This is a genomic window from Metabacillus sp. GQ13 (genome assembly GCF_059758525.1).
Map to the genome: position 1 here is coordinate 1 of NZ_JCAXET010000017.1, position 56,353 is coordinate 56,353.

Annotated in this window: 67 protein-coding genes, 1 other RNA gene, 2 pseudogenes and 1 riboswitch (1 of these 71 cut by a window edge); of the genes and pseudogenes, 50 read left to right on the top strand and 20 right to left on the bottom strand. The window is 33.2% G+C overall.

Going from position 1 to position 56,353, the window contains the following annotated elements; translation table 11 throughout:
• Positions 1-185: 185 nt before the first annotated feature.
• On the bottom strand, positions 186-353 hold the full coding sequence (locus AC6CHR_RS19140) for a hypothetical protein (protein ID WP_498250617.1): 168 nt from the start codon (positions 351-353) through the stop codon (positions 186-188).
• A gap of 152 nt (positions 354-505) precedes the next feature.
• On the opposite strand from AC6CHR_RS19140, the gene AC6CHR_RS19145 reads away from it, so the two are divergent.
• The gene (locus AC6CHR_RS19145; RefSeq protein WP_498250618.1) at positions 506-961 is read left to right on the top strand and encodes a YppG family protein; all 456 of its coding nucleotides are present in this window, start codon (positions 506-508) and stop codon (positions 959-961) included.
• Positions 962-1,012: 51 nt separating this feature from the next.
• On the opposite strand, the gene AC6CHR_RS19150 is transcribed toward AC6CHR_RS19145, so the two are convergent.
• The 3 genes from AC6CHR_RS19150 to AC6CHR_RS19160 form a co-directional block, all read right to left on the bottom strand.
• The gene (locus AC6CHR_RS19150) at positions 1,013-1,147 is read right to left on the bottom strand and encodes a hypothetical protein (protein ID WP_498250619.1); all 135 of its coding nucleotides are present in this window, start codon (positions 1,145-1,147) and stop codon (positions 1,013-1,015) included.
• Positions 1,148-1,323: 176 nt separating this feature from the next.
• On the bottom strand, positions 1,324-1,572 hold the full coding sequence (locus tag AC6CHR_RS19155; RefSeq protein WP_498250620.1) for a sporulation protein: 249 nt from the start codon (positions 1,570-1,572) through the stop codon (positions 1,324-1,326).
• A 5-nt stretch (positions 1,573-1,577) separates the two neighbouring features.
• Positions 1,578-1,763: a hypothetical protein gene (locus tag AC6CHR_RS19160; protein WP_498250621.1), complete on the bottom strand. Its 186-nt coding sequence runs from the start codon at positions 1,761-1,763 to the stop codon at positions 1,578-1,580.
• Positions 1,764-1,884: 121 nt separating this feature from the next.
• Here AC6CHR_RS19160 and AC6CHR_RS19165 point away from each other — a divergent pair, with 121 nt between their 5' ends.
• A complete protein-coding gene (locus tag AC6CHR_RS19165) occupies positions 1,885-2,007 on the top strand; it encodes a hypothetical protein (protein WP_498250622.1) in 123 nt (40 codons plus the stop codon).
• 172 nt (positions 2,008-2,179) lie between these two features.
• Here the strand turns inward: AC6CHR_RS19165 and AC6CHR_RS19170 are convergent, their stop codons facing one another.
• The gene (locus AC6CHR_RS19170; RefSeq protein WP_498250623.1) at positions 2,180-2,662 is read right to left on the bottom strand and encodes an Hsp20/alpha crystallin family protein; all 483 of its coding nucleotides are present in this window, start codon (positions 2,660-2,662) and stop codon (positions 2,180-2,182) included.
• 260 nt (positions 2,663-2,922) lie between these two features.
• Here AC6CHR_RS19170 and AC6CHR_RS19175 point away from each other — a divergent pair, with 260 nt between their 5' ends.
• From AC6CHR_RS19175 to AC6CHR_RS19245, 15 genes are all read left to right on the top strand, one after another.
• Positions 2,923-3,426, top strand: a complete 504-nt coding sequence (locus tag AC6CHR_RS19175; RefSeq protein ID WP_498250624.1) for a PTS sugar transporter subunit IIA — start codon at positions 2,923-2,925, stop codon at positions 3,424-3,426.
• Positions 3,427-3,562: 136 nt separating this feature from the next.
• Positions 3,563-5,830 (top strand): DEAD/DEAH box helicase, encoded by a 2,268-nt coding sequence (locus AC6CHR_RS19180; protein WP_498250625.1) that lies wholly within the window; start codon positions 3,563-3,565, stop codon positions 5,828-5,830.
• A gap of 137 nt (positions 5,831-5,967) precedes the next feature.
• Complete coding sequence (locus tag AC6CHR_RS19185) at positions 5,968-7,230, top strand: ribonuclease H-like domain-containing protein (protein ID WP_498250626.1); 1,263 nt, start codon at positions 5,968-5,970, stop codon at positions 7,228-7,230.
• A gap of 306 nt (positions 7,231-7,536) precedes the next feature.
• Positions 7,537-7,836: a CotD family spore coat protein gene (locus AC6CHR_RS19190; RefSeq protein WP_498250627.1), complete on the top strand. Its 300-nt coding sequence runs from the start codon at positions 7,537-7,539 to the stop codon at positions 7,834-7,836.
• A 575-nt stretch (positions 7,837-8,411) separates the two neighbouring features.
• Positions 8,412-8,972: an SLOG family protein gene (locus AC6CHR_RS19195; protein ID WP_498250751.1), complete on the top strand. Its 561-nt coding sequence runs from the start codon at positions 8,412-8,414 to the stop codon at positions 8,970-8,972.
• Positions 8,973-9,076: 104 nt separating this feature from the next.
• On the top strand, positions 9,077-9,376 hold the full coding sequence (gene gpsB / locus AC6CHR_RS19200; RefSeq protein ID WP_498250628.1) for a cell division regulator GpsB: 300 nt from the start codon (positions 9,077-9,079) through the stop codon (positions 9,374-9,376).
• 66 nt (positions 9,377-9,442) lie between these two features.
• Positions 9,443-9,836: RNase P RNA component class B (gene rnpB, locus AC6CHR_RS19205), an RNA gene on the top strand.
• 255 nt (positions 9,837-10,091) lie between these two features.
• On the top strand, positions 10,092-11,249 hold the full coding sequence (locus tag AC6CHR_RS19210) for a THUMP domain-containing class I SAM-dependent RNA methyltransferase (protein ID WP_498250629.1): 1,158 nt from the start codon (positions 10,092-10,094) through the stop codon (positions 11,247-11,249).
• 37 nt (positions 11,250-11,286) lie between these two features.
• Complete coding sequence (locus AC6CHR_RS19215) at positions 11,287-11,472, top strand: hypothetical protein (RefSeq protein ID WP_498250630.1); 186 nt, start codon at positions 11,287-11,289, stop codon at positions 11,470-11,472.
• A 298-nt stretch (positions 11,473-11,770) separates the two neighbouring features.
• A complete protein-coding gene (locus tag AC6CHR_RS19220) occupies positions 11,771-11,965 on the top strand; it encodes a hypothetical protein (protein WP_498250631.1) in 195 nt (64 codons plus the stop codon).
• 168 nt (positions 11,966-12,133) lie between these two features.
• Positions 12,134-14,056 (top strand): ATP-dependent DNA helicase, encoded by a 1,923-nt coding sequence (locus AC6CHR_RS19225; protein WP_498250632.1) that lies wholly within the window; start codon positions 12,134-12,136, stop codon positions 14,054-14,056.
• 186 nt (positions 14,057-14,242) lie between these two features.
• Positions 14,243-15,748: a carboxypeptidase M32 gene (locus tag AC6CHR_RS19230; protein ID WP_498250633.1), complete on the top strand. Its 1,506-nt coding sequence runs from the start codon at positions 14,243-14,245 to the stop codon at positions 15,746-15,748.
• Between the two features lie 146 nt (positions 15,749-15,894).
• Positions 15,895-15,996: riboswitch (purine riboswitch) on the top strand.
• Positions 15,997-16,105: 109 nt separating this feature from the next.
• A complete protein-coding gene (locus AC6CHR_RS19235) occupies positions 16,106-16,699 on the top strand; it encodes a xanthine phosphoribosyltransferase (RefSeq protein ID WP_498250635.1) in 594 nt (197 codons plus the stop codon).
• The gene (locus AC6CHR_RS19240; protein WP_498250636.1) at positions 16,696-18,009 is read left to right on the top strand and encodes a nucleobase:cation symporter-2 family protein; all 1,314 of its coding nucleotides are present in this window, start codon (positions 16,696-16,698) and stop codon (positions 18,007-18,009) included. The genes AC6CHR_RS19235 and AC6CHR_RS19240 overlap by 4 nt, the downstream gene beginning before the upstream one ends.
• A 189-nt stretch (positions 18,010-18,198) precedes the next feature.
• Positions 18,199-18,441: an HPr family phosphocarrier protein gene (locus AC6CHR_RS19245; protein ID WP_498250638.1), complete on the top strand. Its 243-nt coding sequence runs from the start codon at positions 18,199-18,201 to the stop codon at positions 18,439-18,441.
• A gap of 96 nt (positions 18,442-18,537) precedes the next feature.
• Here the strand turns inward: AC6CHR_RS19245 and AC6CHR_RS19250 are convergent, their stop codons facing one another.
• Entirely contained in the window at positions 18,538-18,984 is a 447-nt protein-coding gene (locus tag AC6CHR_RS19250) for an SHOCT domain-containing protein (protein ID WP_498250639.1), read from the bottom strand.
• A 261-nt stretch (positions 18,985-19,245) separates the two neighbouring features.
• A complete protein-coding gene (locus AC6CHR_RS19255) occupies positions 19,246-19,464 on the bottom strand; it encodes a helix-turn-helix domain-containing protein (protein ID WP_498250640.1) in 219 nt (72 codons plus the stop codon).
• Positions 19,465-19,868: 404 nt separating this feature from the next.
• Here AC6CHR_RS19255 and AC6CHR_RS19260 point away from each other — a divergent pair, with 404 nt between their 5' ends.
• Together AC6CHR_RS19260 and AC6CHR_RS19265 are read left to right on the top strand one after the other, a co-directional pair.
• Entirely contained in the window at positions 19,869-20,090 is a 222-nt protein-coding gene (locus tag AC6CHR_RS19260; protein ID WP_498250641.1) for a methionine aminopeptidase, read from the top strand.
• A 200-nt stretch (positions 20,091-20,290) separates the two neighbouring features.
• Positions 20,291-20,682 (top strand): annotated as a pseudogene (locus tag AC6CHR_RS19265) (vWA domain-containing protein).
• Between the two features lie 64 nt (positions 20,683-20,746).
• Here the strand turns inward: AC6CHR_RS19265 and AC6CHR_RS19270 are convergent.
• Positions 20,747-21,184, bottom strand: coding sequence for a chemotaxis protein CheX (locus AC6CHR_RS19270; RefSeq protein ID WP_498250752.1), 438 nt, complete (start codon positions 21,182-21,184; stop codon positions 20,747-20,749).
• A gap of 513 nt (positions 21,185-21,697) precedes the next feature.
• Here AC6CHR_RS19270 and AC6CHR_RS19275 point away from each other — a divergent pair.
• From AC6CHR_RS19275 to AC6CHR_RS19305, 7 genes are all read left to right on the top strand, one after another.
• On the top strand, positions 21,698-22,795 hold the full coding sequence (locus tag AC6CHR_RS19275; RefSeq protein ID WP_498250642.1) for a type III polyketide synthase: 1,098 nt from the start codon (positions 21,698-21,700) through the stop codon (positions 22,793-22,795).
• A gap of 3 nt (positions 22,796-22,798) precedes the next feature.
• Positions 22,799-23,350: an isoprenylcysteine carboxyl methyltransferase family protein gene (locus AC6CHR_RS19280; protein WP_498250643.1), complete on the top strand. Its 552-nt coding sequence runs from the start codon at positions 22,799-22,801 to the stop codon at positions 23,348-23,350.
• Positions 23,351-24,016: 666 nt separating this feature from the next.
• Positions 24,017-27,601: a dynamin family protein gene (locus AC6CHR_RS19285; RefSeq protein ID WP_498250644.1), complete on the top strand. Its 3,585-nt coding sequence runs from the start codon at positions 24,017-24,019 to the stop codon at positions 27,599-27,601.
• A gap of 72 nt (positions 27,602-27,673) precedes the next feature.
• Positions 27,674-27,862 (top strand): hypothetical protein, encoded by a 189-nt coding sequence (locus AC6CHR_RS19290; protein ID WP_498250645.1) that lies wholly within the window; start codon positions 27,674-27,676, stop codon positions 27,860-27,862.
• A complete protein-coding gene (locus AC6CHR_RS19295) occupies positions 27,855-28,121 on the top strand; it encodes a DUF2533 family protein (protein ID WP_498250646.1) in 267 nt (88 codons plus the stop codon). Before AC6CHR_RS19290 ends, AC6CHR_RS19295 begins: the two co-directional genes overlap by 8 nt.
• 160 nt (positions 28,122-28,281) lie before the next feature.
• Entirely contained in the window at positions 28,282-28,416 is a 135-nt protein-coding gene (gene ypzF, locus AC6CHR_RS19300; protein ID WP_498250647.1) for a protein YpzF, read from the top strand.
• 301 nt (positions 28,417-28,717) lie between these two features.
• Positions 28,718-29,614, top strand: a complete 897-nt coding sequence (locus tag AC6CHR_RS19305) for a 5'-3' exonuclease (RefSeq protein ID WP_498250648.1) — start codon at positions 28,718-28,720, stop codon at positions 29,612-29,614.
• Between the two features lie 47 nt (positions 29,615-29,661).
• Here the strand turns inward: AC6CHR_RS19305 and sspL are convergent, their stop codons facing one another.
• Positions 29,662-29,802 carry a small, acid-soluble spore protein L gene (gene sspL, locus AC6CHR_RS19310; RefSeq protein ID WP_498250649.1) on the bottom strand — a complete coding sequence of 47 codons (141 nt, stop codon included), beginning with the start codon at positions 29,800-29,802 and terminating at the stop codon, positions 29,662-29,664.
• A gap of 395 nt (positions 29,803-30,197) precedes the next feature.
• Here sspL and AC6CHR_RS19315 point away from each other — a divergent pair, with 395 nt between their 5' ends.
• The gene (locus AC6CHR_RS19315; RefSeq protein WP_498250650.1) at positions 30,198-30,473 is read left to right on the top strand and encodes a DUF6123 family protein; all 276 of its coding nucleotides are present in this window, start codon (positions 30,198-30,200) and stop codon (positions 30,471-30,473) included.
• A gap of 38 nt (positions 30,474-30,511) precedes the next feature.
• On the opposite strand, the gene AC6CHR_RS19320 is transcribed toward AC6CHR_RS19315, so the two are convergent.
• Complete coding sequence (locus AC6CHR_RS19320) at positions 30,512-31,411, bottom strand: DMT family transporter (RefSeq protein WP_498250651.1); 900 nt, start codon at positions 31,409-31,411, stop codon at positions 30,512-30,514.
• Between the two features lie 30 nt (positions 31,412-31,441).
• Positions 31,442-31,828 carry a reverse transcriptase-like protein gene (locus tag AC6CHR_RS19325; RefSeq protein ID WP_498250652.1) on the bottom strand — a complete coding sequence of 129 codons (387 nt, stop codon included), beginning with the start codon at positions 31,826-31,828 and terminating at the stop codon, positions 31,442-31,444.
• 487 nt (positions 31,829-32,315) lie between these two features.
• Between AC6CHR_RS19325 and AC6CHR_RS19330 the strand changes: the two genes are divergently transcribed.
• Both AC6CHR_RS19330 and AC6CHR_RS19335 read left to right on the top strand, forming a co-directional pair.
• Positions 32,316-32,993 (top strand): reverse transcriptase-like protein, encoded by a 678-nt coding sequence (locus tag AC6CHR_RS19330; protein ID WP_498250653.1) that lies wholly within the window; start codon positions 32,316-32,318, stop codon positions 32,991-32,993.
• A complete protein-coding gene (locus tag AC6CHR_RS19335) occupies positions 32,986-33,162 on the top strand; it encodes a zinc-finger domain-containing protein (RefSeq protein WP_498250654.1) in 177 nt (58 codons plus the stop codon). Before AC6CHR_RS19330 ends, AC6CHR_RS19335 begins: the two co-directional genes overlap by 8 nt.
• 110 nt (positions 33,163-33,272) lie before the next feature.
• Here AC6CHR_RS19335 and AC6CHR_RS19340 read toward each other — a convergent pair whose 3' ends face one another.
• Positions 33,273-33,539, bottom strand: a complete 267-nt coding sequence (locus tag AC6CHR_RS19340; protein ID WP_498250655.1) for a DUF2564 family protein — start codon at positions 33,537-33,539, stop codon at positions 33,273-33,275.
• Between the two features lie 199 nt (positions 33,540-33,738).
• On the opposite strand from AC6CHR_RS19340, the gene AC6CHR_RS19345 reads away from it, so the two are divergent.
• Complete coding sequence (locus AC6CHR_RS19345; protein ID WP_498250656.1) at positions 33,739-33,939, top strand: hypothetical protein; 201 nt, start codon at positions 33,739-33,741, stop codon at positions 33,937-33,939.
• 157 nt (positions 33,940-34,096) lie between these two features.
• On the opposite strand, the gene cspD is transcribed toward AC6CHR_RS19345, so the two are convergent.
• Positions 34,097-34,297: a cold-shock protein CspD gene (gene cspD / locus AC6CHR_RS19350; RefSeq protein ID WP_024422747.1), complete on the bottom strand. Its 201-nt coding sequence runs from the start codon at positions 34,295-34,297 to the stop codon at positions 34,097-34,099.
• A 274-nt stretch (positions 34,298-34,571) separates the two neighbouring features.
• Here cspD and AC6CHR_RS19355 point away from each other — a divergent pair, with 274 nt between their 5' ends.
• Positions 34,572-34,826, top strand: coding sequence for a hypothetical protein (locus AC6CHR_RS19355; protein WP_498250657.1), 255 nt, complete (start codon positions 34,572-34,574; stop codon positions 34,824-34,826).
• Between the two features lie 161 nt (positions 34,827-34,987).
• Entirely contained in the window at positions 34,988-35,254 is a 267-nt protein-coding gene (locus AC6CHR_RS19360) for a phosphocarrier protein HPr (protein ID WP_498250658.1), read from the top strand.
• Between the two features lie 88 nt (positions 35,255-35,342).
• Here AC6CHR_RS19360 and AC6CHR_RS19365 read toward each other — a convergent pair whose 3' ends face one another.
• On the bottom strand, positions 35,343-35,495 hold the full coding sequence (locus AC6CHR_RS19365; protein ID WP_498250659.1) for a hypothetical protein: 153 nt from the start codon (positions 35,493-35,495) through the stop codon (positions 35,343-35,345).
• Positions 35,496-35,659: 164 nt separating this feature from the next.
• Here AC6CHR_RS19365 and AC6CHR_RS19370 point away from each other — a divergent pair.
• A pseudogene (locus tag AC6CHR_RS19370) lies at positions 35,660-36,341 on the top strand (class I SAM-dependent methyltransferase).
• A gap of 293 nt (positions 36,342-36,634) precedes the next feature.
• On the opposite strand, the gene AC6CHR_RS19375 reads toward AC6CHR_RS19370, so the two are convergent.
• Positions 36,635-37,792 (bottom strand): diglucosyl diacylglycerol synthase, encoded by a 1,158-nt coding sequence (locus tag AC6CHR_RS19375; protein WP_498250661.1) that lies wholly within the window; start codon positions 37,790-37,792, stop codon positions 36,635-36,637.
• A 233-nt stretch (positions 37,793-38,025) separates the two neighbouring features.
• Positions 38,026-38,934, bottom strand: coding sequence for a homoserine O-acetyltransferase MetA (gene metA / locus AC6CHR_RS19380; RefSeq protein ID WP_498250662.1), 909 nt, complete (start codon positions 38,932-38,934; stop codon positions 38,026-38,028).
• Positions 38,935-39,269: 335 nt separating this feature from the next.
• Here metA and AC6CHR_RS19385 point away from each other — a divergent pair, with 335 nt between their 5' ends.
• Positions 39,270-39,773 carry a hypothetical protein gene (locus AC6CHR_RS19385; protein WP_498250663.1) on the top strand — a complete coding sequence of 168 codons (504 nt, stop codon included), beginning with the start codon at positions 39,270-39,272 and terminating at the stop codon, positions 39,771-39,773.
• A 128-nt stretch (positions 39,774-39,901) separates the two neighbouring features.
• Here AC6CHR_RS19385 and AC6CHR_RS19390 read toward each other — a convergent pair whose 3' ends face one another.
• Entirely contained in the window at positions 39,902-40,144 is a 243-nt protein-coding gene (locus AC6CHR_RS19390; protein ID WP_498250664.1) for a hypothetical protein, read from the bottom strand.
• Positions 40,145-40,321: 177 nt separating this feature from the next.
• Between AC6CHR_RS19390 and AC6CHR_RS19395 the strand changes: the two genes are divergently transcribed.
• From AC6CHR_RS19395 to AC6CHR_RS19435, 9 genes are all read left to right on the top strand, one after another.
• On the top strand, positions 40,322-40,885 hold the full coding sequence (locus AC6CHR_RS19395; protein ID WP_498250665.1) for an HD domain-containing protein: 564 nt from the start codon (positions 40,322-40,324) through the stop codon (positions 40,883-40,885).
• A gap of 221 nt (positions 40,886-41,106) precedes the next feature.
• Positions 41,107-42,231 carry a conserved virulence factor C family protein gene (locus AC6CHR_RS19400; RefSeq protein ID WP_498250666.1) on the top strand — a complete coding sequence of 375 codons (1,125 nt, stop codon included), beginning with the start codon at positions 41,107-41,109 and terminating at the stop codon, positions 42,229-42,231.
• Positions 42,232-42,527: 296 nt separating this feature from the next.
• Entirely contained in the window at positions 42,528-42,962 is a 435-nt protein-coding gene (locus AC6CHR_RS19405) for a BrxA/BrxB family bacilliredoxin (RefSeq protein WP_498250667.1), read from the top strand.
• Positions 42,963-43,201: 239 nt separating this feature from the next.
• A complete protein-coding gene (locus AC6CHR_RS19410) occupies positions 43,202-43,975 on the top strand; it encodes a class I SAM-dependent methyltransferase (protein ID WP_498250668.1) in 774 nt (257 codons plus the stop codon).
• A gap of 34 nt (positions 43,976-44,009) precedes the next feature.
• Positions 44,010-44,141 carry a YuzL family protein gene (locus AC6CHR_RS19415; protein ID WP_498250669.1) on the top strand — a complete coding sequence of 44 codons (132 nt, stop codon included), beginning with the start codon at positions 44,010-44,012 and terminating at the stop codon, positions 44,139-44,141.
• Positions 44,142-44,853: 712 nt separating this feature from the next.
• On the top strand, positions 44,854-45,453 hold the full coding sequence (locus tag AC6CHR_RS19420) for a YpjP family protein (protein WP_498250670.1): 600 nt from the start codon (positions 44,854-44,856) through the stop codon (positions 45,451-45,453).
• A 754-nt stretch (positions 45,454-46,207) separates the two neighbouring features.
• Positions 46,208-46,981, top strand: a complete 774-nt coding sequence (locus AC6CHR_RS19425; RefSeq protein ID WP_498250671.1) for an anthrax toxin lethal factor-related metalloendopeptidase — start codon at positions 46,208-46,210, stop codon at positions 46,979-46,981.
• A 130-nt stretch (positions 46,982-47,111) separates the two neighbouring features.
• Positions 47,112-47,906 carry a thymidylate synthase gene (locus AC6CHR_RS19430; protein ID WP_498250672.1) on the top strand — a complete coding sequence of 265 codons (795 nt, stop codon included), beginning with the start codon at positions 47,112-47,114 and terminating at the stop codon, positions 47,904-47,906.
• Positions 47,903-48,400 (top strand): dihydrofolate reductase, encoded by a 498-nt coding sequence (locus tag AC6CHR_RS19435; RefSeq protein WP_498250673.1) that lies wholly within the window; start codon positions 47,903-47,905, stop codon positions 48,398-48,400. Before AC6CHR_RS19430 ends, AC6CHR_RS19435 begins: the two co-directional genes overlap by 4 nt.
• A gap of 80 nt (positions 48,401-48,480) precedes the next feature.
• Here the strand turns inward: AC6CHR_RS19435 and trhA are convergent, their stop codons facing one another.
• On the bottom strand, positions 48,481-49,122 hold the full coding sequence (trhA, locus tag AC6CHR_RS19440) for a PAQR family membrane homeostasis protein TrhA (RefSeq protein WP_498250674.1): 642 nt from the start codon (positions 49,120-49,122) through the stop codon (positions 48,481-48,483).
• Positions 49,123-49,204: 82 nt separating this feature from the next.
• Positions 49,205-50,281: a sigma-54-dependent transcriptional regulator gene (locus tag AC6CHR_RS19445; protein ID WP_498250675.1), complete on the bottom strand. Its 1,077-nt coding sequence runs from the start codon at positions 50,279-50,281 to the stop codon at positions 49,205-49,207.
• 228 nt (positions 50,282-50,509) lie between these two features.
• On the opposite strand from AC6CHR_RS19445, the gene ilvA reads away from it, so the two are divergent.
• From ilvA to AC6CHR_RS19460, 3 genes are all read left to right on the top strand, one after another.
• Positions 50,510-51,778 carry a threonine ammonia-lyase IlvA gene (gene ilvA, locus AC6CHR_RS19450; protein ID WP_498250677.1) on the top strand — a complete coding sequence of 423 codons (1,269 nt, stop codon included), beginning with the start codon at positions 50,510-50,512 and terminating at the stop codon, positions 51,776-51,778.
• Between the two features lie 208 nt (positions 51,779-51,986).
• The gene (locus AC6CHR_RS19455) at positions 51,987-52,238 is read left to right on the top strand and encodes a DUF2535 family protein (RefSeq protein WP_498250753.1); all 252 of its coding nucleotides are present in this window, start codon (positions 51,987-51,989) and stop codon (positions 52,236-52,238) included.
• Positions 52,239-52,440: 202 nt separating this feature from the next.
• The gene (locus AC6CHR_RS19460; RefSeq protein WP_498250754.1) at positions 52,441-53,283 is read left to right on the top strand and encodes a DegV family protein; all 843 of its coding nucleotides are present in this window, start codon (positions 52,441-52,443) and stop codon (positions 53,281-53,283) included.
• 162 nt (positions 53,284-53,445) lie between these two features.
• Here AC6CHR_RS19460 and AC6CHR_RS19465 read toward each other — a convergent pair whose 3' ends face one another.
• On the bottom strand, positions 53,446-53,628 hold the full coding sequence (locus tag AC6CHR_RS19465) for a DUF3934 family protein (RefSeq protein WP_498250678.1): 183 nt from the start codon (positions 53,626-53,628) through the stop codon (positions 53,446-53,448).
• A 635-nt stretch (positions 53,629-54,263) separates the two neighbouring features.
• Between AC6CHR_RS19465 and AC6CHR_RS19470 the strand changes: the two genes are divergently transcribed.
• The 4 genes from AC6CHR_RS19470 to AC6CHR_RS19485 form a co-directional block, all read left to right on the top strand.
• Positions 54,264-54,863, top strand: a complete 600-nt coding sequence (locus AC6CHR_RS19470) for a nucleoside hydrolase (RefSeq protein WP_498250679.1) — start codon at positions 54,264-54,266, stop codon at positions 54,861-54,863.
• A gap of 23 nt (positions 54,864-54,886) precedes the next feature.
• Positions 54,887-55,249 carry a hypothetical protein gene (locus AC6CHR_RS19475; protein WP_498250680.1) on the top strand — a complete coding sequence of 121 codons (363 nt, stop codon included), beginning with the start codon at positions 54,887-54,889 and terminating at the stop codon, positions 55,247-55,249.
• A 147-nt stretch (positions 55,250-55,396) separates the two neighbouring features.
• The gene (locus AC6CHR_RS19480) at positions 55,397-55,993 is read left to right on the top strand and encodes an SCO family protein (protein WP_498250681.1); all 597 of its coding nucleotides are present in this window, start codon (positions 55,397-55,399) and stop codon (positions 55,991-55,993) included.
• Positions 55,994-56,273: 280 nt separating this feature from the next.
• Positions 56,274-56,353, top strand: partial view of an SGNH/GDSL hydrolase family protein gene (locus AC6CHR_RS19485; protein ID WP_498250682.1) — the start only. The gene runs 727 nt beyond the window's last position; the window shows 80 of its 807 coding nt (coding positions 1-80); it begins with the start codon at positions 56,274-56,276; the stop codon falls past the right edge of the window.

Genomic DNA, 56,353 nt, shown 5'->3' on the forward strand with positions numbered 1-56,353 from the left:
TAGGATTCAACGCCGTTAAGATAAGCATTTACAGCTGCTAATTTTGTTTCTAAAGAATATTTGGTCATAACAAAAACTGCACCTCCAATTGTTAGTTGTGTCTAACAATTGGGGTTCAGTTCACTTTGAGTCGGTCCCTTTATAATGCAAAAAAATGTAAAATTACTTATTGCTAAAATACCTGCTTAGTCTTCAACAACTTTAAAAGAAACAGGACCTTCATTGTCAGTTGCTACTAAATCGATATCATATTCAATTTGCTCTGTATCCTTTGCAGCAACCTGTTGGCCTTGTTTAGGGATTTTCGGAGCATGTCCTCTTTCTTTATGATTAAAATGTTTCCCTCGTGCCATAATAAAACCTCCTTAATATGTTCTATTCTAATATAAGCAAATTCATCATCAAACATGTAATGAAAATCTAATCATTTAATGTTTCACCCAATAGGCTTTTGATTCATATAGTGTAACAACAGAATTTCATTTTATTGGAAGGGGGATCTTACATGTATCAGGAACATTCTTTCCGAACGACAAGATTACGGAATAGACAAAGTCGCTTTTATCAACCGTATCCAGCTTATAATCCCTTTACAGCACAACAGTCGACTACTTTTCAAAGCCAACAAATGGCCAATACTTCGATGTATCAACATCCCTATCAACAATCGTTTGGGCATCAATATCAACAACCATATCAAAATACGTACCAACCATTGTATGGGAACGGTAGTAATGAACAAATGAATAGTCCGTTTATGAACACATATACCACGCCATATCCCAAACAGCCGCCATTTACAAAACAACAACCTTCAGGATTTCAAACTGTTATATCACAATTTAAGAAAACAGATGGCCAATTGGATATTAATAAGATGATGGATACAGCAGGTCAAATGATGAGTGCGGTCAACCAAATGGGAGGTCTCTTCAAGGGCGTGACCTCGATATTTAAATAGAGAAAGTACAGGATATGGTTTGCCAGAATAGAATGATCAAAAGAGCAAAATTCACTTTTGCTCTTTTAGATAGTTTTTCCCTAGAATTTCTTTCACTTCATTATAAGATAAACCAGATTGTTCATTAAGACGTTTAACATCGTTCACATTTGTATTTGAATATTTTTTTGTTTCAAAAGGTTTCACTAAGTAGCAACTCCTTTCAGTCGGTATGAAAAATAACTAGGGACAAGCTACAATCACTATTAGGAAGTGATTGTAGCTTGTCCACCAAGAGACTTAACGAAATTTTTTTCACTAAGGTGAAAAGTCAATTGTTTAGAAAAGAACCTTATTTTTAAAATACTTCAATCTAACAGCACTTAAATTAACAACTCATATACTTCGTTTAATTGATTACCCCTAATAAAGTCTCTTTCATCAAAAGCATATTTAATTTCATCAGGTAGGACATTGTTTAAGAATTGAACCTCGTTTTCATCTAAACTCAGAACAAAGTCTCTTTCAGATGCAAATGAACCTTGTTCTAATTTAGTAAGAATCGTGTTACACACTGATTTTTCCTCATAATTTGATATAGATTCTTGTAAGTATCCTAAAGTGAAATCCATCTTAATCAGTCCTTAAAAAAATTTTTGAATTCCTTAGACGTATGATCTTTATCATTATATGGATTAGATTCATTACTGTTTTCTAGATCTAGATTTGTTTTAATAACTAGTATAGGCGAAGAAGATGGTTCAGCGATCAATCGATCATTTAATTCGGTAAAATCGGGTAACTTATTTTTCTTTTCACTCATTATTCACACCTCCATCTCTAGTGTTTGATGAATAGTGTTTTTATCTCACGACAAATTTTGGTTTTTTTTTGCTTCATAGAAATCACTCATTTGTGAAAAGATAGTTAAGAGGAGTGATCATATGAACTCAAAAAAGAGAATTCATAATAAAAATGAAATAACTGCATCTGCAAAGGATTTAATAAAAGATCCAACCCCTGAAGAAAACCCTAAGTACGGTAGTAAATCTCATAAAAATAGCTAAAAAAACGCATTAATTGTTTTGGGATACGTTTCGATATTTTGCGAAGAAAAGAAAGGTGCTCCCAGTAGCACCTAACAAGTGAACTGGGAATATAAATATGACAATGATTGTGAGTGGTATGAATATGACAATGATTGTGAGTGGTATGAATAGGACAGAGGCAAAATATACGTTATAATAATTCTAAATCATCTTCAATTAAGATTTGTTGTGTTTTCTTAGGAACAGTTACTCTTAACGAACCTTCCTTATAGGTTGTTTTAATATCATTTTTCTGTACTTCGTATGGTAATAAAATCGTTCTAGATAAACTATCATGGGAAGAAAAGTTTCTAAAAGTAGAGGAGTTTTCATTATATTCTTTAATTTCTTTACGGTTAGTAATAGAAATGGTTAAATAGTGATCGATAAGTTCCAACTTAATTTGTTCCTTTTTAACAGGTGGAATGTTCAAGTCAATTACATAATTTTTATCTGTTTCATACGTATTCACACTTATATGGTGTAGTGGAAATGGTTTATTAAGCATTGTATCAAATTCATTCATAAATTGCTTCAAAGGTTCTGAACGAAAAAATTGATCAACAATTTGGAAAAAATCAATTTGTTCTAGAGATTTTTCATTGTTGTCATTGCTGTTTTCTTTTTTACTCATCGTGATCCTCCTAATGTATTAATGTGAGGGGGAATGGACTCCTTTACATTTTGATTTGTTTTGTATGTAAAAATAGTATATGAGAATGATGGGAAATGGTTATTTATCAAGGTACAGTTATTTCACTCGTTCGAGAAAAAAAGCAAATACATCTTTTCAGTAAACAGACTAAAATGCAGTAAAATGATTCCAGTACTTCGTTTAAAGAAAATAAATAAAGGGAAAAAGGAAAGAAAAGACCCAAAAAAGGAGTATGTATGATGTTCAAATCATTATTTGGTAAAAAGGATATAAAGACAGAGGAAGCTCTTTTTGCTCCATTATCCGGCAAAATATTATCATTAGAGGATGTACCAGATCCTGTTTTTTCTCAAAAACTAATGGGGAATGGAATTGCGATTGAACCGACAGAAGGAGTTATTGTTGCGCCAATTGAATGTCAGGTCATTCAAGTTTTTCACACTAAACATGCTATTGGCCTTCGTTCTCAATCAGGTATTGAAATACTCATTCATATTGGGCTTGAAACGGTAAGTATGAATGGCGACGGATTTGAAGTTCATGTAAAAGAAGGACAAAAAGTAAAAGTTGGAGAACCATTAATTACAGCTGATCTCACCTTAATTAAAAAACAAGCCGCAAGTACGATCACGCCAATCATCATAACTAATTCAGACAAGGTTGAGATACTCAATACGATAGTTTCAGAAGGAAATGTGACAAAGGGTTCTACTCATATACTTGATATGAAGAAAAATCAATAAGTCGTCAGCACGAAAAATAATTGTTTTTCTTTATTGAAGCAGAAAATATTTCTGCTTTTTTTTTTTTTGCGAACGTTTATTCGTTAAAATATTGTATAATCAATATTGATTGTATAAATGAAGTGAGGTGTGAGAGATGAAATTCAGAAAATCATTAACAGATCTTCTTCAGGGTTTAAAAAATGAGAAAGATTTTGCTGAACAAATTGTTCATTGGCATACAATTCCTGCTAAAGAGGCAGAGACCATTAGCTTGCCATCTGAGTTAGATTCAAGATTAAAAAAAGCGTTACAAACTAGAGGGATTACAGATTTGTATACACATCAAAACCAAGCATATCAATTAGCGAAGAGTGGATCACATTTTGTTGCGGTAACTCCAACAGCATCAGGTAAAACATTATGCTATAATCTCCCAGTTTTACAGCAAATCGTTAATGATGAAACAAGTAGAGCCTTGTATCTCTTCCCAACTAAAGCATTAGCACAGGACCAAAAAGCTGAACTTAATGACATAATTGCTGAAATGGGCGTGCCGTTGAATTCTTATACTTATGATGGCGATACATCACCAGCAATAAGACAAAAAGTGAGAAAAGCCGGACATATTGTCATAACAAATCCAGATATGCTCCATTCTGCGATTTTGCCACACCATACTAAATGGGTTTCATTATTTGAAAATCTTAAATATATTGTTATTGATGAACTTCACATATACAGAGGAATATTTGGAAGCCATGTTTCAAATGTTATAAGACGCTTAAAACGAATATGTAATTTTTATGGAAGTAACCCTCAATTTATTTGTACTTCAGCAACAATAGCGAACCCAAAACAATTAGCTGAAATCCTAACAGGAACAACAATGGAGCTTATTTCAAAGAATGGCGCTCCATCTAGTAAAAAGCACTTTATCTTTTATAATCCTCCAATAATTAACAAGCCTCTTAATATTAGAAAGAGTGCAACTTTGGAGGTAAGGAAGCTTGCAGGCCACTTTCTTCATAATAAAATCCAAACAATTGTTTTTGCACGTAGTCGGGTTCGCGTTGAAATCATTTTAACTTATTTGCAAGAGTTGATAAAAAACGAATTGACGAAGAAAACGATTCGAGGCTATAGAGGTGGTTATTTACCACAGCAAAGAAGGGAAATTGAACAAGGTTTACGGAATGGAGAAGTACTCGGGGTAGTTAGTACAAACGCGCTTGAATTGGGTGTGGATATTGGTCGTCTACAGGTATGTATTATGACGGGTTACCCTGGAACAATTGCAAGTGCATGGCAACAAGCAGGAAGAGCAGGGAGAAGACAAGGGGAAGCAGTCATTATCATGGTAGCAAGTTCTAGTCCGCTCGATCAATATATCATCCAAAACCCTCGTTATTTTTTCGAACAAAATCCTGAAACAGCGATAATTAACCCTGACAACTTAGTTGTATTAGTCGACCATTTGAAGTGTGCTGCTTTTGAACTCCCTTTTAAAGAAGGCGATACATTTGATGGCTTAGAACTGGAAGATATATTACAATTCTTAGCAGAAGAACGGGTGCTATATTATAATGATCATACTTATCACTGGATGAATGATTCATTCCCAGCTCACAATATCAGTCTGCGCTCCGCATCACAAGAAAATGTCATTATTATTGATCAAACAGATCGTGCGAGTGTAAAAGTTATCGGTGAAATGGACAGGTTTAGTGCGATGACACTTCTACATGATGAGGCTATTTATTTACATCAAGGCATACAATTTCAAGTGGAAAAGTTAGATTGGGAAGAAAAAAAGGCTTTTGTAAGAGAAGTTGATGTCAATTATTTTACTGATGCAAATTTAGCCGTACAGTTAAAAGTTCTTGAAGAAGATTTGCTTCATTCGAAAGAAAATAGTGATTATGGTTTTGGAGATGTAACCGTCAAAGCCATGGCTACAATTTTTAAAAAAATCAAATTTGATACACATGAGAATATTGGATCAGGACCAATTCACCTTCCTGAGGAAGAACTCCATACTAATGCAGCATGGGTGAGTATACATTCAATTACAAGTGAGGAATTGTCAGAAAAGCGGCTTGAAGAATCATTGGTTGGTGCGGCACATGTACTTCAACATGTTGCACCGATGAAGGTAATGTGTGATCCATCTGATTTACATGTTATTTCACAAATTAAGTCGATTCATAATAACAAACCAACTATCTTTTTGTATGATCGTTATCCTGGCGGGGTAGGATTAGCAAAAAAAATCTATGAAACAATGAATTCTGTTTTAGAAGAGTCGATTCAATTAGTAACCAATTGTCCTTGTTATAATGGTTGTCCTTCTTGCATTGGCACTGAAAGTACTTCAGATTCAATAAAGAGGGATACTCGATATTTACTGACAAAGGTAATATGAGCCCAAGAAAAATAGATATTCATATTAAACAGCGGTGGATGTTATGGAACAGAACATAAAACACGAAAAGGTTTCCAAACTAGTTTATGCCATAGCTCTCAAATATAACTCGGGAGACTAATTAAAGGATGAAGTGAATGTCATTAAAGAATAAATTAAACCGTTTGAAAAACCATGTTATTAGAGAAGAAATACAATCTCATCAGCAATCAGAACAAGTAAAAGATCCAAACCAACAAATGTGGAAAGATCATCAAACAACAGTTTTTTCATATGACGGTCAAGAGTGTTTTATAAGGGAAGTGACATACCCTTTAGATTATCAACATGGGCTCTATCAGCTTGGTGAGATTCATGATATTGTTTCAATGTGGAATGAGAGTAGCTCATCCCATCCGTTATCGTCTAAAGGGCACAAAGCTAGTGATTTATTTTTCTTTGATACGGAAACCACTGGTCTTGGCGGAGGAGCAGGAAATACGATTTTTCTTTTAGGTCAAGCTCAAGTTTTTTCTGACAAAGTTGTCATTAAACAATATTTATTACCTAAGCCAGGAAATGAGGTTGCCATGTACCAAAGCTTTTTGCAGGGGATCAATAGTAAAACACTTGTAACATATAATGGTAAAGCATTTGATTGGCCTCAAGTGAAAACCCGTCATACATTAATTAGAGAATCTGTTCCTAGGCTTCCTGCTTTTGGCCATTTTGATTTGTTCCATGCTGCAAGGAGATTATGGAACAATGAGCTTGATTCAGTAAAACTTTCAAATGTTGAAACAGAAATCCTTAATATAACGAGAGAAAATGATATTCCAGGTTTTTTAGCACCGATGATTTATTTTCAGTTTGTGAAACAACAGAGCCCGGAGCTCATTATGGGGGTTTTAAAACATAACGAAATCGATGTGTTATCGTTACTTACCTTGTATATTCATTTATCTCGCAAAATAGTAAAAACGAATCATGAAGCGAACGCAGATGAGCACTTCGAAATTGCAAGATGGTTGGACTATGTAGGTGATGATAAAGCAGCTCGGTTAGCCTATCAATCATTGATTAAAAAGGGAACAAGTAAGGATGCAGAAGCTAAGTATAATCTCACTCTTCATTACAAGAGAGAAAAAGATTGGGAAAGAGTTGTTTCTATGTGGAAGGATTTAATATCATCTTCCAATCACGTAATCATTCGAAAGGTTGCGATTGAATTAGCTAAGTATTACGAGCATCAAGAAAAGAACTATGAAGAGGCATTACATTATACCGAGTTGGTATCTGATTTAATGAATGAGAATAATCACATATTGTCAAATGAGGTTATTGCAATCGAAAAACGAATAAATCGGTTAAAGAGGAAATATTCTGAAAGTATTGCCCGGGCAAGCGCAAAAAATGATTGATTTCGTCAAAAAAATGACAAAATAATGAATTAATCAATATCCATTAATAAGTAATTGTAGATTTTTGTTGAACGATGTAAAATAAGTGACTGGACAAACTTAGTTAAAGGGAGAAGAAGGTCGTGTACAAAAGTATATTATACTTATTTTTCATCGTAATTGTTTTAACAATTTTTATTTTAACAAATTTTAAAGAAAGCTTTTACGCTTTTCTATAAAATTAGGTTTTTGAATTAGTACATGTATGTACCTTTCATCATAGGCTAGAAGTGTAGACAATATATATGAATGAAAGGAGATTGACCTATGCATCATCATTGTAAACCGAAAGTAATGGCACCAATTGTACACCCAACAAAATGTTGTGTTCAGAATAATTATTCAGAAACAGTTGTACCACACATCCACCCACAGCACACAACAACAGTAAATCATGAATTCTTTAAACATCAACATTATTTCCCGCAATCTCATTCAGTTGAGAATGAAGTATCACACCAACACTTTAATGTGTATGGACCTGCGCCAACACCTGGATTTGGAGGTCCTAGACCACGACCTGGATTTGGACCTGGTCCTGGCCCATTTGGTCCGTTTGGACGATAGTTAGTTATTAGTTAGGAGCTGTTATGACAGCTCCTATTATTTATTTAGCTCTTATATTGGTTCCACTTATAGGAATCGCACGACTAGTGGGTAATAATAGTAACTGATAACCTCTCCCAGACAATAACCAAAAACAGCATATGTGTAAAAAATAGCTTTCCTTTAGCTTTAACATATAAAAACTTCATTAAGTGTTATTCCAATTCGTTTTAGGGTAATAATTATAAGTGATATCTTATTATTTTTTATCTGATTAATCTATCATGCAGAAGACATCCGCTTTACCTTATCAATGTTTCCATGATAGATTGAATATAAATAAAATTTTATTGAAGTAAAGTGCTTGCTTGGACTCATCGCTCAATAGCAGGAATGTTAATTGATGTTTTCTGGCTTGTACATAGTAGACGAGTTATCGATAATTTAGATCTTGAATGTATAGAAGTCTTCGTTTTTTAATTTTATATTTCACCATCCTTTTTTGAAAAGAGACTAAAGGAAAATCATTCGCAAGGAAAAATGATCGATATAGTATAATGAACCAAAGTATCACGTATGATGATAAGGTGATTAATGTGAAGGTAATAACAATATCTGGATATAAATCATTTGAACTAGGAATTTTTAAGAATGATGATCAAGCAGTACTGTATATAAAAAAGTCGATTGAAAAAACGCTGATCAGTTTTGTTGAAGAGGGGCTAGAATGGGTCATTATTAGTGGGCAGATGGGTGTTGAATTGTGGGCTGCTGAAGTCGTTTTTGACCTTCAGTTACAGTATCCAGAACTAAAACTTGCGGTTCTCACTCCTTTTTTGAATCAAGAAAGTAAATGGAATGAAACGAATCAAGAGTACTATGAATATATAACATCCCAGGCGGAATTTGTGGATAGTATTACTAAAAGAGAGTATGATAGCCCAGAACAATTTCGTCAAAAGAATGAATTCCTTATTCGTAAAAGTGAGGGACTAATACTTGTTTATGATGAAGAAAAACAAGGTTCTCCAAAATTTTTATTAGACGTTGCAAAGAAAAAACAAGAGACAAGCAATTATTTTATTGGGTTAATTGATTTCTCTGATTTACAGGTAATTGTAGAAGAAGAAAATGCAAAAAATAGTGATTTTTGGTAATGAATTATCTAAAATTTTATTTAAAACAAATAATGAAATTGACATTTGTAAAGATATCTGAAAAAATACAATATGATAACTTCGTGATAATGAGGTGAAGGAAAATGCTTTCTGATAAAATTAAATTAACGGCAAAAGAAATATTAGAAAGAGAGTTTAAATCGGGTGTAAGGGGCTATAAACAAGAAGAAGTTGATAAGTTCCTAGATCTGGTTATCAAAGATTATGAAACATTCCATCTAGAAATTGAAGATCTTCAACAGGAAAATCTTCGTTTGAAAAAACAATTGGATGATACATATAAAAAACAGCCGCCAGTTCAAACGAACACTACTAATTTTGATATTTTGAAACGATTATCAAATCTAGAAAAGCATGTTTTCGGAAGTAAACTTTACGATTAAATATTCCATTCTTTTGCACTTGTAATAATACTGATATTTAGGTATACTTAATTTTGCTGTTCATTAACGTTCAGGTAATCGCTGCAATCTATAGGGTTGTAGAGGAAAGTCCATGCTCGCACGGTGCTGAGATGCCCGTAGTGTTCGTGCCTAGTGAATTCATAAGCTAGGGCAGTCCGGGCTTAGCCTAGACTGACGGCAGGGAAAAAGCCTAAGTCCCTCGGATATGGCTTGACTACCTTGAAAGTGCCACAGTGACGGAGTCTTACAAGAAATTGTAAGAGTGGAACGGGTAAACCCCACGAGCGAGAAACCCAAATATTGGTAGGGGCACCTTCTTGGAGAAATTGAACAAAGAGAAGGACAAAAGCAACCATTTGCTTTTGTAGATAGATGATTACCACCTGAGTACGAGGCATTGCCGTTTGTAGTACAATGGAACAAAACATGGCTTATCGAACGTTAGTAATCAGTATGAAAACATATGCTACAAGGGGCTGATTATTTCAGCCCCTTTTCATTTACATAACGAAGGATCACTAACAATTAAAGAATTCTATTTAAGCTTTGAAAATTTCAGAGGAAATATTGATATTCCCACCTTTAATCAGTAATAGGGTTACAAAATCAGGATATAGTCGATGATAATTAGAGAGTAAAGGAAATTGAAATAAAGAAATACTGTGATAGAAATAAGGTAAGGTAGGGTGAAAAGATGACAAAATTATCACTAATTGCAACATCAGCAATGGGTTTGGAGGCAGTTGTAGGTAGAGAAGTAAAAGACTTAGGCTATGATTGTAAAATTGAGAATGGGAAGGTTACATTTGAAGCAGATGAAATGGCAATTTGTCGTTCAAATCTATGGTTAAGAACAGCTGATCGTATTAAGATAAAAGTAGGAGAGTTTCAAGCAAAAACCTTTGATGAGCTCTTTGAAAAAACGAAAGCTTTAAACTGGGGAGATATATTACCGCAAAATGCTGAATTTCCTGTAATAGGTAAATCAGTTAAATCAACTTTAGCAAGTGTTCCAGATTGTCAAAGTATTGTTAAAAAGGCTGTCGTTGAAAAAATGAAACTACATTATAAAACAACAGGCTGGTTTAATGAAGATGGACCCTTTTATCGGATTGAGGTTGCTTTATTAAAGGATATAGCAACAATTACAATTGATGCTAGTGGCACAGGACTTCATAAGCGTGGCTTCAGAATTGATCAAGGTGGGGCACCGATAAAAGAAACATTAGCAGCAGCTCTTATTCTATTAACTAGATGGACACCAGAACGTCCATTTGTGGATCCTTTTTGTGGTTCTGGGACAATACCGATGGAGGCTGCATTAATTGGCCAAAATATTGCTCCTGGTTTTAATCGAGAATTTGCGTCTGAAGGTTGGGAGTGGATTGGTAAAGATAAGTGGGATCTTGCTAGACAAGAGGTAGAAGACAAGGCTAATTATGATCAACCTCTAGATATTCAAGCATCTGATATTGATCATCGAATGATAAGAATAGCTGAGGAAAATGCAGAGGAAGCAGGGTTGCGTGAACTTATTTCCTTTAAACAAATGCAAGTTAAAGATTTTACCACACCTAAGGATTATGGTGTAATTGTCGGTAATCCACCTTACGGGGAGCGCCTCGGTGAGAAAAAAGCAGTGGAGCAGATATATAAGGAAATGGGACAAGCATTTGCCTCATTGGATACATGGAGTGTCTATATGCTAACATCTCATGAAGGTTTTGAACAATTTTATGGGAAACCTGCTACAAAAAAGCGTAAATTATTTAATGGATTTATAAAAACGGATTTTTATCAATATTGGTCTAATGCAAGACCACCCAGAAATAGAGAATATAAAGAACAATAATAAGAATTTATTTAGATAACCAAAGGAGGTGTTTTATATGTCGTCAATCCTTGACCAATTAGGTCCAAAATATTTTGCCTTAGATGCAGCACGTGTTGATGCGAGCCCTACAGAGTTTATCATAACTAATGATGAAGGAAATACATATTATATAGTTACACCAGATGTGTTAACGAATGACTTACTAGAATTAGGTTATAAAAAGATAGAAAACGAAGAGTGAAAATCTTCGTTTTCTTTTTTTTTGGCGCCTTTCTAAGGGTTTTATGTATAAAAGTAAACTGAACATGAAAAATTATAAGAAAAACAATCCTAAATTTACAAACACTTCTTATCCATTCCTTCTCTTTAACAAGTTAATTCATCATTACTAATTAGTTTTTATTCAAGATCATAAAATTCAAAAATAAAAGGAATAAATTATTAACAAGGACTCATATTATAGAAGTATCGTTTTAGTTAAGTATTGTTTATCCTTATTTTTTACAGCAGATATGGTATTAGAAAGGTGGAATTTTTTAGTGTTTGAAGACCAGCAATTTCAACTTATTTCTAAGGCTTTGACATCCACACAGAAATCATTAGAAGAACAAATAGGAATGGATTCTCCTGCTTTACTTCAAATGGGAAATGCACGAGAAGATATGATTAAAGCTTTATCACATGCAACATCAATAGATCATCGATTAATTATTGTCACTTTATATGATAAATAGCGTAAATACAGCAGAACGGAGTAGCCTCTCAAGGCAACTCTTTTTTTTAGGCTCTTTTCTAAAAGTTTGGTTGCTTTTATTCTTCAAAATTGACAACTTGATTAGTAAGTAAGATAATTATCTTTTATGGGTAAAATTGAATTTGAAAATATTGGAGGAAGCGTACACATGGTAACGTCCCGTTTACCTTTTGCTATATCAAAGGATGAGAGTTTTTACCAAGCTTTAAATAATTGGATAGGAGATGTTTTCTACGATATCCTACCTGAAAAGGGCTTTGAGATAAGAGATGAACAAATTTTTATGGCATTTCAATTAGAGAGAGCCTTTCAAGAGAAAAATGTGATGTTTGCTGAAGCGGGTGTTGGTACAGGAAAAACCATTGTATATTTACTGTATGCTCTATCCTATGCTAGATATACCGGAAAGCCTGCAATCATTGCTTGTGCGGATGAAACATTAATAGAACAGTTAGTTAAGCAAGAGGGTGACATCGCTAAGCTATCTGAAGTTCTTGATATACAAATGGATGTTCGATTGAGTAAAACACATAGTCAATATTTGTGTTTAAATAAACTGGATGATGAGATCCAAAAAACAGGTGATGAGAAATACTTAGATATCTATCAATCATTACCAGACTTTGTTCATGAAAAAGCAGGTATGCAGCAATTTTCAGCCTATGGGGATCGTAAGGAATTTGGTGACCTTTCTGATGAGGAATGGGATAAGCTTGGCTGGGACTCTTTCCAAGATTGTTTTACATGTTCACAAAGGCATCGATGTGGCTTAACCCTATCTCGTGACCATTATCGTAAGGCAACAGATATTATTGTTTGTTCACATGATTATTATATGGAGCATGTCTGGACATATGAGTCTAGAAAACGTGAAGGGCAAATGCCGCTCTTACCGGAGTATAGTAGTGTTGTATTTGATGAAGGACATTTATTGGAGTTTGCTGCCCAAAAGGCTTTAACATATCGAGTAAAACAAAGCTCACTTCAAAGTTTCTTAGAAAGAATACTTCAAAATGAGATTCGTGAAGAACTGGCTTATTCAGTTGAGGATGGACTGGCAATTAATGATGAGTTTTTCGAGGATCTACAACAATCTACTATTGCTGTAGAAGGGTCGAATAGACTGAAAATAAATGATTTAACCAAGCTTAAAGTCTCAGCTAAAAACCTTCAGTCCAAACTTGCTGAAATTAGCGAAGCACTCGTCTTTGAAGGTGAACTCTATACGATTAATGAGTATGAATTAAAGATTGTCGAAGAGTATATCGATCAAATGGAGTACTCACTTTCATTATTCAATGGTAAAAATAATGCAGTAAGCTGGGTTGAGGAAAATAATAACGATTATAGCTTAGTCATAATGCCACGTAAGGTAGAAGAAGTCTTAAAAGAGCGAGTCTTTTCAAAGAAAATTCCATATATCTTTTCTTCTGCTACCCTTTCAGAAGGACAATCATTTGATTATATTGCGAGCAGTTTAGGAATAACTGACTATCTATCACTTTCGGTCGCATCTCCATTTGATTACGATGAGCAAATGAGCCTGCAATATAGAAAAGTGGAAGATCAATCAAAGAAATTCTTGAAAACAATCGAAAGTTTAAAGCAATCTGGTGGAAGAGGTCTTGTCCTTTTTTCATCACAAAATGATTTAAAATGGTTCAAAGAAGAATTACAATCAGTGAACTTGGAATTTCCAGTCCTTTTTGAGGGTGATAAGGAAATTAGCTCACTAGTAAAAGAATTTCAGCTTCATGAAGAATCAGTGTTATGTGCAGTTCATTTATGGGAAGGTCTCGATATACCAGGACCATCTCTTTCGAATGTGATAATATGGACGCTTCCATACCCACCAAACGACCCTGTCTTTGAGGCGAAAAAGTCGGACAAGAAGGATCCATTCACTGAAGTAGATTTACCTTATATGCTTTTAAGATTGAGACAAGGTATTGGCAGATTAATTAGAACCAGTGAAGATAAAGGGACAATTACAATTTTCTTAACAGAAAATGATGAAGCGATTATCGAACATATAACACCTGTATTACCAGTTAGTCCATTTATTGGATAGACAAGAAGCTTGACTTCTTTTCTATCTTTTTTTAGGATCTTTTTTAATGAAAAGCGACTTATGACTTAATGGAAATGGACAGTCGAGTTTTCACTATAAATATTGAATCTATTCTAAAATGATTTTCAGATAGGATCATTATCTCTATATACGCTATAATTGATTATATAAAGGGAGTGAATAAAAATGGAACAGTTAGAAAAGGATTTTATAGCTTACATAAAAAAAATGCACGCCTATGAAGAAGCAATTAATGTGATGTACTGGGATATGCGAACTGGAGCACCTAAAAAAGGAATTGAACAGCGATCTGAGGTTATTGGTATGCTGTCTACAGAAGCATTCCAGATGCTTGTATCAGACCAAATGGAAGAATATTTAGTAGAACTCTCAAAAGATGGCGTATTTGATAAGTTAGATCCGATTACCCAAAAAGCTGTAGAGTTAGTAAATAAGGAATACCAAAAAAATAAGCTTATACCAGCTGATGAATATCAACAATACGTAGTTCTCTGCTCAAAAGCTGAGTCTGTTTGGGAAGAAGCTAAAGAGAATTCTGATTTTCAATTATTTGCACCGTATTTGAAAAAGCTCGTTGACTATAATAAGAAACTGATTACATATTGGGGTTATAAAGGAAATAAATATAATACCCTACTTAATGAATATGAACCAGGTGTAACTACAGAGGTGTTAGATCAAGTTTTTGCACAAGTGCGGGAAACGATTGTTCCACTCGTTAAGGCAATTGCTGATTCCTCTCACAAACCGAAAACTGATTTTTTGTATAATTATTTTCCAAAAGTAAATCAACGAAAACTTAGTGAATATTTATTAAGAGAAGTAGGTTATGATTTTGAAGCAGGAAGGTTGGATGAAACTGTTCACCCCTTTGAAATCACGCTAAATCGCGGAGATGTTAGAATAACTACGAAGTATGATGAAAGCGACTTTAGAACAGCAATCTTTGGTACAATTCATGAGTGTGGTCATGCCATTTATGAACAAAATATCTCAGAAAAATTAGAGGGTACTTTATTATCAAGTGGTACATCCATGGGAATCCATGAATCACAATCATTGTTCTATGAGAACTTTATCGGCAGAAATGAAGGGTTTTGGCAGCGTTATTATCAACAACTTAAAGATTTTTCACCAGAGCAATTTGATGGAGTCAGTCTTCAAGAGTTTTATATGGCAATAAATGAATCTAAACCATCGCTCATTAGAATTGAAGCAGATGAGTTAACATATCCACTCCATATTATGGTGCGGTATGAAATTGAAAAGGCTTTATTCAATGATGAGGTAACGGTCGATGATTTACCTCGCTTATGGAATGAGTTATATGAGGAATATTTAGGTGTTACCCCACCAGATGATGAAAAAGGGATTCTCCAGGATGTTCATTGGGCTGGAGGAAGTTTTGGGTATTTTCCATCTTACGCATTAGGATATATGTATGCAGCGCAGTTTAGAAATGCAATGCTGAAGGATTTGCCTAATTTAAATGAATTAATAGAAACTGGACAATTTCAAATGATAAAAGACTGGTTAACTGAAAAAATACATCAATATGGTAAAACAAAGCAGCCCTTAGAAATAATTCAAGAAGTTACCGGGGAAGGATTAAATGCACACTATTTAATAGACTACCTAGATAAAAAGTATAAAGAAATCTATCAATTGTAAATTTTTTTACAAGATATTCTTTTGTAAAGGGAGCTGATATAAGCTTCCTTTTTATTGTCATTTACGAATATTTCCAGAGGATACCAGTATAAAGTTCGTGTTTATTATAAAAAACATTTGCAAATCAATCATTTACTGATATAATTTTATTTAATTAGATAATCACTCATATAATAGTGGGAATATGGCCCACGAGTTTCTACCGAATAACCGTAAATTATTCGACTATGAGTGAGGTTAAATGTACACGTTTCTACTAGGGTAGTTCTATTTAGAAATGAGCGGCATTGCTTCACTTATAGCTGAAGCAATGCCGTTTTTTGTTGTGTATAAAAATATCGTTAGGGGGAGAAGTATATGAAACTACTTAGAGACAAGATACAAGATGAAGGTATAGTTCTTTCTGACGGTGTATTAAAGGTGGACTCATTTTTAAACCATCAAATTGATCCAGAACTTATGAAAGAAATAGGTTTAGAGTTTGCAAAACGATTTAATAATGCAGGTATTACGAAGATCGTTACGATTGAATCTTCAGGTATTGCTCCGGCAGTTATGGCTGGAATAGAATTAGGTGTTAAGGTGATCTTTGCTAGAAAGAGAAAATCATTAACTCTAACCGAAAATTTACTTGTCTCTTCAGTTTATTCGTTTACGAAACAAGAAGAAAATACGATAACTGTTTCTTCACAGTTTTTGAATAATACTGACCGTGTCCTTATTATTGACGATTTTTTAGCAAATGGAGAGGCTGCAAAAGGATTGATTGATATTGTTCTTAAGTCTGGTGCGTCTGTTCAAGGAATTGGGATTGTTATTGAAAAGTCATTTCAAAAAGGTGCGGAAGAACTAAAAGCGCTTGGCTATAGAGTTGAATCATTAGCAAGAATTCAATCATTAGCAATGGGCAAGGTATCCTTTGTTGAAGACGAAGTGGAGGTTCTAAAATGAAACAATCATTGCAGAACGTTTCGTTAGGTATTCAGCATGTACTTGCTATGTATGCAGGTGCAATCCTTGTGCCATTAATTATCGGAAGTGGACTTGGATTATCCGGTTCTCAATTAACCTATCTAGTTGCAATTGACATTTTTATGTGTGGTATCGCCACGTTGTTACAAGTATGGAAAAATCGTTTCTTTGGAATTGGTTTACCTGTTGTATTAGGCTGTACCTTTACTGCAGTTGGACCGATGATTGCAATTGGAAATGAATATGGTATAACGTCCATTTATGGTGCCATTCTAACTTCAGGTTTAATTGTTGTTTTGATATCATCAGTATTTGGAAAACTCGTAAAGTTTTTTCCGCCTGTCGTAACAGGCTCAGTTGTAACCATTATCGGAATCACACTTATTCCTGTTGCGATGAATAATATGGCAGGTGGACAGGGAAGTCCTGACTTTGGATCAAAAGAGAATCTTCTGCTAGCTTTTGGTGTCCTCATATTCATTATTATACTTAATCGTTTTTTTACAGGTTTTATTAAAGCTATTTCAATCCTACTTGCAATTATTGGCGGTACTGTTATCGCCAGTTTGCTGGGAATGGTTGATCTCCAACCTGTCCATGATGCATCATGGTTTAATGTAGGTAAACCCTTTTATTTTGGTACTCCTAGCTTTGAGATCGTACCAATCTTGACGATGACTATTGTCGCAATTGTAAGTATGGTCGAATCTACAGGTGTTTATTTCGCATTAGGTGATATTTGCAATAAGAAAATTAATGAAAAGGATTTAGCTAGAGGATATCGTGCTGAGGGAATAGCTTACATGCTTGGTGCGATTTTTAATGCATTTCCTTATACAGCATTTTCTCAAAATGTCGGTCTTATCCAGTTAACTGGTATAAAAACAAACCGAGTTATTTACACGACAGCTTTTATGTTGATAGGGTTAGGGTTAATTCCTAAAATAGCTGCATTAGCAACGATAATTCCTTCATCAGTATTAGGTGGTGCAATGGTAGCTATGTTTGGTATGGTTGTTGCTTATGGAATTAAAATGCTAGGACAAGTTGAATTTGCTTCACAAGAAAACCTCTTGATTGTTGCATGCTCTGTCGGTTTAGGACTTGGAGTAACAGTTGTACCTGAAATTTTTGCAGGTCTTCCAGAGTCTGTGAAAATTTTAACGAATAGCGGGATTGTACTAGGAAGTGTAACTGCTATTTTACTAAATATTGTTTTTAATATGATCCCATCTAATAAAAATGTAGAGGGCCAGTCTAAAACAATTGTGCAAGGTAAAGCATCTTAGATCATTTGGTGAGTTTTCCAGTCTACATGCATTCTATTTTGTCATTTAGAATGCAGTAGACTTTTTATATGCATCTTCATCTAAAGGTATGATTATCTATTTTTGAAAAGTCAAATAGAAAATTAATTTGTCATGAGATACGACAAACATTAATAGTATATAAGTATTCTACTTATAGGAGAAGAGAAGATGAGAGTTAAAGAAATGAAAATAATCCAGAAACTAACTGTTCAAAAATTGACAGAAATTGCAGAACATGCAAATAGGTTTGAGTCAGATATAAAAATAAGTGTTGGAGAGAATAAGATAGTAGATGCTAAAAGTGTAATGGGTTTGCTGGCGATATTAAGAACTGGAAGTGAAGTAACAATTAGGGCGAGAGGAATAGATGAGGAAGAAGCCATAAGGACGTTTATGAATTTATTGTTATAGTGAAAAATGAGGTAATCAGAAAAAGTAATAGTATTATAAAATGCAACGCAGCAATAAAGAACCCATAATCAAAAAAGTTATGGGTTCTTTATTATTTTAGTTCTCTAAGATTCTTTCCTTTTGTTCAATATATTCTTGTTCGGAAAGGATGCCTAAATCCGCAAGTTCTTTTAACTTTTTCAATTTATCAAAGTTATCAATAGCAGAATCGGCCCTTAGACCCTTTATCACTTGAATCTTATTTTCGATATTTTCCTTTAATTCTAACGCAATTCCTTTTTCACTTTTTGAGAAATCAATCGTATTTTCTTGTTTTTCGTATTTTTTTTCATTTTTACCACAATCAATTACAATACTGCCGATTGTTGCTAGTTTAGGATTTTTTAAGGAGACATTTAAAATATTTTTAAATTGAACGAGTTTGACCTTATTAAATTTCCCTAAGAATCCATGGTGAATAATTTCAATACTATCTTGGTACAAATATACAGTTGTTTTACTTCCTTTTTTAAATGTATATTCTTTAAATGCTAACTCAGCCATCGTAAACCCCATTTCTAGTGCATGTTGATTAAACTATTCTTATTTTACATAATATTCATTAAAAAGTTAAGATTAAGTTAGAAAAGGTTTATTTTTTAGTGGATTGTATGCGTAAAGGATATCTAAGTTCGTAATAATAATAATACTATCTCTTTGTATCATTTCATTCGGATGATCCTTACTCATTTATATTTGTATGTATAATTTGTTTTACAGTCCCTCAAGAAAAGAAGTGCATTCATTAAAAAAAGAGTGATGCATTCACTCTCCTGAAACTTTCCATACATATAAGTCTTCAACTGTACAATTTAGTTCTTTTGAAATCGTCATAGCATTATTCAAATTCATCACTTTACTATCTAGATAACTAGTGAGTTGATCTTTCGAAATATTAGTATTGGTTGCTAGTGAGTCAAGATCGGTGTTGTTTTTAGATAAAAGTTCTTTGAAATTACTCTTTTTAGCCTTGTATATAGCCATAATTTAACACCTCTCTTCTATATCTAGGATATCATAGTACCAATTTAAAAGAAAGTAGATAAAATAACATAAAAAACTGTTGTTACTTATGTAACAGAATTGTAATGGAAGGAGTTTTGATTATTTAAGAACCGTTATAAATCAAAGGTGTTTTCGCAAAGAGATTGTTTGTAATAAGCACTTCTATACATACTTTGCCTTTCTGTGATCTCTTTTCGTTTAATGACTCGTTCATTTTCTTTAAAACCAGCTTCTGTTTATACAAAAACAATCCAAAAGGTGATTTTTAGGAGATAAACTAGGTTATATCCAAGTACCGATAAACTAGGTTATGAACAAATTTTATAAAGAACCTAAATAAATTGTTACCTCTTGTTACATATTAAGCTAAAAGAGGTGATAACTTGAATTTATTAAATGCTATTGGGGAATGGAAACAAGCAAGGTATGAAAAGGTAATTAGTGAAATGGAACCATTAGGAAGATGTCCTGATTGTCGAGGAAGAGGATTTGTTTCAACACTCACAAGTGTTTATACCCCTACATTTGATGCGATATTTGACTGCCCTGGCTGCAATGGAAGTGGTCAATATACCGATTGGAACGCTAATAGTGAAATGGAATAATCTATATTCCGAACTAATACTCTACCAACACATGATTTTGCCTTCTCAAGATTATTGGTTTAGCTAAGTCCTTTTATTCATACATAGGCTACTCGATCTTATCGATGATAATAAATAATTTGGCCCTATGTCTATAGGATAATAATTGACTATTTACACAAAATAGATTGGCTTCATATTACGAAAGGGGAGCTAATCCAATGAAATGGCAAGACTTTTATTAACTAAACTACAAGAACGTGAAAGGGGAAAAATCGTCCTTGCCATTGATACATCTACCGATCAGGTAGACACAGAATTAATAGAAAATATTGTTAAGCTTTTTGGTGAAGTGTCACCTGAGACATTAATCAATCGTACAAGCAGACTTCAAAATAAGAAGTGTTTCTTCTATAAAAGATACACTAAGCAAATAAATTACTTTAAACATGGTAAATCTTCATATACAGAAGTGTTAGAGTGGATGACACCCTTTTTTATATCACGGATGTTACGGGTTACATATATGATATTTGATAAAGAAGTCTTTTGGTTGGTACCCAATGAATTTATTCCTAAAGTTCCATTTGGAAAAGCGATAAGAGTAACCTAAAAGATAAGGTTTAAGGTATGGAGGTAAAGGCTGACAGTAATTGTCAGCCTTCTGAATAGTTTGTTTATAATAATAACGAAATTGAAAGGTTGCCATGGTCTTGTATCACGATAGGTATAGTAACCAAATGATCATAGTGATCAAATTGACGTATTTGAAGAAACTTTGGAGGGGAAATGTCTGTAGCTAGGCCATGATTTGAAAGAAGTGTTGCCAAATTACCTGTTAACATATTCGCAAATTCACCGATAAATGATTCTAGTAGTTCACCAGTTACAGGCATACCAAACATTCCTTCTCCAATATAACTGTAAACGGTCGTTTCCCCCTGGATCAGGAGGGCTCCATTACATTCACCTGTTAGTTCGATTTGTACTGAATGAAATAAATGATTGTAAGGAACTGTTTCAGTTATTTTTTCAATTGAGTAAGGGATCGTTAGTAGCATTTTAATTGATGCCATCGTTCCATCTAATAATTGATCTCTTATGTCATTTCTCATCTTCTTCACTAGTTCCTCCAGCCTATAGTAGTTACTTAATATTAGCATAAAACTAGACTGTAGATGTATGTTTTTTTGCGGAAATTAACGATAATTTGTTGTTTTTCGTCTATTCTTGTAATGGGAAACCTACTTAATTTAAATATGTAACGGATACTAGGTCATCCATACTAGAAAAAATGCGATTACCAAATATTAATAATGATAATAATCAAAAGGTACGATATAATCATATTGCACAGCAACAACTTCTTTAAAACGTCTAGCCCTTTCCCATGTTCTGGGAAAGGCTTTTTTAATTAATAGCTAGAACAAAAGATGAACAATCTCCTCTACTCACTGCATTTAACAGGATCATCTCGCTTGAGAAACAAATTTACTCTTCTCTTCATTGGCTAATCTAAAACTCTACCACGATATGCAGGAAAATACTTACCCATTATCATCAATTCCTTCTGGATAATATTACATTGAATAGGTAATAGTAAGATTGAGAATATGAGGTGAGAATAATTGGCTTATCTACTATCTGTTGGAAAGGCTTTGCCTGTAAATGAAATAGAACAGGTCAAGACGGTCGAATTCGCAAATAGTCTTTTCCAGAAATCCTTTAAAGATATTAATCGTCTATTAACTGTTTTTCAAAACGGTGAAATTCAAAAGAGACAGTTCGTTGAACAGCTTGATTGGTATAAAGAAAAGCATACATTTTCTGAAAAGAATCAGCTATATATAAAAAATGCTGTTCAATTAGGTGTTCAATCGATTGTACAATGTTTAACAAATTCTAATTTGTTAAAGACATCAATCGATTTTGAGGAGATTGATGCTATTTTTTTTATTAGCAGCACGGGTATTTCGACTCCAAGTATAGAAGCTAAAATAATGAATAAACTGCCATTTAAAGAAACAACTAAACGAATTCCTATTTGGGGATTAGGTTGTGCTGGTGGGGCTGCTGGTCTTTCTCGAGCATATGAATATTGTAAGGCATATCCAACTTCGCTTGTCCTAGTTATTACGGTCGAGCTTTGTAGCTTAACATTTCAACTTGATGACCAATCTAAGAGTAATCTAATTGGAACATCTCTATTTGCAGATGGTGTTGCGTGTGTTTGTGTTGCTGGTGATTCAGTCGATTGGCTTGCAAAATCAAAGCTTGAGGCTCTACCACGTATAGTAGCAACCAGGTCAACTATTATGAAAGATTCGGAAGATGTTATGGGCTGGGATTTTAAAGACTCTGGTTTTTATGTGAACTTTTCAAGGGATATTCCTTTATTAATCAAAGATTGGCTTCGTCCTCATATGATGCAGTTTTTAAACGAATATGATTTATCGTTAAAGAAAATAAATCACTTTGTTGCACATCCAGGAGGTAAAAAGGTTCTTGAAGCTTATAAGGAAGGATTAGGTTTTACGAATGATCATTTACATATATCAAAAGAAGTATTAATTAACCATGGAAATATGTCGGCTACAACCGTAATGTACGTACTGCAAGAATATTTAGAAAGAAGGCTAGGGAAGACGAATGAATACGGCTTAATTGGGGCACTCGGACCGGGTTTTAGTTCTGAAATACTGCTTGTTCAATGGGAGAGTGGCTGATATATGTTCATTGTTTTATTTTTTCTAATAATGGTTCAAAGAGTTACAGAGTTGTATCTTGCTAAACGAAATGAAAAATGGCTGTTAAATAAGGGTGGCATTGAATATGGAAGGAAGCATTATCCATTCATAGTAGCGCTTCATATTTTCTTTTTATTTTCACTATTGTTGGAGGTGCTCTTTCTAAATAAGGAGTTAACTGATATCTGGCTTTTGATCATTCCTTTATTATCTATTTCACAAGTAATACGTTATTGGTCTGTTTTTTCATTAGGTAAATATTGGAATACGAAGATTATTATCATACCAGATGAGAGTGTAGTTTTGAAGGGGCCTTATCAATTTATGAGACATCCAAATTATCTAGTAGTTGCTGTAGAGATACTACTTATCCCTTTATTATTCCATGCGTACTTTACTTCGTTACTATTCACTATTTTGAATGTCCTAATAATGACGATTCGGATACCGGCAGAGGAAAGTGCTCTATTAGCAAATACATCAAATTATGATCAAACATTTAGTTTGAGATTAAGGTTTGCAACCAAAAAATAATCATCCTTTTTTCTGAAAAATGAAATTAATCCTGTTGAAAATGATTATCATTAATGATACAATATTTTTGTAATGAAAAACATTCTCAATTTGGAGGCATGCTGCGAATATGACTATGTTATTTGTGGGATTCACCGTTATTGCATATAGTATTTTAATTGGTTACATATTAAAGAATATAGATGCTAAAAAGGCTTGATTTCTCTGCTCACTTTATGTGGGCTTTTATTTTTGTCTATAAAACCTAAAATTCCTTATCCTCTTTTTGTTAGGCTCTTTTCTAAAAGTTTGTTGCTCTAGTACGAATAAAAATTGGCTTTTGGATTTTTATTATCTAAATTGAAGCGATCTCCAGTGGGATATCAGAGTCATTTAACGAAAAGAGCACGAAGATAGGCTGAATACGTAAAGATTTACTTATTACGAAAAACAACAATCTTTGCGAAAACAGCCTTTTGTTAATACTCCTTGTTTAGTAGCCAAATCCCGAACAACCCCTTACCATAAAAATATACGTTGCCTTTAGGACAACACAAACATAATATAGAAATTAGAGTGAACTACTATAGTTCACTCAAGTTTAGCCTATCTTAACGTAGCGAAAAGCAAAAAGATTCTGTAAAATAGAATTAACTTAAAGGCCATAGACAGACGAAGGGGATTGCGATGACTGCTGCTGTAAAAACAGACCAATTAATGCAAAAGTTAATAATGCTTCACCAATCGATGAAACCAGATGAAGAAAATGCACACAAACTAGTTGAGTTGGGCAACAAATATGCTAATGATAAGCTATTTGTCGCTTTTGCTGGACACTTTTCTGCTGGGAAATCGTCAATGATTAATAAATTATTAAATGAACAAGTACTACCAACAAGCCCAATACCAACAAGTGCAAATTTGGTTTTGTTAGAGAAGGGGCTAGAACAGGTTGCATTAATTTCAAAGGACAAAGAGCGTATAGAACTATCTATTGACTACTCGCTTGAACAAATCAAAGAATATTGTAAACAGGGTGAAGAGATTGAGCGCGTGTATATAAAAAGGCCATATCACAACCTTAATGAAAATGTAGTTATCATGGATACACCTGGAATAGATTCAACAGATGCAGCCCATAAACTTTCAACAGAATCTATGCTCCATATCGCAGATGTTATTTTTTATGTAACAGATTATAATCATGTTCAATCTGAAGAAAATGTTGCTTTTGTAAAGGAAATGAAGGATAAGGATAAAATAATCTTTCTTATTGTTAATCAAATAGATAAACATGTAGAAAGTGAGGTGTCCTTTACAAGCTTTAAAACACAAATTGAAGGAACATTTTCTGAAAGTGGACTGCATTATCAGGACATTTTTTATACAACATTATTTGAAGATGATCATGAGCACAATCAATTGGCTGAGGTTCAGAACATCATTCGCGTCGTTATAAATAATAAAGAAGATTACTTAGAGAAAAATGTAAAAAATTCACTGGAGCAGTTAGTATTAGATCATATAGATAAATATAAAGATCAATCGGGCTTATCTGAATTCACGAAACAAGAAATCCAATCGTCTTTAAACGATTATAGACAAAAATCGAATTCACTACGAAACCAACTGGATGAGAAGCAGAGAAAATTAAAAGATATCTTAACTGAAATCAATGAAAGGGTTTCAGCTATCTTAAAAGGTGCAAATATTATTCCATATGAGACTAGAGAAAAGGTAGCATCATATATAGAAGCAATTGATCCTGCATTTAAAAAAGGTTTCTTATTCTCAAAAACAAAAACGGAGCAAGAAAGAGAGAAGAGAAAAAAAGAGTTATTCGAACAATTAAAGAAGAACGTTGAAACACAAATCACCTGGCATTTTGTTACGTTATTTAATGAATATATTAAGGAATATGAAGTACATGATGACCTACTACTTCAAAAGATACAAACATTTTCAATATTGCTAACAGATCAAATCGTAGAAGAAGCCTATAAACCAGGTGCATCATTTAATGGACAATATATTTTAACGTATTCTTCAGATGTTAGTGAACTAATTAAAAAGATTTGTAAAAATGAAATTATGGCTATTTTCGAGCAGTTCATTAATCTGATTTCAGTCGATATTCGAGATGAAATCAATAAGCTATCCTCCGATTTGGAAACATTAGCAGAAAAGTGCATGTATTATGAAAAAATAATAGCTGAATTTGAACAGCTTGTTTCTTATGAAGCTTCATTATTAAATTTACTCAATAACCAAACGAATGAAAATTATAATAGTGATCAATGGCTTTTAGAAAACCAATTATATACAAACAGGTTAATGAACACAATCGTTGTAGATAAACAATTGGATACTGCGGTAAGGGGAGAAATGATAAATTCAGACTCTCATGTAAAAGAAATCGGTAATAAGGATCAATTTATCAATGAAACTGGAAAAGTTATAAGCCAACTAAAGCAAATGCGTGGTTTTAATCAATTTACAGATTCGTTAGAAAGCAAAGTAAATAGCTATAGAAATCGAGCTTTTACAGTTGCGTTGTTTGGTGCATTTAGTGCAGGTAAATCATCATTTGCAAATGCGTTGATTGGAGAGAAAATTCTCCCGTCTTCTCCAACACCTACAACTGCGACAATTAACAAAATTGCGCCAACTACCAGGGATAAGAAACATGGGTTAGTGGAAGTTAAATTAAAAAGAGAAGACATTCTAATTAATGAAGTAGTAAATAGCTTTTCTTCATTGGAAAATAAAATGTTTACTATAAGTGAGCTTGTTGAAGAATTAAAAAAGATAGAAGTACATGATCAAAATGAAAAGAAATCGCAAAAAAAGTATTGTGAGGCATTAAAAGTATATCTACAGTTAGTAAATAACGGTTTGTTATTATCTACTACAAAAGATAAGCTAGAAGATTTCGTTACGATTGAAGAAAAGGCATGTTTGGTCGAGGAGGTAATTATCTACTTTGATTGCCCTTTAACAAAAGCAGGGATTACCTTAGTGGATACACCTGGGGCAGATTCACTCCACAAAAGACATACAGATGTTGCTTTTCAATATATAAAAAAGGCGGATGCCATTCTTTATGTTACGTATTATAATCATCCCTTTTCAAAAGGTGACAGAGAATTTCTACGTCAATTAGGGCGTGTGAAGGATTCATTTACGCTAGATAAAATGTTTTTTATCATTAATGCAATTGATTTAGCCAAGGATGAACAAGAAGTTAAGCTTGTAAAAGATTATATTAGTGATCAACTAAAAAAGCAGGAAATAAGAAATATCCGATTATATGGTGTTTCAAGCATGGAGATTCTAGCCAATAAAATCGATGCTGAAAGTGAATATATAGAATTCAAGCACCAATTTGATTACTTTATAAAACAAGAATTAACTAATACAATGATTGCTTCCATTAGTGAAGATTTGAAACGATCTAATGAAAGAGTAGAAACACTTATCAATGCTGCAGCAAAAGATGAAGTCGAAAAGGCTGAGATAAAACTGATTTTGATAGAAGAAAGTAAAAACGTAAACAAAGAATTATCAGCCATAACAAAGATTAGATTAGTGAATAATGTAAAAAAAGAAATTGAAGAATTGATCTTTTATGTGAAACAAAGATTAATGTTGCGTTTTTATGAGTTCTTTAAAGAATCATTCCACCCTAGTTTATTTAATCAACAGAATAGTCATAGTCAGGCTTTAGTAGTCTGTTTAAACGATCTATTAGCTTCAATTGAATTTGAGTTAGTCCAAGAGCTCCAAGCCACTACTTTACGCATTGAGGGCTTTATTAAAAAGGTATTAGAGGATGAATATCTTCGAATAACACAGCTTGTAAAAAAGAATTCAAAATCAATTACTCTTTCAAAGCCGAATCATCAAGGGATTCAGACCCCGAATATAACCGTGGATTTTACAATGGAGATGATTTCGTATCTGAAACCTTCGTTGAAGATGTTTAAAAATACGAAATCCTTTTTTGAGAAGAACGAGAAAAAGATGATGAGTGACGATTTACAAAACCGTTTGGATCAACCACTTTCACATACACTCGAACAATATTTGAATGATTTCTTAGTGTATTATGAAGATGTGATTTCTGGTATGCATGCAAATCTTATTAAAATGATTAAACTACAAACTGAAGAAGAATTTGAATCATTGCTTGATATCCAAGCAGAGGATACAAAACATTTAAATCAGGTGCGAAATCAGTTAGAAACAGTCATAAAAATTCTTAATATATGAAATTTTAACTAAACTTGTGATAAAATTATGGGATATGACTAAAAAACCACATGTAAACCTAGGAGGAATAGCATGGATGCTAAAACGTATCAAGTTTGTGCTACCTGTATTCATTTTAAAGCGGTTCGGATAAATAGCAAGTTAACTTATTTATGTGGCCGTTTGAATTATGAAACAAAACCAGATTATTCGTTTCAATGCTGGGATCCTCAGGAACATGTGATTAAGTTAATGAAAAAAAGAGGTGTCTTAAATGAGTAATGTACATGATGCTATATCACAACATAGTAAAAAGCAGCATAATCACATTCAAACATTTTTAAAACTTGAAGCAAAAAGAGAATCTTTAATTGAAGAAGCTATTCAATTATCTATGAACTCATTACCGTTTGAGGTAAATCAAATTAATCAAGTTACAGCTGAAATGAATAATTTAGCTGCCAAGGGTATTGTGCCGACACGTAAAAAGGTGACGAAAGAAATGGTTCAGCAATTTGTTTTAAGAAAGTATGGGGAATAGTCATTTCTGCTCAAAAGCTTAGAAAGCCGGTCCCAGTTTTAACTATAGCTTTAGAATAAGCTTAAAATGTCTTCCAATATATTTTATCAACTTTAATCGTTTTAAACTCTAGAATACGTGGAAAGCTAATCTCGAGTTTAAAACGAAGGGTGTGAATGAAATGGGAAGAACAAAACTTGGCAATGCTAATGCTCAACGAAACAATAATAAAAAGAAAAAGAATGATTTTAATACGGAGTTTGGATCTTATGAACAAAATGAAGCACTAAAAATGAGTAGTGAAAAGAAGAAGTAATCGTAAGTAATTGTTTATAACTCGATGCTGAGTTGAAAGCTCTTAACTAAAGGCTGTTTCCGCAAAGAATGTTGCGCTTTTGTATGGCACTTCTTTGCGTATTTAGCCTTTTTTCGTGCTTTTTCTATAAATGACTCAGCAATATCCTATAAAAGAAGTTACTAATTATACAAACTCCTTTATCTTTTAATTTTGATACATACAAAATTTCGATTTGCAGTTATTAGGAATAATGTTCCGACCGATTTTGTCACTTAATATGTTATGATACTATTAGTATTTTACTTGAAAGGAGACCAACATGAAAAAAGATAACCACTTGTTAATTGTAGATGGAATGGCACTATTGTTTCGTTCTTTCTTTGCAACTTCAGTATATGGGAATTTTATGATAAATAGTAAAGGTACGCCAACAAATGCTGTTACTGGTCTATTAAAACATCTCATATCTGCAATCAATTATAGTAAACCCACTCATGTTGTTTGCTGCTGGGATATGGGAAGTAAAACATACCGAAATGATCTCTATGTAAATTATAAAACAAATCGGCCAGAAGCTCCTGTTGAGCTAATTCCGCAGTTTGAATTAGCAAAAGAAGTTGTAGAAGCGTTGGATATACCCAATTTAGGTGTTAAGGGTTATGAAGCAGATGACTGTATTGGAACGTTAACGAAAAAGTTTGAAAATGACACAAAAATATCAATTTTAACAGGTGATAAGGATATTCTTCAACTTTTAAATGACAATGTAGATGTCCTGATATTTCAAAAGGGAATTGGTAATTACAAACATTATACGAAAGATTCATATTTTGAGGAGTTTCAAATTGCTCCCCATATGTTGATTGACGTAAAGGCTTTAATGGGTGATTCTAGTGATAATTATCCAGGTGTAAAGGGGATCGGAGAAAAAACCGCATACAAACTGATCAATCAGTATAAATCGATTGATGTTCTACTTGAGAATTTAAATGAGTTAACTAAAAGTCAGAAAATGAAAATAGAAAATGATTTAGATATGTTGCATCTTTCAAGACAATTAGCTGAAATTAATTGTCAGGCACCTTTAGAATGTTTAATTGATGATACATGTTTTAAGATAAATGAAGATAGGGCATATGCAATGATCAAGGATCATGAGCTCAGAGGTGTTCAAACTTTAATGGAAAACATAACAACGGTAAGAGAGGCAATTTAGTTGCCTCTCTTTATTATTGAAGAATTTTTAATCGAAGAAGCTATTGTCTATTTAGTGTTTTTTTTCTTAGCGGCATTTTCAAGCTTACTTTTAGGTTCAGTTGAAAATTCAACATCTTCTCCGTGTCCTTGGGGATTGACACTAGGTGCAATTTGCCCACGGTTGTTGCCTCTCTTTTTACTACCCATAAGTTAGTCACCTCCAATGGTATTATGACCATGTTTCCAAGCTAACATGCTTAATCCAAGGCTGTTTTCGTAAAGATTGATTTTTTCCGTACAAAGTACTAATGTACACGTTTTAAGTATATCTTCGTGCTCTTTTCGCTAAATTCCTTTGATAACCCTTTGGACATAGCTTCAATTTGGATCATAAAAATCCAAAAGCCAGTTTTTATTCGTACTAGAGCAACAAACTTTTAGAAAAGAGCCTAATCCAAAGATAATGCTTATTGTTACGGAAGTGTCATAAGAAATACTCATCTTAACCAAAGTTAGGAAAGAGCATATTAAAAAATGATAGATATTTTCGACAACATTCGCTATCATGATCTATATACTAGATTTTATAAGGGTGATATAAATTGGGGAAAACAGAGAAAACTGTAACAGATTATGTCGAATATTTAATAGGTAAAGGTTTTAAATTAGGTGAAGATGCTATTGGATTTATAAAATTCGGTCAGCATTATACAGATACGCACGATAAAATTGTTATCATTGCAATTGAGTATACGCTAAAAATTCAAAAAGAATTTGATGGTTCTTTTTACATTTCCTTATTAGAAATGTTCAGGCAAGAAGAGATAACGGACAGGAACCAAGCAATAAACCATATTGAAAATTTGCATTTTATTTAAGAAGAGAGCCCGGTTAAAATGGACGATGAATTTCTTGTTTAAATTTTATAAAATAGCATTTTTATACTTCTGATACTTGGTATTTCAGTAACGATCATTGCAAGAAAAATTAGTAGGCAGCCAATGATTCCGTTACTGGACAGTTGTTCATCTATGACGATGTAAGCGGTAATAGCAGCAAACACCGGCTCCATAGCAAAGATCATGGCAACTCTAGCAGCAGTTGTAAACTGCTGGTATTTTGTTTGGATAAAAAATGCTGCTGAAGTTGCCAAAATAGATGTGATAGCTAAAGCGATGATAACATCACGATTCATAAAGCTACTAGGTGTAAATGAATGTCTTTCAAAAAAGTAGAAACTTAAAAAACTAAAAAGGGACACTGAACCTAATTGGACGATTGTTAATGGTAAGGCATTAAACTTTTTAGCGAATTTACTAGTAAGAGTAATATGTAATGCAAAGGCAACTGCACAAAAGAAAACGAGCAGATCACCAATATTCATACTTGATACATCACCTATAGTTAAATAATAAAGTCCAATTATTCCAATAAAAGCAGCTAGAAAAATAACTGGTCGAGGTTTGTCTTTTAATAACCATATCGATAATAATGGAACAATCATGACGCTAAGCCCTGTGATAAAACCTGCTTTGGAAGATGTGGTGTAAAGTAAACCAGTAGTTTGAAATGCATAGCCTAAAAACAAAAAGAAACCCAAAAACGAACCTGATAAAAACAAATCAAGCGATAAAATGTTCTTTCCCGACTTCTTCCTAATAAATAATAATAGTAATAATGCTGCAATTAAAAACCTCGTTGCATTAAATAAATGTGGGGGTAAAAATTGGATTGCCTTTTGGACAATGACAAAGGTAGAACCCCAGATAAACGCTACAAATAATAAGCTTCCATCTGCTAGGTATGTTTTTTTCATGTTGTTCACTACTTTCCATCTAATCGTTCTTTACCGCTCTAAGATTGCTTTTCTAGCTAGGGAATCTGCGACTTTATTTTCTTTACTCGGGATCCACTTAATAAAAAAAAGATCAAACTGCTTTGTTAATAGCAAAACGCGTTCTAAAAGAGGAGAGTAAGTAGCATTCTTAACAAATTGTTTTTCTATTGCACGTTCAACTAATTGTGAATCAGTTCGAAATGATACAATTTGATATCCATGTTCGATACAAATCTCTAACCCCTTAATGAGAGCATGGTATTCGGCTTCATGGTTTGACATAATTCCTAGTGGAAATGAATATTGTTTAGCATTTCCATTCCCTTTAATAAAGACGCCTGCACCAGATTTTCCTGGGTCACCTGCACTTGCTCCATCTACATAGACTTCAATCATCACACAGAACCCCCAAATGATTGTAAATTGTTTTATAATCAACGAAACGGTGTTAAAATAAAAAGCATTAGATTTTAAATGATGCCCTTTTAATGATTGGGCAATCTAATTATAGGTAACTCGAATACGATCATAGCATAATGATAACATTAATAAGTATAAATGATTTACAGATTTTCTTCATTTTATAGGCCGTTTCTAAATTGATTCATTTCTGGAACACTATTGCATTTAATTCTATAATAATTAATTCATACTACTATCATTAAAGACATACATTAAGACTTTTTTGTGCATAGGTTGTTATTTTCGGTTTTCGAAAAAAGCACTACTGCTCTCTCACTAGATTAATTAATTAGCCATCTTTCCATTTTCGATAGTGAGCGAAATGTTATTGGAAAGGGTCTGTATCACAAATAGAAGCGAAATATTTTAATGGCATAATAATAAAAAACAGTCTAATAAAACATTCGGGAGTGAAGTATATTTGAAATATAGAATAGAATGGACCTATCAAACAAAGAAAAAAAACCAGACGATTGTAACAACAGATTTTCTTCCTTTAAATGAAACGATCCTATTTGCAGAGGATTTTATCCAAACTGGTAGGGTTAAACAAATCTATATTACTTCAGAAGATGACCAATCTTGGACATTAAAGGATTTAAAACGCTTAAAAGACATCGTTAAGCATGAACCGCATGATGTCGTTGCATATTTTGATGGTGGCTATCAAAAAGAGACAAAGCTTGCTGGGTTTGGAGTTGTCGTCTATTTTACACAGGATGGCAAACAGTATCGAATTAGAATGAATGAGAGTGCAGAGGCTTTAACTTCTAATAATGAAGCAGAATATGCAGCATTTTCATTTCTGGTTACTGTACTAGAAGAGTATGGAATTAATAAACAGAAAATATTATTTAGAGGTGATTCACAAGTAGTTATTAACCAGTTAGCTGGGGAATGGCCGTGTTACGAAGAAGAATTCATAATCTGGCTAGACAGAATTGATGCCAAATTGAAAAAACTTATTATTACTGCTCAATATGAAGCCATTTCTAGAAAAGAAAATAATGAAGCTGATAAGCTTGCGACTCAAGCTTTAAATGGAATTGAGATAAGAAGTAAAATGAAATTGAATGAGGAAGTTGACGAGAATGCGTAAAAAACAAACCTTGCAAGAACTGAGTGAAATATTGGATACATATTGTGTTGATTGTTTATTAAAGAAACATTTTCGTGAAGAATATGGTAAACGATATGCCCACTCCTTTTGTATTAACCAATGTACAGTAGGACAAAAGATTAAAGAAGTAGGGACGAAATTATCATAATTATCTTCGTTTTCAAACTAAGATTGAGAAAACTGTAGAATATAGGAAAAAGAAGCTTGGAAACATCCTAAGCTTCTTTTTGCTGTGGAATATTATAGGTATTGTAGTTTCTAGTTCTTAGCTTCTGATAATTGATGTTCACATTGTTCAAGGAGTTGCTGCTGAGTTGATAAAAATTCTTTATCTACTCCTGTTTTTGTCGAACGACTCATTAAATTCTGTGCGTCACGTACTGCATTTTCTGCATCATGGATTGCTTCAGGATCAAGCTGCATCGTAGCTGAACCAACCATCTTTTGCGCAGCTTTAACTGACATTTCAATTTGATTTATTTCATTCATTCCGCTAATTAATCCAGTGTGGTTAATTTGATCCATAGCTAACACCTCCAAGCTATATTATTTGTATTTTCGTTAAAATATATTCGTTAAAAAAAACAATCGAAATTTATATATCGTAAAGCGAATTGACGTGTTAAAATGAAGAAGGAGTAAACTATGTAAAAATATAGCACAATTATGTAACCATTTAACTAATTTTTCGCCAAATATACACGGAAAGGAGTGGGATATCAGTATGGTGAATGAGACCTTAGATTCATCAATTAAGGATGCTTTCTCAGAAGTATACCGAGATCTGGATAAATTAGTCTTTATAGCGAACAACGCAAACATCTTTAATCAACATGAAGTCAGTAGAATAGAGAAGAGTATTAAACAAAATGTGAAGGCTATTGAGTATATTTTAATAAGTAAACAACTAGGTTCAACTCGCTAGTAAAAATTCGATAGAATAATAGAACATAGATCGGGGATTTTTTAATCAGCTAAATATGAAAAACCAACAAAAGGGGGAGTGTGAACTCCGCCTCTTGTTGGTTCTAGTATTCTTTTGATCTAGTGTTTATGTTTAAATTGTAAGTTTAAATGAATGATTATAGCTTTGTAACGTTAGCAGCTTGTGGTCCGCGGTTACCTTCAACGATTTCAAAAGATACTTCTTGTCCTTCTTCTAAGGATTTGTACCCATCACCTTCAATTGCTGTGAAATGTACGAATACATCATCTCCGCCTTCAACTTCAATAAACCCGAATCCTTTTTCGTTGTTAAACCATTTTACTTTACCGTTTTGCATAGTACTTAATCCTCCTAATACTGTAGCACAGGTGGTGCTATAAAAATTTTATCACTAATGAATATACTATGTAAGAACATCTAAATAAAGCGCTATCATATATATTCAAGCTAATGATGTTTTTACTATACAACAGATTTATTATACCCGTCAAGGTTAAGAAGTAAATTTTAACAAAAGTTTCAGAATCTTTCTATTCTATAAATTAACAATGTAAATAGTCTTAATAATCCTAGCATATAATGGAGAAAAAGCTAGAGGAGGATTATTGTTTATGAGAACATTCGATGTTTTTGGGGAACCCATTATCGTGACAAATAGTCGAAGAATTGATAATTGCTGCTTTGAACGAGCTAGTGATTGTATAGTAAGGTTCGGAAAGAGCATTCTAAACGTAAGGAAAGGTTCCATCCTTATTCTTCAGGATAAAGAGTTAAATACAATCGTGATTGAACGTAAGCATACAGATACATTTACTTTACATGTGAAATATGAAATAAAATCGCAAAATGTATTTCAAATTAGTTAACAAATTGTTCCCTTTTCACAAAAAAAGTTTATAATAATGGTAGTAACAAAAGTAGCTTTTTTAATCCAACTACTAGAGATGAAGAAAAAAGATACATAATTATTCATCATCATTTAAAAAATCTGGATAGCTACATTAGTAAATGGAGGGAGAATGTAAATATGGTAGAGAAAACGTTTACAATCACAAATGAAGCTGGGTTACACGCTAGACCTGCAACTGCATTAGTAAATGCCGTTAATTCATTCACATCGGATGTAAATCTTGAGGCCAATGGTAGAAGTGTTAATTTAAAATCTATCATGGGTGTTATGTCATTAGGGATATCAAAAGGGGCAAAAATTAAGATTACAGCTGAAGGTAATGATGAAGCTGCTGCATTAGATGCTGTTGAAAGAGCAATGACAACTGAAGGATTAGGTGAATAATATAGCAATAAAAAACAGCCACTTATTTTAAGTGGCTGTTTTCAATTTATATTGCAATAAAAGGAAACGGAATTATAGAATATGATGTTTACTCATCGGTTGACTTAGTCCTTTGGTCTTTATTTCGCTTATTGCCTTTACTGTTATCACCTGACATTTGATCTTGAGCAAATTCCATTTGATATTTTCCATCTTGAGGTGAATTTTGATTTTTACTACCCTTGTTATATTTCTTAGTCATAATATCCTCCTAAAGTTTTGTCACTTTATTTAAAAATGCAAAGAGAAATCATTGCTAGTCATTATATCGTTCCAAGATGTCCGTCTACTCATGCATATAAATTTAAAAATTAGGTGGAAGAACCTGTACTTCCACTAAAAAATCGTTATAGAAGGGATAAAGTAATGAAATTAAATGACTGGCAAATGGAAGCGATGAAACAATGGGATGAGAAAGCACAATATTGGAAAGAACATTCAAAAGAAATGTGGGAAACAGGTAGTAGAAGCTTAATCATTCCCTTTTTTACGAATTTTGTTCATTCTCCAGCAAAAGTTGCAGATATAGGCTGTGGAGATGGCTACGGTTCTTATAAGTTGTATAAAGAAGGGTTTGATGTAAGCGGTATAGATATCTCATCAGGTATGATTAATATAGCAAAAGGACGGGAAACAGAACGTCTAAGTTTCAATCAAGCGTCTATTACGAACATGCCTTTTGAAGCAGATGAATTCGATGCAATTATATCAATTAATTGCATCGAGTGGACAGAGGATCCTCTAGAATCCTTAAACCATTTACAATTGATAGTAAAGTCAAGGGGGTTTTTATGTATTGGGATTTTAGGTCCTACTGCACACCTACGAAATAAGAGTTTTCGACGATTATATGGGGAAAAGGCGATTTGCCATACGATAATGCCGTGGGAATTTGAACACCTTGCGATTGAAAATGGTTGGAAAACAATTGATGGATTCGGTGTTTATAAAAAAAGGAGTAACTGATCATCACATAGGATCGTTATCCATGGAATTAAAGCAGGCTCTTTCGTTTATGTGGGTATTTTTATTTGAAAAAACGGTATAAATTGCAAACAAGATGATCAGACCAAAAGAATATGTGCCCTTGGTTTGCCCTGATAAACACCTTAGGACCTCGGAAAAAAAGGGTTTAATTTTCCCAAAAGGGTACGTATTAGGCGATTGAGCTGGATGTTTACATTTATCCATAGTACAATTTCCTAGAAAACAAAAAAGTCTGTCCACTAATGGTGAACAAAACTTTTTTGGCTAAGTTATTTTTAAATATTAACACAATAAAATGAGGTCAAGATAGTTGAATTTTCATGTTGAAGTAAAGTTAATTTAACTTAGTCGATATTAATAATTTACGGAACCAGCCATCATATGTTTATCCTTTATAAAGGTAGCTTCTTTAATCATATCTTCTAATATTAAATCAGCTGAATTGTATATATGGAGCTGTTTTATATTTTCCTTCATATGTTGTAATCGGTTGTCATCAGCGAGTAATGTAGCGACTTGCTCGTAAATATCCTCGATTTGATTTACTATGATAGCTGCGTTATTTTCCTCAAAGAAGTAGGCGTTTTCCTTTTCTTGGCCTGGAACAGGTTTAAATAAAATAACAGGTACACCGATTGCTGTAGCCTCTGTTAATGTAATACCTCCAGGTTTTGTGATCATGCATGATGTTATTCGGTAAAGTTCGTCAACCCTTTCTACATATCCTAACACGTTAAGTTGCTCTGGATATTCATTTGCAAGTGGATCGAGACTATCTTTTAATAGTGTATTATTACCACAGACAACGATCGTTTGAATATCATTTCGCTTAGAAATAAAAGATTGACATAATTCTTTCACATTCTTTAAAACCCCATGAGCACCAGCCATAATTAATAGTGTTTTCTTCGAAGGGTCCAGATTATATTTTTTATATATGTTACTGTGGTTGATACCTTCCTCAAATTGTGACCGTATTGGAATGCCTGTTACTTTAACGGTACTAGGGTGTATTCCAAGTTGAATTAACTTCTCCTTAACATGACTTGTTGCAACATAGTATTTATCGATATTTTCATGTACCCAAATTCTGTGTAAGCAAAAATCAGTGAGTACATTGAAAGTAGGTATCACTGTTCCTGTTTTTCTTCTATATTCAGGAACTACAATCATTGGGAAGGTATTAATAATAATATCAGGTTGTTCACTCTTTACAATCTGGTGTAATCGTTTATGTCCCATTTTAAAGTAAAGATTCATCATGCGTTTATTATAAATTTTATCTACCCCATAATAAAATAGTCGATAGAACTGTTTGCCAATTGAAAAGCTCTTTAAATATAAATACTGAGTAATCTCTGAAAAGACTGGAAAAGATTCTGAATAAAGATTACATACGACAACTTTTTCAAACCCAAATTCCTTACATTTACTTTCCAATGTTTTAGCTACTTGGACATGGCCATTTCCATATTTAGCTGTTAAAATTAATACCTTTGATTTGCTTTTCAACATTTTCACCTCAATCTAATCGAAACAAACTTACAAGTTAACAATTATAATTTAGACTTACGTTAAGATCTGAATTGTCTTAAAGATTACCATATAAATGTGACTTTTTTATAAAGCAATTATTAAGTATTTCTTAAGATGATAAAAATTGAATGACCTTCCACTTAAGAATTGGATTCTACGTTGATTTCATAATCTTTATTTAAGGTATGACTTTTTACAAAAAGATTCTTTCAATCCCAAACATACGGTGTTTCTTGGTATACATAATAATTTAGCCAGTTAACAAAAAGAAGGTTTGCGTGTGATCTCCATGAATGGATAGGCTTTTTGTCAGGATCATTGTCTTCAAAATAATTTTGAGGAATATCAATTTTTAACCCTTTGGCAATGTCTCTTTCGTATTCATCTTTTAGGGAGGTCCTCTCGTATTCAGGATGACCCGTAAGGAAAATATGCTTACCATCCTTTGACATGACTAGACAGACACCAGCTTCTTTTGAATAAGAAAGAATTTGAAGTTCTGAAACTGAATCAATTGCTTCTTTTGAAACATCGGTATGTCGTGAATGAGGAACATAATATTGATCATCAAAGCCTCTTAATAATTTTACAGTTGGATTGATGATTTCATGCTTAAAGATTCCAAAGCATTTATTTTCCAATTGATATTTATTTACGCCATAGTGATGGAAAAGTCCTGCTTGTGCTCCCCAACAAATATGTAAAGTTGAGGTAACATTTGTTTTTGTCCAATTCATAATTGTTTTTAATTCAGACCAATAAGAAACATCTACAAATTCTAAATGTTCAATGGGAGCCCCAGTAATGATCATTCCATCAAATTTCTTATGCTGAATGTGTTGAAAGGTCGTATAAAATTCTTTTAAATGCCAAGCAGCTGTTGTTTTAGATGTATGCGTCTCAGGCCGTAAAAATGTAATATTTAATTGAAGAGGTGAATTTCCCAACAAGCGTAATAATTGAGTTTCAGTTTTTTCCTTTTCTGGCATGATATTTAATATTAGGATGTTCAAAGGTCGAATGTCCTGGGAATATGCTCGTTTTTCATCCATTATAAAAATATTTTCTTGTTCTAATATTTCTTTTGCAGGTAAATGACTTGGTATATTAATCGGCAAAAAAAGCACCTCCGTAGTTAATCTAATTATAGGTCTTCAAAGTTATAAATGAAAATAATGTGTAATTACTTATTAGTACTGACTCTTTATTATAGAAAGTTTTGAAAAATTATTCAATTCGAACTTTCATTTAATTTCAATTTATTGGTTAGAATGTCATTTTTAGTTGCTCCTTAGGAATAACTTTATCATACTACATGGTAAAATATTCTATGAAAAAGTTGCTTTTGGAAATTTGTAACCCATTGAAGGGAAGAGATTTTTTTAAAAAAGTGAAATGATATTTTTTATCAAATAGCACTTGAAATAATTGATTTTATAAAGGGGGAAAGCAAATGTTTGATCCAACCGTGTTTGATAATTTGAAGGTAATTACTGAAGGGTATATTTATGATTTAGACATGGAGAATAAGATTGTTATTACAGATCGAAGTGACATCATAGATTTAGCTATCATGTCTAGAAGATATACGGTTACTTTTGCACTGAATGAGAACAAGCCTCAATCTGCAATGATAAGTATCGAAATGAATCATAATCAGATTGCAGGGGAGTTATTGCATAAAATAAAAAAACCAGGATGTAACTTGAAAGTTACATTTCAAGAAGAAGTGCAAATTCAGGGGTATGATGAACTACTTTTGAAAAAGCTACACAAAACCTGGGAAGGGAATGTGATAAAGCTTTTTGTAACCAAAGAAATGACTTCGAATATGGATCTTTTTCATAATTGTTATCAAGTAGAATTTCTATCTGTATATGGAGAAGATCAAATAGAAGACCTGTTACATATTGTAGACGATACTATTTCTTTATTGAGAATAATGACAAAAAATTAGCTATCGTTATACCTATTATTAGTAAATAGATGGAATGTGGAAGGAAAAAAATTAGTATTCTAGTGTGAATTTTTACAGAAAAATCCATTATTAAGATTCTTCTATGCGATTAAAAATCCAAATCCGGGTTATTGAATCAAAAGGTATTGAATTTGATTAGGTGATATAGCAGTAACTGCGTAGATATGATACCCGATACTGAGTAGCTGGGATAAAGTTTCTGCACAGTTTCGGCTAACGGTTTCCATCGGTGCATGATTGCTTTTATAAAGGTTCTCTAAATAATTAGTCATTGTACAATGCAGTAAAATAACATGTTTTCCTGTCCAAGCTTGACCAATTACTGGATAATGATTCATGTAGTTTATCATCATGACACTCCCCTATGAGTTTTAATGAGATAGTATATGATAAAACGGTATAGTTTTTGCCGAATATCTGTAAATTAATTGGAACTCTGTGTATACAGAATTGTATTTATAAATAGTTAGTAGGTGTGAATTTTGCATAGGAAACAAATAAGAGAAGTTGAACAATATGTATATGAAATGTTACAAGAAGAGGGAAGTGGTCATGATTGGTGGCATATTGAACGAGTCCGCAAAAACGCTATACATATAGCAATGGCTGAAAACGCAGACTGCTTTGTTGTTGAACTAGCTTCGTTACTACATGATCTAATTGATGACAAGCTTACTGATACTATAAAAATATCTGAAAAGCAGGTAGAGGACTATTTGATGGAATTGGGTGTAGATAGAAATACTTCAGTTGAAGTAATGAATTGTATTAAACTGATAAGTTATCGAAAAAAAATACCAAAGGATGAGTTATCACTCGAAGCAAAAGTTGTTCAAGATGCAGATCGGTTAGATGCGATTGGAGCAATCGGAATAGCAAGAACATTTACCTATGCAGGGTCTGAAGGAAATCTTATCTACAATCCTAACGGTGAGTCAGAGACCGATGCAATTAGCCATTTTTATGATAAATTACTAAATTTAAAGAACCTAATGAACACGAAAACAGGTAAAAATTTAGCTGAAGAAAGGCATCAGTTTCTCCAAATATACTTAGAACAATTTTATAAGGAGTGGGATTCTGTTAACTAAATCGTTTATACTTTGATTTGATTAATTCCCATACAGTTGCTGTTTAGAGAAAATCCTCTAAAACAAGAGACTATTAATTTATTTTGCCTTACCAGCACAAACGTTACTTTAGAAAAGAAAATAAATTACTTTGAGTGTGTCCGATCTGAATGCTATCAATAGCGCTTAGTAAAGAGGCTATGCTACAATATTATTACGAGTTAAAAGAAGGAGTGCTCACAGTGAAGATAAAATCGATTGAACCAACTCCTAGCCCAAATACAATGAAGGTGCTACTAACAGAAGAATTACCATCTGGAAAGAGCAATAATTATAAAAAAGAACAGGTTGATGAAGCACCTGATATGATTGGGAATATATTAAAGATAGATGGAGTTAAAGGTGTTTATCATGTAGCGGATTTTTTAGCAGTAGAACGTAATGCGAAATATGATTGGAAAGACATACTAGCACAAGTACGTCAGGCTTTTGGAGAAAATGTAGATGAAGAAAATCAGAACATTGAACTGCAAGAAGACGGATTTGGAGAAGTGAAAGTATTTGTTCAAATGTTTAATAATATTCCAATGCAACTAAAACTAACAGACGGAATAACAGAGGAGCGCTTTGGATTACCAGATCGCTTTAAAGAAGCTGTTTTAACTGCACAACAATCAAATGAAAATGTTGTTTTAGACCGTCAATGGAAAGAACATGGAGTTAGATATGGCGACCTTACTGATATTGGAATGGAAGTTATTGAAGAATTAAGTGCAGCTTATTCAAAGGAACGGTTAGCAAAACTAGTAAAGGCAGCAAAAGAGGGTGAACATAAAGCTATTTCACCCGTTAGAAAATCGTATAAAGTAACGTTAGAGATGTTAGACGATTTAAATTGGTCTTCCCGATTTGCTCATCTGGATCAAATGGATCCTAAGGAAGAAGATCTTCCTGTTTTAGAGAAAGCATTAAATGATGAAAAGCCTTCAATAAGAAGATTAGCAACCGTTTATTTAGGGATGATCGAAAAAGATGAGGTATTACCCTTGTTATATAAAGCGTTAAAAGATAAGACGGTTACTGTTAGAAGAACAGCGGGAGATTGTTTGTCTGATATAGGGAATCCAGACGCAATACCACAAATGGTTGATGCACTAAATGATAAGAATAAACTAGTAAGATGGAGAGCAGCTATGTTCTTATTTGAAGTTGGTGACCAAACAGCATTAAAATCCTTAAAAGTGGCAGAAAATGACCCTGAATTTGAAGTTAGTATGCAAGTGAAAATGGCAATTGAACGAATCGCGGGTGGAAAAGAAGCCAAGGGGTCCGTATGGAAGCAAATGACCGAAAGTAGAAAGAGCTAAGATAGGTCGTTAGGAACCAAAAAATTGTCGTAGCTAAAAACGTAAGTGGTTAAGTTGAACGAGACGTCTAGTTTGCTAAATTTGCAATGATTTATTCCATATAGTATTGTTTAAGATATGATCTTTACTAAAAGTTTGTTGCTAACAGACTTAAAAAACTGAATTTTTTCTTATGGATTAACGTTACTTTTAATGATAAAAACAATAAAGTCATACGAAAAGAGTTACTGGACAAAAATAACAATTTTCACTAAATAGCATTTGGATAAGTTATGTTTTAAGTTGGAGGGATTATTATGTCTATGGCATATGAAGAATATATGAAGCAAATTGTTAAGCCAATGAGAGCGGAATTAACAAATGCAGGATTTGAAGAGTTGACGACAGAAGATGATGTGGAACAAACGATGAAAGATGATAAAGGAACGATTCTAGTTGTTGTTAACTCTGTATGTGGCTGCGCAGCTGGATTAGCAAGACCAGCTGCAACTCAAGCAACATTAAATGCTGATAAAAAGCCTGATAAGCTTGTAACAGTCTTTGCAGGGCAGGATAAAGAGGCAACAAGTAAAATGCGTCAATATTTTAAAGGTTTTGAACCTTCATCACCTTCAATGGCACTTATTAAAAATGGTGAGGTTGTACATTTTATTCCTCGTCACGAAATAGAAGGTAATTCTATCGAAGCGATTATTCAGAACTTAGAAAATGCTTTTGAAACAAACTGTTAAAAGGATGCGTTAGCATCCTTTTTTTAATAGGGTTTTTTCTGAAAATTTGTTGCTGGATTATCAAAGGTATGGGGTGTAGATACAAAAGCCCAATGACTTGTGAAACTTCACACTCCTTCAATAGATAAGTAACATCGAATCGCTAACATTCTTCGTGTTTCCTTTATCTCATTGGGAGCGCTCCAGTTCATACATCGCCAACAAGGATTAAAATACTAATCGAAAGTAGAGATTTAAAGATGATCGTAACTACTTCAAGTAGAGCCAATGAACAATTAATTCTAATAGCACAAGAAATTGCCATAGAGTTAGCTGGTACATATAAACGAAGAAATAAACAAGCTATTGAAGAGTTAAAAAGGGTTTATTTAGAAGATATTCTTGTTGTAGGGAAAAATAGATTAGAATTACATGTTTTACATCATAATAGTCCTTTTTTCTTTCATCCGAACTCAGCTATGTTTAGAATCAAGCGACTACTCAAAGGTGAAACAGAACCATTTATTGATGTTTGCAACCTACAAGAAGGTGATTCCTTTTTAGATTGTACACTAGGTTTAGCATCAGATAGTATTATTGCTAGTTTTCTTGTCGGTAAAAGCGGATTTGTTAGGGGAATTGAAGGTAGTCAGAACCTTGCATATATTGTAAAAAAAGGTTTACATCAATGGAATACAGGTTTAACAGAATTAGATGAAGCTATGGCACGAATTGATGTTGTAGCAGATGATCATTTAACATATTTGGTTAACTGTCCTGATAAATCTTATGATGTACTATATTTTGATCCAATGTTCGAGGAGTCAGTAGATTCAATTGGATTAAAACCGTTAAAGACTATTGCTAAATACTCATCACTTTCCGATGAAGCGATAATTGAAGCTAAACGTGTAGCTAGAAACAGAATCATACTGAAGGATCATTTTAAAAGTAATCGCTTTAATAAACATGGATTCACAGTTATTAAACGGAAATCGGCAAAATTTCATTACGGTGTAATAGAAATACAGTAATAGTGAAAAATAAAGGTATGGAGGTGTTATCATTATGTCAAAAAGAAAAGAAGATCCTTCAAGAACTGGTCTTAGTTCTCCAAATGTGGAAGGGCAAGGAACAACTAAAAGTGAATCTAGGGGTAAGCAACTTGATTCGGCAAGAAAGAAAACAAAGAGATTTTAGAAGCACTAGGAACCGAGAAAAGATGCAAATAACTACAGCAAAATGATAAAAAACGGGTGCATACTATGTGAGCACCCGTTTTTTTGATATATATGTATTTAATCGGTTATTTCTGCATAGATAAAATATGCAAGAGTAACGAAAGATAAAATAATAAATATTGTAGTATAACCCATTCTTTTACCTCCTATAATGTTATCTTTATTATGTGTATGTATTATTTATTTTAAACGTTTTTCCGGTTCATTAAAAGGGTTATTATCATGAAAAGACTATTTTTGTTTTCATTTAGTTTTATTCTAGTTGTACATTATCCGAATAGCAATAATCTATGTAAATAAACCATTAATTTACCGGATGGTAGGAACGTTTAATTGAAAAGCTTTTACCTTTTAATTGTTGCCTGTTTTAGAAATATTGTTGTTTTTCGTAATAAGTAAATCTTTATGAATTCAGCCTAGCTTCGTGCTCTTTTCGTGAAATGACTCTGATATCCCACTGGAGATCGCTTCAATTTAGATCATAAAAATCCAAAAGCCGATTTTTATTCGTACAAGAGTAACAAACTTTCAGAAAAAGAGCCTAATTATTTGCGTAAACAAGATAAAATCTTTAAAATTCTCAAGGTGTTTTGTAATATAATTGATATATTAAAGTTGAAAATTATATGTTAAAATATTGCTATAAATAGAGAATGAAAGGAAGAAAGACTATGAACAAATGGTTAAGAAAATCACTTGTCATTTTATTCTCGATTGCTACCTTTGGGCTAGTAACCCCTCCGGCTTCTTTGGCTGTTCAAGATGAAGCTTCAGAAGATGCTGTTACAAAATCTCCCTTTAATAATGAAAGTATAGATCAAGATGTCTCTTCAAACTTTGAGTTTGAGAAACTCCCATTAACAAAGGAGCAAATGATAACAAATATCCTTTCTGAAGCAGAGGAGAAATCGTTTAGTAAATTTGGTGATAGAATTGGTGAAGTGATTGAAGATGAATTTAAAGAAGTTATTTTTCCGAAAATGGAAGAGATCATTACATACTATTTAAATGAACAGGACGATTCCCTTTTTGAATCGCTAGAGGTATCTAGACCTTCAGCAGGAACTGGCGAAAGAATCTTTCATATTTATAATACGGAAACAGGTGAAGATGTATTACGTTTCCATGTGCGCAGAGAGAACCGCCCATTAGAGGGGTATTGGTTTAACTTCCATTATCACTCATACCATGATTCATTTCAGTCACATAAAGACCTAGGTACTATTTATTGGAATAAAAACACACCGCCAAATTGGATGAGCTATCACTAAATAATGCTCAAGTTTAAGACTTGTTGTGGATGTTCAAACTTCAGAATATCGTGAATTGCTATCCCTAATATCATCTATCAACAGAAATGAATGCGTTTTATTACGGATTTTCTAAAAGGTAGTTACGCAAAATCAGAAAAATCAGCACTATGATTTTTTTAGACAGAAAGAAATTCCCCCTCAAAAAAATGGCAATATAATTAACGGAAGTTTCCTTTATTATTTAAAAAGTGGAGTAAGAGCATGCAGATAAATTGCATGTTTTTTCGTTATTCTGGACGAAGTCACCTCAAATTATTATGTAGTAGATAGAAATTATTACATTACCTTTATCTGATTAAGGTTTCTTTGCATGATAATATCTTAATATGTCTTCGGAACTTCACTCTATTAAAACGCGAGGTTCCTCTATTCTCTCCTAATAGAATTCTAGTTAAAATCTGCAAAATATGATATGATTTAGATAGTTTTATAGAGCATTTTAATAATGTTTATTATTCATTAGTTTTTGTATAGCTGCTAATAACCTATGTGAATTTCATCGTTGTTTAGGAAATTTTAAAATTCTTGCTATGTGGATAATCTCTTCAAACATCCAGCTCCAGAAATCCAACTTTGAAAAATCCAGCGCGCTCTTCTGTTTCCATTATCGCACAGTGCGGAGTGCTCCAGTTCATACATCGCTGAACGGACTCTTGTGCTTTGCTCATAAAAGCGAATTTAGAAATTTTTTAACATCGAGAGGAAGCTCATCATGAAAAAGAGTATCTTTTTTTTGCTAATATCTCTTATTTGTATTCCTGTTTTTCAATTAGCTAAAGCTGTTCCAGAAGGCATACCACTTTCGTCCTATTCCTTTCAATCAGTGAATACTCCGTTATCTAAACCGGTCCTCAATCAGCTGGTTTACCTACCGGAAACTCCCTTTTCTGAGGAAGATGCATTGATTATGATAAATAATTTACAAAAGATTGATAATAGCATATTAACATTAGCTTTAGAGCAGAACATTAAAATAAATTTATTCACAGGATCATTGACAGATCAAAATGGATTAACTAGTTTAAAAGATAAAAGGCCAAAAGGGTACAGTGATTCAGTAGCGAATTGGAATACAGTCCCAGGTATGGCTAGTGAACGTGTAGTATATGCAAAGATTGGACATAGTGAATACGGGAAAGGGCATGGATCTGTAGCGCTTGAATTACATGAAACGGCTCATGCGATTGATCGCTATGTCTTTAATTATATCCGCAAAGATTCAATGTATTTAAATATCTGGAATCAAGAGGTGAAACAACTTTTCCCTCTACAAAACTATTTCATCAAGTTTCCAGAAGAGTATTTTGCAGAAGTGTTTGCGATGTATTACTATAGTGATCTTACTAGGAAGGAGCTTGAAGAAACGGTTCCCCTTACATTTAACTTTCTTCAATCTTTAGAATCGCAAGCAGCAAAAAGGGTGAGTAATATGTATATACAATCGGTTTATCCAATTGGGATTAGGGGTGAATCTATTAACAATTGACGTTGCACTTTGGTAGGGTGCATATAAATTTAAAAATCGAAAAAGTACAGACATACTGTTTTTGAAAACAGTCTCAATATAAACTATATGGTAGAATACATGTGGAAGATTAATTAAGGGAAGTGTTAAAATGAAACAATATCTAGATCTATGTAAGCATGTTCTTGAGAATGGTGTGAAAAAGGAAGACCGAACAGGTACTGGAACAATTAGTGCATTTGGCTATCAAATGCGATTTAACCTCCAGGAAGGTTTTCCGTTAATCACTACTAAAAAACTTCATACTAAATCCATTATCCATGAGCTTCTCTGGTTTTTAAAAGGGGATACGAATATATCATACCTTCAGGACAATGGCGTAAAAATTTGGAATGAGTGGGCGGATGAAAATGGTGAATTAGGTCCTGTATATGGTCATCAATGGAGATCATGGCCGGCGCAAGATGGGACAACAATTGATCAAATTACAAATGTGGTTAATCAAATTAAGAACAACCCAGATTCTAGAAGATTAATTGTTTCAGCGTGGAACGTTGCAGATGTAGATCACATGGCTTTACCTCCATGTCATTGCTTTTTTCAGTTCTACGTAGCAGATGGGAAGTTATCTTGTCAACTTTATCAAAGGTCTGCAGATGTTTTCCTAGGAGTACCATTTAATATAGCTTCATATGCATTATTGGTTCATATGATGGCACAAGCAACGAATTTAGAGGTTGGGGATTTTGTTCATACTTTTGGTGATGTGCATATTTATTCCAACCATCTTGAACAAGTCAAGGAACAATTACAAAGAGAACCACGTTCTTTACCAAACTTGAAAATAAACCAAGAGGTTTCTTCAATTTTTGAATTTTCCTTTGAGGACTTTTTATTAGAAGGCTATGACCCACATCCTCATATTAAGGGAGCTGTAAGCATATGATTTCATTATTATATGCAATGGATAAAAACAGATTAATTGGAAGTAATAATCAACTACCTTGGCATTTACCTCAGGACTTAGCTTATTTCAAACGCATTACCCTTAACCATAAAATTGTTATGGGCCGCAAGACGTTTGACTCTATAGGTCGACCATTACCGAAGAGAGAGAATATTATTATTACTAGAGATAATCAATTTGCTTGTAGCGGATGCACAATCCTTCATTCAATTGATGAAATAGTTAAGTTATCTAATGAAACGGATGAAGAGATATTTGTAATAGGTGGTTCTGAAATTTTCAAAGAGATACTGCCATACAGTGACAGATTGTACGTTACCTACATTCATCATGAGTTTGAGGGAGATACCTTTTTTCCAGCTACGAACGAGTCTGAATGGAAAGTGATCTCAAAAGAGCAAGGTATTATGGATGAAAAAAATCCTTATGACTTTGATTTTGTCGTTTATGAAAAAACAAACCAAATGAACTAATCAAAAAATGAGCATCCACAATCATATCGTTTGTGGATGCTCATTTTTTGTGTTGCTCAGGAAAGCAACAATGATGTTACTTAAGGTAATAGGTAAAATAATACACAGAAAAAGTGCAATATAGTTGCTGCTAACACAAAAAGATGCCAAACTGCATGGTGATACTTAAATCCCCTCCATACGTAAAACACTGCACCAATTGTATATAAAAGTCCACCAATCACTAGAAGTACAACACCATCCCTAGCTACGTTTTCTGTAATAGGGTTCCAGGCAAAAACAATTAACCAGCCCATCACGACATACATAATCGTTGAAAAGAAGAGATACTTTTTGACAAAAAAGGATTTAAAAACAGTTCCTCCAATTGCAAGTCCCCATACGATACCAAACAAAGTCCAACCGATCCATCCTTGTACTGCAATAAATAGGAAAGGTGTATAGGTACCAGCGATAAAAAAGTAAATAGCTGAATGATCAAGAATTTCAAAAACATCCTTGGCTTTCCCAGGTGGAAGGCTATGAACTAAGGTGGAGGAGGTATATAAAAGTACCATTGTTACTCCAAATAAAGTGAAACTAATGACGTGCCAAACCGTTCCGTATAATGAAGAAAATACAATTAAAAGTACAAGCCCTGCAATACTTAATATTCCACCAATTCCATGAGTAATTGAATTAGCAATTTCTTCGCCTTTTGAAAAGATATGTGTGTTTGCCATATAAGGCTCCTTTCTATGATGGTACAAATTTTCACAATTTTAAAGTAATGGATGGGTAGAGGCCGTATTGACTAGATTATCACTACAGTATCTTTTCTTTTAGTGATAGTAAAAAGTCTAATCCTTCTAAAGTGATTTTTGTGCCTGCTCGGCCTCTACCTTTTGTAATATATTGATGCTGTTCTAAAAAGTCTAATCGGTGTCTAACTTGTTGTGTCGTTAATTGGATTGGTAACGATTTACTACTTTCAGCTAGAATTCGTCTACTTGCTGGCTCGCCTTTTTCATTTTGTTGCTTAATTTCATCCAGTAAAAAAGCATACTCTAGTTTGTCCATCATTGTTAGCTGAAATGGACTTTTTTGCTGAGATTTCTTCTTCGTCTGTTGTTCAAGCTTAACAATCCCTTTTGGGAGATCATCGATTTGAATGGACCTGCCATCAGATAACGTAAGCATATAATGTACGGTGTTTTTTATTTCACGGATATTTCCCGGCCAGTCATATTTAGTTAATGCAGTCTCTACGGACTGATCTACACGTAGGGTACAGCCATATTTTGTTAGGTAATACTGAATAAACGCCGGGATATCTTGTTTAATCTCTTTTATTTCAGGTAATTTTATTGATAAAACATTTAGACGATACAATAAATCATCTCTAAAATTAGAATCTAGCTCTAACTGATTTGTTGTAGTAGAAATAATTCGTGAATTTAATGGTAAAAGTGTTGTGGAATTTAACTTTCTCCAACCGTTATCTTCAATGACACCTAAGATTTTAGTTTGAAGTCTAGGAGATAGTTCACCAATATTATTAAATAGAATCGAACCACCATTTGCCATTTCAAATAAACTAGATTGTACAGAGATTTCCTCAACGCCAAAGAGTTCCTTTTCTAATCGTTCTTCGTTTTGTTCGTGACAATTAACAGTAATAAAAGCAGCATTTTTTCTGGGTGAATGACTATGTATTGCTTGAGCAAATAGATTTTTACCAGTTCCTGTTGCTCCTTTAATAAGAATAGGGAAATCGGTGAGTGCAAATTTTTTAGCGATATGGATATTCTCAATAAGTGTTGGATGTGTACCAATAATATCATTAAAACTTTGGAAAGCTTTTTCAGTCGGTTCATACTTGATCGCTAATGTGCTTAACATATTTTTTGAAATCAGGATAATAACCTCCAATTATTCTAACAAAATAATTATAACACCCAAATAGAACTAAATGAAACCAAAAAGAATCATTCGATTATGAAAATAGCTTGAATATGAAATGATAGCCCTTACACGAGGTGATTCTGTGAATTTTTTTAATATTACCTTTAAATTTTGAATATTCATGATATAATTTCTTATTAACAAGCAGTTGAAAGGGTCGTGAAGATGAAGCAAACTATCGATGAATTAGACACTGTACAAGTAGAAGATATTTTAAAGGCGCATCATTTGCTAAAAGATGTTGTGACACATACACCTCTTCAAAAAAATGAACAGCTTTCTGAAAAATACAATTGCAATGTTTACTTGAAGCGAGAGGATTTACAAGTTGTACGATCTTTTAAAATTCGCGGAGCATTTAATAAAATAAAACAGCTTAATGAGTCGCAAACAGTGAATGGTATCGTTTGTGCAAGTGCGGGGAATCACGCACAAGGAGTTGCCTATTCCTGCAGACAATTAAAAATACATGGTAAAATATTTATGCCATCAACAACACCAAGACAGAAGGTATCTCAGGTAGAGTTATTTGGTAAAGAGTATGTTGAAATTATATTATCAGGTGATACCTTTGACGATGCATATCAAGAGGCTGTAGCTTGTTGTAATGCAGAAAGTCGGACATTTATTCATCCCTTTGATGATGTAGAAGTAATTGCAGGACAAGGGACAGTGGCTGTTGAAATTTTGAATGATACAGATGTTGATATCGATTTTGTTGTCGCAAGTGTTGGTGGCGGAGGTCTAATTTCCGGTTTAGGTTCTTATTTTAAAAGTATATCTCCCAATACAAAAATGATCGGAGTAGAACCAGAAGGTGCTCCATCTTTATTTAATTCTAGGGTAGAAGACAAAGTAATCTCACTAGACGTAATAGATAAATTTGTTGATGGCGCTGCTGTAAAAAGAGTTGGTGACAAAACGTTTGCCATTTGCAAAGAGGTTGTCGAAGAAGTGCTGTTAATTCCTGAAGGTAAAGTATGCACATCAATACTAGAATTATATAATGAAAATGCTATTGTCGCTGAACCGGCTGGTGCGATGTCCATAGCTGCATTAGATTTTCTAAGAGATCAAATTAAAGGGAAAAATGTTGTCTGTGTAGTAAGTGGAGGAAATAACGATATTGGAAGAATGCAGGAAATTAAAGAGCGTTCGATGATCTACGAAGGCTTACAGCATTACTTTATTGTTAACTTCCCACAACGTGCCGGGGCTCTTAGAGAATTTTTAGATGAAGTTCTTGGCAAAACAGATGATATTAGTCGTTTTGAATATACAAAAAAGAATAACAAGGATAACGGTCCTGCCTTAGTGGGAATTGAATTAAAGCATAGAGAAGATTATGAACCATTAATTCAAAGAATGAAGAAAAAAGGCTTCGTGTACAAAGATGTTAATAAAGATAGCAATCTATTTCATTTGCTTATTTGAGCTTAACGATAGGAACATGTTTTGCGCTTTATGAGAAGGGATACAAACTTCTTATTGGCGTCTTTTTTATTTAGTTTTGATATAAAACATGTTAAAGTTGGAAGTTGAAATTAATGAAATTTTAAAAAAGTTTACGACATTTTCAGACAGACTTCTTTAAAAAAGTGGGGTATAATATAGGAAACGGGTGAAAAAGAGGATTGATAACTTGTTATTTAAGAGCCTAGAGTTCAAATTATTGAATGGACAGAAGGTAAAGATTACCGATATCCCAGTATTGGAGGAAGATAACAAATATTGTTTTATGCTTAAAATCCGTTTACAAACTTTTTTAACAACTATTTATGCCCAAAAACAACCAAAAAGTAGTTATTCATTTAAAGCTTATTTAAAAAGGGTAATAAGATGGCCTGATTATGAGGCAATATTTGAATCCAATCTTTTAAAAAATAACGCTTAATTACAATTGAACCAGAGAGCTATCTGGTTCTTTTTTTGTTGGATCTCTTCCTTAGAGAAGCTAAAGAATGAATAAAAGCTTCACTATATGAAAAAATAAGATAAATGTTCACAAACCTATTGATATTTCGTTATTATTTAGATTGAATCATAACGGATAGAAGGTATAATTAAAGTTAGTATTTTTTAGGGATGTGATGAACCTGAATAAAGTTAGAATAGTAACTGACTCAACACTGGATATGAATAGAGAGATTTTAAAGGAATATGATATCACGATTATACCACTATCAATAACGATCGATGATGAAACTTACTTAGATGGTGTAGACTTAAATGCAGATGACTTTATTATAAAGATGAAGAATTCGAAAGAACTTCCGAAAAGTTCACAGCCACCTACAGGTAAGCTTTTAGAAGTATATGATCAGTTAGGTAAGGATGGCAGTGATATCATTTCAATTCACATGACTGATAAAATGAGTGGAACTGTACAATCCGCTCAGAGCGCAGCAAAGATGTCGTCTTCTAATGTAACTGTTGTGGATTCAATGTTTATTTCGAAAGCTCTAGGTTTCCAAGTACTCGAGGCTGCAAAAATGGCTAAAAATGGGTCTTCAAAAGAAGAGATATTAACTAGAGTTGAAGAGATTCGCACAAATACGAATTTATACATTACTGTAGATACCCTCGACAATCTTGTAAAAGGTGGAAGAATTGGAAAAGGGAAAGCATTGATAGGCTCTTTGTTAAATATCAAACCAATAGCTAGCCTTCAGGATGGAGTTTACACCCCAGTTGGAAAGGTTAGAAGTCATTCTCAAGCGATTAAATACCTTGCAAAGCAATTTGCTAATGATGTAAAAGGAAAGACTGTAAAAGCTGTTGGAATAGCACATGCAGATGCTTATGAACTAGCTTCAAAGCTAAAGCAATCGATTCAAGAAATTAGTCCAAATTGTCCTGTAGATATATCTTACACAACACCTGTTATTTCTACCCATACTGGACCTGGGGCAATTGGATTTATGTTTTTGGCTGAGTAAATTGCTTTCTTTCAACTAAATGAATAAGAAACGAGTATAAAAACCAATATGGTTTTTATACTCGTTTTTTTTGTCTAAATGTAGCCACCTATGGTATAAGATCGTAACGTCTTGCTCATTACATATGAGAGATTTTAAAAAAATCTATATTAAGCGACCGTATTATTTTTCATTAGTATCGTCATTCTGATTGCTAGTATTCGATGTATCTTCTTGAGCTTTACTTTTTACACCCTTGCTTTTATAGGGCTTAGTCATTGCTTTATTTGCCCCTTTTTGCCAACGGGTCCACCCTTTTTTGCCAGTTCCTCTGCCTGTACCGCCCTTGCCTTTAGCTTTACTCATTTATTCAACTCCAATATCCATGTACTTTTATTACTTTTCATTAGTATTATCTAATTTTATTCATCTTAAAATTATCATATGGTACATAAAGATCCAATCATACATGAATTACATACTTTTTTAAAGAGCTTTAGTCTTAATGGTATATAGGTTTCATTCATAATTAGATTGATCTAATTTTTCTTTCTAAACCCTTAAAAGGTGTGAGATGTTGTATTGGCGATGAATGTACATAACGCAATAACTAACCTTTTAGGTGAACGTATTAATAGAAATTATTATCTCATCAATCGACATTTCCCTATTATACACTTTTATGAATGCAACTGCTATTTCAAATTAGATATTCTCAAACCATCTCAAAAATGTAAATCGGAATTTCCTAGCTGTTAGCTTGAATTTATGTTAATCGCTTTATAGTCATATAGGCTGTGCACCCTCATTCCTATTGTGACGAGTTGTTCAATAAGAGTCCTATAGCAATAACCTTTAAGAACGAACTATAGAGACTAAAATCAACAAACTTAGAAAGAAACCTATTTAATCAACAGATTTCTTACTGGATATTAATGGTTTCCGAAATAACTAAATAAAACTTACATATAATGTAAGCGGGTATAAACCTAAAAAAGGAAGTGAGTATCATCGGTGAAAAAGTACTTTTTATTGGAGATTTCGGTATAGACGATATTGTCGCTTTGCTCTTTGCTTTTTATAGTAAAGAAATTGATATTGTTGGCATTGTTGTAGATTATGGTAACGTCTCTAAAGAAAATGCCACAAAGACTGCAACGTTTATTCAAGAAATAACAGGGTTAACAAGCATACCGATAATTGGTGGAGCCATACGACCTTTAACAGGTGAATCCCCAACGTATTATCCAGAAATACATGGGGAATATGGGATGGGACCTATTGTTCCAAAAATAAACGATCCTATCTCTGAATTTGAGAATTTTCATCAAATATCTGTGATTATAAATGAATATGAAGATGAGGTTGCAATTGTAAATGTAGGGAGATTAACCTCTCTTGCCACTTCCTTTGTCCTATATCCTACCCTCATGTCGAAAGTGAAGGATTTTTATATAATGGGGGGTGCATTCCTTTATTCAGGAAATGCTACACCTGTTGCTGAGGCAAATTTTTATAGCGATCAGTATGCAGCAAATTTAGTGTTAACATATGCAGAAGGAGCGAAATTTTCCCGCTCAATATCACTAATTATGCAATAATTCCTGAAAAAACAGTAACAGCCATGGACAAATACTTTAAAAGTAAAGATGATCAGGTAGGTCAATTATTAAAACCAATGATTGATTACTATACGAAATGGTATAAAGAGAGAGATCCTTCTATTTCAGGAGGACCACTGCATGATCTTTTAACATTATGGTCAGTTGCTAATAATCATTCATTTCAATTTATAAAAAAACCTGTAAAAATTAATACAAGTATTGGAGAGGCTAGAGGGCTTAGCATAGGAGATTTTAGAGGGTTTAATGATTTAGCTAATTACAAAGAACAAGCAATTGCCATCAGTTTTGATTATAAACACTTTTTAACAGATATTGTATCGACATTCACCAATGGAGCAATAAATGTTGACAACAATTCATAAAACATTCACTTGTTTTACCTTTAACTTATCATGCTTATTTGGTAAACTTAAGGCTGTTTAAAAAACTTTTTCTGAAGGGTTTTCAATATATATGAAAAATCTAAAGAATTGAGCATTAGTTAATGAAAAGTAAAGGGTGAAAATTAAGTGAAAAGCAGTTTACGTATTTTATTCATTACGATAGTCAGTTGCATAGTCTTTTTGGTTTCTGCCTGTAGCGAGTCATCTCCAATAAAAGATCCCTTGAATTATCAAGTGGAGACATTTCAATTTAAAAATCAAGATAGAGAAAACCTTTCTTTAAAAGAATTACAAGGAGAAGTATGGATAGCCAACTTTATTTTCACTAGCTGTGATACAGTTTGCCCTCCTATGACGGCGCACATGAAGCAAATACAGAATATGATAGAAACAGAAGGACTTGATACTAAAATGATCTCATTTAGTGTGGATCCTGAGGTTGATACACCAGAAAAAATAAAAGAATTTACCAAACCATATGAAATCTCATTCGAAAATTGGAGTTTCTTGACAGGTTATACACAAAATGAGATTGAAAATTTTGCTTTAGAAAGTTTTAAAACCTTTGTTCAAAAGCCAGAAACTGGTGATCAAGTTGTACACGGAACAAGTTTTTATCTCGTTGATCCAGATGGTGTAGTGATGAAAAGTTATAGTGGTGTTAATGATCCACCATATGACCAAATATTAAAGGATATAAAATCGTTAGAAAACAAATCATGATTTTTTCTAAGGTTAATTGTCAACATCTAGATATAATAACCATTGTTTTTTAGAGAGATTTTCCGTAGTGAAATTCCTTTATATGAATTTTTAAAATTTTATAAAGGAATAATCTTTCTTTAGAGTGTTTACATTGTTAATCCCTTAAGCTATAGCTATATATGTACACACTTTCCTATCTACGAACCAGTTTTTGATTTTCCTACCCCCATTAGCTATGATTTTTAAGTCCCACATTAAATGATATAATTAGTGTTTAAACTAAATAGTAGGTGATAACATGGTACCAAAATTGTTTGCAATTATCTTTTTATCTTTGTTTGTTACAGGTTGTATGTCAGATAAAACCAGCGAACTTGA

What these genes read in the sequence shown, in the direction of transcription:
- AC6CHR_RS19140 (WP_498250617.1), bottom strand. Translation starts at nt 353, where the DNA reads ATGGCACGAGGGAAACATTTTAATCATAAAGAAAGAGGACATGCTCCG.
- AC6CHR_RS19145 (WP_498250618.1), top strand. Translation starts at nt 506, where the DNA reads ATGTATCAGGAACATTCTTTCCGAACGACAAGATTACGGAATAGACAA.
- AC6CHR_RS19155 (WP_498250620.1), bottom strand. Translation starts at nt 1,572, where the DNA reads ATGGATTTCACTTTAGGATACTTACAAGAATCTATATCAAATTATGAG.
- AC6CHR_RS19160 (WP_498250621.1), bottom strand. Translation starts at nt 1,763, where the DNA reads ATGAGTGAAAAGAAAAATAAGTTACCCGATTTTACCGAATTAAATGAT.
- AC6CHR_RS19165 (WP_498250622.1), top strand. Translation starts at nt 1,885, where the DNA reads ATGAACTCAAAAAAGAGAATTCATAATAAAAATGAAATAACTGCATCT.
- AC6CHR_RS19170 (WP_498250623.1), bottom strand. Translation starts at nt 2,662, where the DNA reads ATGAGTAAAAAAGAAAACAGCAATGACAACAATGAAAAATCTCTAGAA.
- AC6CHR_RS19175 (WP_498250624.1), top strand. Translation starts at nt 2,923, where the DNA reads ATGTTCAAATCATTATTTGGTAAAAAGGATATAAAGACAGAGGAAGCT.
- AC6CHR_RS19180 (WP_498250625.1), top strand. Translation starts at nt 3,563, where the DNA reads ATGAAATTCAGAAAATCATTAACAGATCTTCTTCAGGGTTTAAAAAAT.
- AC6CHR_RS19185 (WP_498250626.1), top strand. Translation starts at nt 5,968, where the DNA reads ATGTCATTAAAGAATAAATTAAACCGTTTGAAAAACCATGTTATTAGA.
- AC6CHR_RS19190 (WP_498250627.1), top strand. Translation starts at nt 7,537, where the DNA reads ATGCATCATCATTGTAAACCGAAAGTAATGGCACCAATTGTACACCCA.
- gpsB (WP_498250628.1), top strand. Translation starts at nt 9,077, where the DNA reads ATGCTTTCTGATAAAATTAAATTAACGGCAAAAGAAATATTAGAAAGA.
- AC6CHR_RS19210 (WP_498250629.1), top strand. Translation starts at nt 10,092, where the DNA reads ATGACAAAATTATCACTAATTGCAACATCAGCAATGGGTTTGGAGGCA.
- AC6CHR_RS19215 (WP_498250630.1), top strand. Translation starts at nt 11,287, where the DNA reads ATGTCGTCAATCCTTGACCAATTAGGTCCAAAATATTTTGCCTTAGAT.
- AC6CHR_RS19225 (WP_498250632.1), top strand. Translation starts at nt 12,134, where the DNA reads ATGGTAACGTCCCGTTTACCTTTTGCTATATCAAAGGATGAGAGTTTT.
- AC6CHR_RS19230 (WP_498250633.1), top strand. Translation starts at nt 14,243, where the DNA reads ATGGAACAGTTAGAAAAGGATTTTATAGCTTACATAAAAAAAATGCAC.
- AC6CHR_RS19235 (WP_498250635.1), top strand. Translation starts at nt 16,106, where the DNA reads ATGAAACTACTTAGAGACAAGATACAAGATGAAGGTATAGTTCTTTCT.
- AC6CHR_RS19240 (WP_498250636.1), top strand. Translation starts at nt 16,696, where the DNA reads ATGAAACAATCATTGCAGAACGTTTCGTTAGGTATTCAGCATGTACTT.
- AC6CHR_RS19245 (WP_498250638.1), top strand. Translation starts at nt 18,199, where the DNA reads ATGAGAGTTAAAGAAATGAAAATAATCCAGAAACTAACTGTTCAAAAA.
- AC6CHR_RS19250 (WP_498250639.1), bottom strand. Translation starts at nt 18,984, where the DNA reads ATGGCTGAGTTAGCATTTAAAGAATATACATTTAAAAAAGGAAGTAAA.
- AC6CHR_RS19255 (WP_498250640.1), bottom strand. Translation starts at nt 19,464, where the DNA reads ATGGCTATATACAAGGCTAAAAAGAGTAATTTCAAAGAACTTTTATCT.
- AC6CHR_RS19270 (WP_498250752.1), bottom strand. Translation starts at nt 21,184, where the DNA reads ATGAGAAATGACATAAGAGATCAATTATTAGATGGAACGATGGCATCA.
- AC6CHR_RS19280 (WP_498250643.1), top strand. Translation starts at nt 22,799, where the DNA reads ATGTTCATTGTTTTATTTTTTCTAATAATGGTTCAAAGAGTTACAGAG.
- AC6CHR_RS19285 (WP_498250644.1), top strand. Translation starts at nt 24,017, where the DNA reads ATGACTGCTGCTGTAAAAACAGACCAATTAATGCAAAAGTTAATAATG.
- AC6CHR_RS19290 (WP_498250645.1), top strand. Translation starts at nt 27,674, where the DNA reads ATGGATGCTAAAACGTATCAAGTTTGTGCTACCTGTATTCATTTTAAA.
- AC6CHR_RS19295 (WP_498250646.1), top strand. Translation starts at nt 27,855, where the DNA reads ATGAGTAATGTACATGATGCTATATCACAACATAGTAAAAAGCAGCAT.
- ypzF (WP_498250647.1), top strand. Translation starts at nt 28,282, where the DNA reads ATGGGAAGAACAAAACTTGGCAATGCTAATGCTCAACGAAACAATAAT.
- AC6CHR_RS19305 (WP_498250648.1), top strand. Translation starts at nt 28,718, where the DNA reads ATGAAAAAAGATAACCACTTGTTAATTGTAGATGGAATGGCACTATTG.
- sspL (WP_498250649.1), bottom strand. Translation starts at nt 29,802, where the DNA reads ATGGGTAGTAAAAAGAGAGGCAACAACCGTGGGCAAATTGCACCTAGT.
- AC6CHR_RS19320 (WP_498250651.1), bottom strand. Translation starts at nt 31,411, where the DNA reads ATGAAAAAAACATACCTAGCAGATGGAAGCTTATTATTTGTAGCGTTT.
- AC6CHR_RS19325 (WP_498250652.1), bottom strand. Translation starts at nt 31,828, where the DNA reads ATGATTGAAGTCTATGTAGATGGAGCAAGTGCAGGTGACCCAGGAAAA.
- AC6CHR_RS19335 (WP_498250654.1), top strand. Translation starts at nt 32,986, where the DNA reads ATGCGTAAAAAACAAACCTTGCAAGAACTGAGTGAAATATTGGATACA.
- AC6CHR_RS19340 (WP_498250655.1), bottom strand. Translation starts at nt 33,539, where the DNA reads ATGGATCAAATTAACCACACTGGATTAATTAGCGGAATGAATGAAATA.
- AC6CHR_RS19345 (WP_498250656.1), top strand. Translation starts at nt 33,739, where the DNA reads ATGGTGAATGAGACCTTAGATTCATCAATTAAGGATGCTTTCTCAGAA.
- cspD (WP_024422747.1), bottom strand. Translation starts at nt 34,297, where the DNA reads ATGCAAAACGGTAAAGTAAAATGGTTTAACAACGAAAAAGGATTCGGG.
- AC6CHR_RS19355 (WP_498250657.1), top strand. Translation starts at nt 34,572, where the DNA reads ATGAGAACATTCGATGTTTTTGGGGAACCCATTATCGTGACAAATAGT.
- AC6CHR_RS19360 (WP_498250658.1), top strand. Translation starts at nt 34,988, where the DNA reads ATGGTAGAGAAAACGTTTACAATCACAAATGAAGCTGGGTTACACGCT.
- AC6CHR_RS19365 (WP_498250659.1), bottom strand. Translation starts at nt 35,495, where the DNA reads ATGACTAAGAAATATAACAAGGGTAGTAAAAATCAAAATTCACCTCAA.
- AC6CHR_RS19385 (WP_498250663.1), top strand. Translation starts at nt 39,270, where the DNA reads ATGTTTGATCCAACCGTGTTTGATAATTTGAAGGTAATTACTGAAGGG.
- AC6CHR_RS19390 (WP_498250664.1), bottom strand. Translation starts at nt 40,144, where the DNA reads ATGATAAACTACATGAATCATTATCCAGTAATTGGTCAAGCTTGGACA.
- AC6CHR_RS19395 (WP_498250665.1), top strand. Translation starts at nt 40,322, where the DNA reads ATGTTACAAGAAGAGGGAAGTGGTCATGATTGGTGGCATATTGAACGA.
- AC6CHR_RS19405 (WP_498250667.1), top strand. Translation starts at nt 42,528, where the DNA reads ATGTCTATGGCATATGAAGAATATATGAAGCAAATTGTTAAGCCAATG.
- AC6CHR_RS19410 (WP_498250668.1), top strand. Translation starts at nt 43,202, where the DNA reads ATGATCGTAACTACTTCAAGTAGAGCCAATGAACAATTAATTCTAATA.
- AC6CHR_RS19415 (WP_498250669.1), top strand. Translation starts at nt 44,010, where the DNA reads ATGTCAAAAAGAAAAGAAGATCCTTCAAGAACTGGTCTTAGTTCTCCA.
- AC6CHR_RS19420 (WP_498250670.1), top strand. Translation starts at nt 44,854, where the DNA reads ATGAACAAATGGTTAAGAAAATCACTTGTCATTTTATTCTCGATTGCT.
- AC6CHR_RS19425 (WP_498250671.1), top strand. Translation starts at nt 46,208, where the DNA reads ATGAAAAAGAGTATCTTTTTTTTGCTAATATCTCTTATTTGTATTCCT.
- AC6CHR_RS19430 (WP_498250672.1), top strand. Translation starts at nt 47,112, where the DNA reads ATGAAACAATATCTAGATCTATGTAAGCATGTTCTTGAGAATGGTGTG.
- AC6CHR_RS19435 (WP_498250673.1), top strand. Translation starts at nt 47,903, where the DNA reads ATGATTTCATTATTATATGCAATGGATAAAAACAGATTAATTGGAAGT.
- trhA (WP_498250674.1), bottom strand. Translation starts at nt 49,122, where the DNA reads ATGGCAAACACACATATCTTTTCAAAAGGCGAAGAAATTGCTAATTCA.
- AC6CHR_RS19445 (WP_498250675.1), bottom strand. Translation starts at nt 50,281, where the DNA reads ATGTTAAGCACATTAGCGATCAAGTATGAACCGACTGAAAAAGCTTTC.
- ilvA (WP_498250677.1), top strand. Translation starts at nt 50,510, where the DNA reads ATGAAGCAAACTATCGATGAATTAGACACTGTACAAGTAGAAGATATT.
- AC6CHR_RS19465 (WP_498250678.1), bottom strand. Translation starts at nt 53,628, where the DNA reads ATGAGTAAAGCTAAAGGCAAGGGCGGTACAGGCAGAGGAACTGGCAAA.
- AC6CHR_RS19475 (WP_498250680.1), top strand. Translation starts at nt 54,887, where the DNA reads ATGGACAAATACTTTAAAAGTAAAGATGATCAGGTAGGTCAATTATTA.